Below are 57,671 nucleotides of genomic sequence, written 5' to 3'. Positions count from 1 at the left end.
CCGGCATGGGCGCGTGGTTCTCCCGGGAGATCGCCGAAACGGGGCGGCTCCGGCTGTTCTGCTTCTTCGTGGCGTTCATCGCGGCGTTCCTGTTCATCCGGTTCAGCGTCCGGATGATCCGGAAGCAGGTGCGGTGGTGGCCGGGCAACGTCACGCCCGGCGGGCACCATGTGCACCACGTGGTGTTCGGGCTCGTGTTCATGTGCGTGGGCGGGGTCGGCGGGCTCGCGGTGACCGACGACTCCTCGGGATGGGCGGCGGCGGCCGCGGCGGTCTTCGGCGCGGGCACCGCCCTCGTCCTGGACGAGTTCGCGCTCGTCCTGCACCTGAAGGACGTCTACTGGACCGAGCAGGGACGGCTGTCGGTCGAGGTCGTGTTCGTGACGGTCGCGCTGTGCGGGCTGCTGCTGCTCGGGCTGCGCCCGCTGGGCGCGGACGAACTCGGCCACCGGGGCCAGGCCGAGGGCGGGTGGAACATCGCCGGGGTCCTGGTGTTCGACCTCGGCCTCGCGGTCGTCGCGCTGCTCAAGGGGAAGACGTGGACGGGGCTGATCGGGCTGTTCATCGGGATCGTGGCGCTGGTCGGCGCGGTCCGGCTGGCCCGGCCCGGGTCGCCGTGGGCGCGGCGCCGCTACCGGCCGGGCTCGCGCAAGGAGCGGCGGGCGCTGGCGCGTGAACGCCGGTACCGGCGTCCCGTGGAGCGGCTCGCCGGCGCGGTGGGCGACTTCGTCGCGGGCCGCCCCTCCAGCCGGGACTGAGGCCGCTAGCCGGGCGGCCGGCCCAGGACGGCGGGCGAGGTCTTCCGCGGGTCCAGGGGGATGCAGCCGATGCTGCGGCCCTTGCCGTCCAGCAGCCGGCCCACCCGCTTGACCCATTTCAGCGTCACCGACTGCTCCACGATCTGGATCTCCGGATACAGCGAGGCGAGCCGGGCCTGGAACGCCGCCAGCTCGCGCATGCCGTGCACCCAGACGTTGACCATGAGGTTCGCGCTCCCGACGACCGAGCAGACCATGCGGGCCTCGCGCATCGTCGCGATCGCGTCGGCGACGGCCCGCAGCCGCGGCGGCGGGACGTTCAGCCACAGCATCCCGGTCACCCGCCAGCCGGCCAGCCAGTGCGCGGCCTCGCAGCGCAGCACCGCCCGCCCGGTGGACAGCATGCCGGTGAGCGCGCGCCGCACCCGCGCCTCCGGCAGGCCGAGCCCGGCGGCGAGCGCGGCGTGCGAGCGGCGGCCGTCCGGGGCGAGCGCGAGCAGCACCGCCACCTCGTCGTCGCGCAGCGGCCCCGGCTCGTGCCCGCCGCCGGCCGCCGCGCCGCGCTCCAGGTCCCGGCGCTGGTCCTGGCTGAGGGAGTCCAGCCGCCACCGGCTGGCCTCGCGGTGCAGCCGGTGGCTCAGATGCGTGCGGGTGAAGGTCACGCCGTCGATGCGGCCGAGCCGGTCCAGCACGTACTCGCTGACGGCCGCCACGCTCATGGCGCTGACGGTCAGCAGCAGGTCGCGGTTGCCGGTGGTGTGCTCCACGCTGCCCGCGCAGGGGTCGGTGGCGACCTCCGCGGCGATGCGCTCGTTCGCGCCGGGCAGGCAGCCGACCTCCACCAGCGCGAACGCGCCGTAGTCCAGCTGCGACGGCCCGGCCGAGGAGGTCACCCACGCCTCGCCGGACGCGCTGAGCCGCGCCCACCGGCGCGACAGCGTGGCGGCGTCGACGCCGAGCGGGCGGGCGAGCCGCGCCCAGGGCGCGCGCGGGTCGTGCTGCAGCGCGTTCACCAGCGCGAGGTCGAGCTCATCCATGCGACGGATTCGTGCGCGTCCGGGGGAGTTCACCGAGCATTCGTGCAATCTACTCGATAATTCGCGGCCACCCCGATCCTGGTCTGCGTCGCTCCCACCTTCGTTCCTCGCCCCCGGGAGAAGTCCATGGTTCGAACCCGCTCCGCCGTTCCCGCCGTGCTGGCGGCCGCGGCGGCGCTCATCGCCTCCGGCTGCACCACCTCGTCGGAACCGTCCGCGGGCGGTGGCGGCGGCCCGTTCCGGTACGCCGTGACGTCCGACGCCAACACCTTCGACCCGGCGCTCGGCACCGCCGCCACCGACTACTCCCTGGCCCGGATGCAGTTCGGCACCCTGGTCTACCGGGACGCCGACCAGTCGGTCGTCCCAGGCCTGGCGGAGAAGTGGACTGCCGAGCCGGACTCGGCCACCTTCACCCTCCGCGGCGGCCTGACCTGCTCGGACGGCAAGCCGCTGACCGCCGGCGACGTCGCCGCGTCGCTCCGCCGGTGGGCCGACCCGAAGACCGGCGCCGCCGGGACCGGGCTGGCGTTCGGCCCCGGCGCCAAGGTCACCGTGGCGTCCGACGACGCGGCCCGCACGGTCACCGTCAAGCTCGCGAAGCCGTGGTCGGACCTGGTGCCCGCCATGGCGATGACCAACGCCGGCATCGTCTGCCCGCCCGGCCTCAAGGACCCCAAGGCCCTCAACCAGGGACCCGTCCCGGGCGCGGGCACCGGTCCGTACACGTTGACGGACGCGCAGCGCGGCCGGCAGTACACCTTCAAGCTCCGCGACGGCTACAACGCCTTCCCCGCCTACGAGCAGGCGAAGGTGCCCGCCGGCGAGCGCCCGCCCACGGTGCGGCTGTCGGTCGTGTCGAACGAGAGCACCGCGGCCAACCAGCTCAGCACCGGCGAGCTGGACTACGCGGCGTTCACCGGCCCCGACGCGGCCCGCTTCGCCGGCGGCGGCTACCACCTCCACGTCCAGCCGCTGCTGCGGATGTTCGTCGTGTTCAACGAGCGCAAGGGCCACCCCGGCGCCGACCCGGAGTTCCGCAAGGCCGTCGCGCAGGCGCTCGACCCCGCCGCCTTCAACAAGGTCTACGGCGGCAAGGGCGAGGTGATGAAGAGCTGGAGCGACAGCACCAGCCAGTGCGCGAACACCGACGGCTCGATCGTCACCAGGACCGACCCGGCGGCGGCGAAGAAGGCGCTGAACGGCGTCTCCCTCAAGCTCAACGGGACGAACAGCGTCGCCGGCGGGTCCGGCAACACCTACGTGCAGGAGGCCCTGCGCGCCCTCGGCGCCAAGGTCGCCCTGCGCAACGTCGACAACGCCACCTGGGCGTCCGACGTCCTGGCCAACAAGGGCGACTGGGACGTCACGGTGATGGCGCACCTGAACTTCTCCGGGACGCTCACCGCGGGCGCGATCCTGCTCACCGGCCCGAACCCGCCCGAGGGCCGCAACTTCGGCGGCATTCGGAACGCCGGGTTCGACGCCGGGTTCGCCAAGGCCATGGCCACCACGGACCAGGCCGGAAAGTGCGCGGCGTGGGGCGCGGCCCAGAAGGCGCTGCTGGAACGCGACGACGTGGTGCCGCTGTCCACCGTGCCCGTCGCGTTCGTGCTCGGCAAGAACGCCGACGCCGTCGTCACCGGCGGCGCGGTCGACCCGACCTCGTTCCGGGTGCAGGGCTGATGACGGCCGCCGTGCAGGAGGCCCCGGCTCCGGCTCCGCCGCCGGGCAAGGCGGGCGGGCGCGTCCGGAACCCGTGGATCGGGTTCCTGGCGCGCCGCCTGGCCGGGCTGGCCGGGGTGCTCGTCACCCTCGTCGTCGTCACGTTCCTGATGGTGCAGCTGATCCCGGGCGACCCCGCGCGGGCGCTGGCCGGGACGGACGCGACCGGCGCGCAGGTGGCGCGGTTCCGGCACGAGCTCGGGCTGGACCGCTCCCTGCCCGCGCAGTTCGGCTCGTACGTCTCCGGCCTCCTGCACGGCGACCTCGGCACGTCCTTCCAGACCCGCGAACCGGTCGCGAACGTGATCGGCGGGCGGCTGCCGTTCACCGCCGAGCTGGCGTTCCTGGCGATCCTGCTCGTGCTGGCCGTCGCCGTCCCGCTCGGGATGGGCGTCGCCGTCGCGACCCGCGGCGGGCGGCGCCGGCGGCTGGACGCGGCGTTCACCTTCCTCACCGGCCTGGTCGGCGCCACCCCCGAGTACGTCCTCGGCACGCTGCTGGTCCTGGTCTTCGCGATCTCGCTGCGGATGCTGCCGGCGGCCGGCGCGGCCGGCCTGTCGGCGCTGGTCCTGCCGGTCGTGGCGGTGGCGCTGCCGTCGACGTGCGTGCTGGCCAGGATCGTCCGGCGGGAGGCCGCGGTGGTGCTGAACCAGGACTACATGCGCACCGCGCGCGGCCGCCGCCTGCCGCCGCTCGCCCTGTACGCGCGGCACGCTCTGCCGAACCTGCTGACCGGCACCCTCACCATGGGCGGGCTGATGCTGACCGCGATGCTCGGCGGCACGATCATCGTGGAGAGCGTGTTCGCCTGGCCCGGCCTCGGCGGTCGGGTCGTGCAGGCGATCATCAACCGCGACTATCCGGTCATCCAGGGCACCGTGCTGGTGCTCGGCATCCTCGCCGCCCTGCTCAACCTGCTCATCGACGTGCTGCTCGGCCTGCTCGACCCGCGCACGCTCACCGCAAGGAGCACCTCGTGATCCGCTCGTCCCGGGGCCTCGCCGCCGGGCTGGCCGGGCTCGGCCTGATCGCCGTCCTCGCCGTGGCCGCCCCGATGATCTGGGGCGGGGACGCGGCGCACCTGTCCGGCGCCGCCCGCGAGGGCGCGTCCGGCGACCACTGGCTCGGCACCGACGCGCTCGGCCGCGACGTGCTGGCCCGCACGCTCGTCGCCACCCGCCTCACCCTCGTCATGACCCTCGTCGCCACCGCGATCGCCGGGACGATCGGGATCCTGCTCGGCACCGCCGTCTGGGTGGCGGGCCGGCGCGTGCGGGAGGTCGGGCTGCGGCTCATCGACGTGATGGTGTCCTACCCGGCCGTCATCCTCGCGCTGGCGGTCGCGGCGATCCTCGGCGCGGGGACCGTCGCGGCCGTCGTCGCGATCGGCGTCGCGTGGAGCCCGGCGTTCGCGCGGCTCACCGCCAACCTCGCCGCGTCCGTCGCCGGCCGCGACTTCGTCGCCGCCGCGCGGCTGCTCGGCGTCCCGCCGCACCGGATCCTCCTCCGGCACCTGCTGCCGAACATCGCCGAGCCGCTGCTGGTGCTGCTGTCGGTCGCGTTCGCGGGCACGCTGACGGCGCTGTCGGGCCTGTCGTTCATCGGGCTCGGCGTGCAGGCGCCGTCCTACGACTGGGGCGCGCTGCTCAACACCGGCCTGGACGCGCTCTACACCAACCCGGCGGAGGCCCTCGGCCCGGCGGTCGCGATCACGCTGACCGGCGTGCTGGCGAGCTTCGTCGGCGACGGGCTCGCGGCGGGCGCCGACCCGCACAGGATGGGGATCTCCGGTCGGCTGAAGAAGGCGTCTTCTCCGGCCGCTTCGATGGCGCCGGTTCACGACGACGGGGCGCTGCTGACCGTGGACGGCCTGCGCGTCTCGTCCGGGGGCGTCGACCTCGTGGACGGGGTGTCGTTCACCGTCCGGCCCGGCGAGATCGTCGGGGTCGTCGGCGAGTCGGGGTCGGGCAAGAGCCTCACCGCGATGGCCGTCGCCCGGCTGCTGCCCGACACCGTCACCGCCGACGCCCGCGCCCTGCGGCTGGACGACCTGGACCTCCTCGCCGGCGCCTCGCCCGACCGGCTCGCCACCGAGATCGGCGTCGTCTACCAGGACCCGGCCGCGTCGTTCAACCCGGCGCTGCGCATCGGCGGCCAGCTCACCGAGGTGCTGCGCCGGCACCGCGGGCTCGACCGGAAAGCGGCCCGCGCGCGGGCCGCCGAGGCGCTGGAGTCGGTCCGGATCACCCGGCCGGCGGCGCGGCTGCGCCAGCACCCGCACGAGCTGTCCGGCGGGATGCGCCAGCGCGCCATGATCGCGTCCGCGCTGCTCACCGGACCGCGGCTGCTCGTCGCCGACGAGCCGACCACCGCGCTCGACGTCACCGTCCAGGCCGAGATCCTCGACCTGCTGCGCGAGGCCAACCGCCGCGACGGCACCGCGATGCTGTTCATCTCGCACGACATCGGCGTCATCGCGTCCCTGTGCCACCGGGTCCTGGTGATGTACGCGGGACGCATCGTGGAGGAGCTGCCCGTGGCGGATCTCGCCGCCGGACGTGCCCGCCACCCCTACACCCGCGCGCTGCTGGACGCCACGCCCCGCGTGGACGCGGCCGGCGAGGAAACGCTGACCACGATTCCCGGCCGCCCGCCCGCGCCCGCCGACCGTCCCGCCGGATGCGCCTTCGCGTCCCGTTGCGCGCTCGTCATGCCGAAATGCGCCGAGGCGCTGCCCGCCGCGATCCCCGTCGGCAGCGGCCACCGGGCCGCCTGCCACGCCCTCGACCAGCACGCATCGGAGACCGCCTCATGACCCTCCCCATGGAGAAGGCCCCCGCCGCCGGACCGGCCGCCGCGAAGCTCGCCGCCGAGCACGTCACCGTCGTGTTCGGACACGGGCGCCGCGCCCACACCGTCCTCGACGACGTCGGCCTGGAGGTGCCGGAGGGCACCACGGTCGGGCTCGTCGGCGAGTCGGGATCGGGGAAGTCGACGCTGGCCAAGGCCATGGTCGGGCTCGTCCGCCCCCGGTCCGGCCGCATCCTGCTGAACGGCGCGGAGGTGTCCGGGCTGCGCGGCGCCCGGCTTACCGCGGCCCGCCGCCGCATCCAGCTGATCTCGCAGGACCCGAACTCCTCGCTCGACCCGCGGATGCGGATCGGCCGCGCCCTCGCCGAGGCGATCGACCCGCGCCGCGCCGACCCCCGCGCGCACGCCGACCAGATCGCCGGCGGGCTGGAGATGGTCGCGCTCGAACCCGACGCCGCACGCCGCTACCCGCACGAGTTCTCCGGCGGCCAGCGGCAGCGGATCGCGATCGCCCGCGCGCTCGTCGCCCGGCCCGAGGTCGTCGTCGCCGACGAGATCACCTCCGCGCTGGACTGCTCCGTCCAGGCCGAGGTGCTCAACCTGCTCGCCCGGCTGCGCGGCGAGCTGCGGCTGACGATGCTGTTCATCTCCCACGACCTCGCCGTCGTCCGGCACGTCAGCGACTCCGTCGCCGTCATGCACCGCGGCGCGATCGTCGAGCGGGGCGACATCTACGCCGCCCCGTCCCACCCCTACACCCGACGGCTGCTCGCGAGCGCGCCGTCCCTGCCGCCGAAGGAGACCCGGTGACCAGCCGCGCCGCGGAGCAGACCCGCGACACCCTCAGCGACCTCGGCGAGCACGCCGCCGGCCTCGGGGAGCTGTACCGCGACCTGCACGCCCAGCCCGAGTTGTCCTGGCAGGAGCACCGCACCGCCGGGATCGCCGCGGCCCGCCTGCACGCCGCCGGGTACAAGGTCACCGAGGGCGTCGGCGGTACGGGCGTGACCGGCGTCCTGCGCAACGGGGACGGACCGGTCGTGCTGGTCCGCGCCGACATGGACGCGCTTCCCGTCACCGAGCGGACGGGCCTTCCCTACGCCAGCGCCGTCCCCGGCGTCATGCACGCCTGCGGGCACGACATGCACGTCACCTGCCTGATCGGCACCGCCGAGGCCCTCGCCCGGCGGACGGCGCTCTGGTCGGGGACGCTGCTGGCCGTCGCGCAGCCGGCCGAGGAGCTCGGCGAGGGCGCGCTGGCGATGGTCCGGGACGCGGCGTGGCGGGGGCTGCCGCGCCCGGACGCGGTCCTCGGCCAGCACGTCGGCTCGTTCCCGGCGGGCGCGATCGTGCACCGGCCCGGCCTCATCATGTCCGCGGCGACGACGGTGGACGTGCGGATCTTCGGGCGCGGCGGGCACGGCTCGTCCCCGGAGACGTGCGTCGACCCGGTCGTCACCGCCGCGCACCTGGTCACCCGGCTGCAGACGATCGTGTCGCGGGAGATGTCGCCGCGCGAGCCGGTCGTCGTCACCACCGGCATGGTGCACGCGGGCACCAAGGCCAACGTGATCCCGGACGAGGCGCACGTGGCGCTGAACTTCCGCAGCCAGTCCGCGCGGGTCCGCGACCAGGTCCTCGCCGCGATCCGCCGGATCGCCGAGGCCGAGTGCGCGGCGTCCGGCTGCCCCCGGCCGCCCGAGCTGACCGTCTCCGGCGACTTCCCGCTGACCGTGAACGACGCCGCCGCCGACGCCCGCGTCTCCGCCGTCCACACCGAGCTGTTCGGCGTGGAGGCCGTGATCGAGCACGGCCCGCTCATGGGCAGCGAGGACTTCTCGGTCTTCGGCTTCGCCGAGCACAACGGCGGCGCCGCCGTCCCGTCCGACTTCTGGTTCTTCGGCGGCACCCCGCTGCAGGCCTGGGCGGACGCGCCGGGGGAGAGCCCGGAGGAGAAGCTGGCGGTGATCCCGGGCAATCACAGCTCGCAGTTCGCGCCCGACCCGGAGGCGTCCATCCAGGCGGGCACGACCGCCCTGACCGGCGCGGCCCTGGCGTACCTGTCATGACGGCCGACCTCATCCTGCGGGGCCGGATCATCACCATGGACGACGCCCGGCCCTTCGCCGGTGCCCTGGCGGTGCGCGGGGAACACGTCCTCGCCGTCGGCGACGACCTGGACGAGCTGGACGGCCTGCGCGGCCCCGCCACCCGCGTCATCGACGTGGACGGGTGCATCCTGCCGGGATTCGTCGAGGCCCACGGCCATTTCCTGGGCGACGCGACCGTGCAGAGCCCCGCCCTGGTCGACATCCGCCCGGTCGTCCTGCCCACCGCGGACGAGGTCCTGGCCGCCATCCGGGAGGCCGTCGCCACCCGTCCGGTGACGGTCTGCAACGGCTGGGAGCCGCTCCTGCAGAAGGGGCTGCCGGAGCCGACCCTTTCCTGGCTCGACGGCCTGGCCCCCGCCTCGCCGCTGATCGTCATGCACAATTCCGGCCACGCGGTGTTCTTCAACTCCGTGGCCATGCGCCAGGCCGGTCTCAGCCTCACCACACCGGACCCGCCCGGCGGGCGTTTCAGCCGCAACGTCGCCGGGGAACTGGCCGGCGCCGCCTACGAGCCCGCCGCGATATCCATGGTCACCGGATATCTCCGCGAAGGCGTCACCGACATCACCCCATCGCTGCTGGCGCAGAGCGCCCGGGTGAACGCGCGCGGCGTGACGATGATGAGCGAAATGGCCTTCGATCCCGGCGTCCGGCCGCTGCTGGAGAAAGTCCCGCTCACCACCCGCCTGCGCCTCTACGAAGTGTCGACGCCCGCTTTGGAAAGCGACGCCGCGCCCGGCGCCGGCGACGACATGATCCGCCAGATCGGCATCAAGACCTGGGCGGACGGCTCACCGTGGACCGGCAATCTCGCCGCGTCGTTCCCCTACCTGGCGACCGGCGAGCGCCACGCCCCCAATTACAGCGACGCCGAGCTGCTGGAAATATCCCGGGCCTATTACGCCAAGGGCTGGCAGCTGGCCTGCCACGCCAACGGCGACGACGCCGTCCAGCAGGTCCTGGACGTCTGGGAGCGGATGCTCGGCGGCCGTCCGGACGACCGGCGCCTGCGCATCGAGCACGCCAGCTCCATGCGTCCCGAGCAGTTCGAGCGCGCGCACGCGCTCGGCATCACCTGCAGCCTGTTCCCCGACCACATCTACTACTGGGGCGAGGTGCTGAACGAGCTGTTCGGCCCGGACGTCGCGGGCCGCTGGGCGCCGATCGGCACCGCCCTGAGCACCGGGATGCGGGTCTCGCTGCACAACGACTCCCCGGTCACTCCGGCGAACCCGCTGCACAACATCGCCGTCGCCGCCACCCGCATGTCCCGCCGGGGCCACGCGTTCGGGATCGGCGAGCGGATCGGCGTCCGGCAGGCCCTCCGCGCCCAGACCATCGACGCCGCCTGGCAACTCCACGCCGACGACATCACCGGATCCCTCACGCCGGGCAAGTACGCCGACCTCGCCGTCGTCTCCGCCGACCCGACCCGCGTCCAGCCGGAGGAGATCGAGGAGCTAACAGTGGACGCGACGTTCCTCGCCGGTCGCCAGGTCCACGGCGACCCCCTCGCGTGACGGCGGCCGCAGTTCCGGCCCATGACATACCGACTGGTCGGTATTAATGTGGGCGATGTTCCGGTGCGTCACCGGACGGAAACCGCCGCCGGTCAAGGGAAGGTGCGATGACGGAACTGCACGAACTCAGCGCCATCGAACAGGCCGCCGCGGTGCGGGCGGGCGAGGTCGCCCCCGTGGAACTCGTGCGCCATTACCTGGCGCGCATCGAGCGGCTCAACGAGCGCTACGGCGCGTTCGTCACCGTCACCGGAGAACAGGCGATCGCACAGGCCGAGGCGATGACCGGCCGGTCCGAGCACCCCACGCCGCTGTCCGGCGTGCCCACGGCCATCAAGGACCTGACGCCGACGGCGGGCGTGCGCACCACCTACGGCTCGCGGGCCTTCGCGGACCACGTCCCCGACCGGGACGCGCACGTGGTGACGCTGCTGCGCCGCGGCGGCATGATCAGCCTCGGCAAGACCAACACCCCCGAGTTCGGGCTCTGCTGCTACACCGACAACGACCTGGTCGGCCCGGCGCGCAACCCGTGGGACCGCGCGCGGGCGGCCGGCGGATCCAGCGGCGGCGCGGCCGCCGCCGTGGCGCTCGGCCTCGCGCCCGTCGCGCACGGCAGCGACGGCGGGGGCTCCATCCGGATCCCCGCGAGCTCCTGCGGCCTCTTCGGGCTCAAGACGTCCCGGGGCCGGATCAGCTCCGGCCCCGACGGAACCGACGTCAGCGGCCTCAGCGTCCAGGGCCCGCTGGCGCGCACCGTCCGGGACGCCGCCGCGATGCTCGACCTGATGGCCGTGCCGATGCCCGGCGACCCGCACTGGGCGCCGCCGCTCCCGGACGGCGAGACCTTCCTCGGCCACGCCGGCCGCGAGCCCGGGCGGCTGCGCATCGGCCGCTACGCCAAGCCCGCGGCGTCCGGGGTCGATGTCGACCCGGCCTGCGTCGAGGCGTGGGAGCACGCCTCCCGCGTCCTGGAGGGCCTCGGTCACGAGGTCGAGGACATCCCCGCGCCCTTCGACCCCGAGGTCTTCGCCTTCTTCGTCACGGTCTGGGGCGTCCAGTCGCTCGCCCACGGCGTCGACGCGGACGCCGAGGAGTCGCTGCGCCCGGTCACCCGCGCCTGGCGCGAGTACGGCCGTCCGATCGACGGCCCCGCCTTCGCCGCGGCGGTCGGCGGCATGCAGCGCGCCGCCCGCGCGTCCATCGAGGCGACGGCCCGCTACGACGCCGTCCTCACCCCGACGCTGGCGGCACTGCCGCAGCCGGTGGAGTTCTTCGACGAGAAGGACACCGAGCCGCTCGACAACCTCCGCCGGCAGCGCGCGTTCACCGTGTTCACCGGCGTCTACAACATGACCGGCCAGCCCGTCGCCAACCTGCCGCTGCACCGCACGGGCGACGGCCTGCCGGTCGGCGTGAGCCTGGTAGGGCGGCCCGCGGGCGAGGCCGCGCTCCTCGCCCTCTGCGCCCAGGTCGAGGCCGCCGCCCCGTGGCACCACCACCGGCCGCCGGAATGGTGAGGCCCCGCAGGACGGCGAAGAGCCCGGCCGCATGAGGGCGGCGGCCGGGCCCTTCTGTGAGCGCTCCCTTACGGGAGGGCCGGGTAGGCGTTCTTCAGCAGTTCCTGGAACTGGGCCGAGAACCAGTGCCCGGCCAGCGGCGCGTTCGGCAGCGCGCCGGTCGGGTTGTTGCCGTTGCGGGCGTTGCCGGTGTACGTCGGGTCGCACATGCGGTCGAAGCCCTTGCCCTCGTCGTTGTCGACGAGCTGGCTGGCGCCGTCGGACTCGCCGGGCGGCTTGACCCACACGTAGGCGTCGATCCCGGTCGCCGGGTCGGCCGCCGGACGCTCACCGAGGCCCGCGCCGCTCTGGTTGCACCAGTTGCCGGCGTGGATGCGGCGGTCGATCCGGCCGCCGTTGACGTAGTCGTCCACCGAGGTCAGCGGGCCCGGGCCGGCCGGGCGGGCGGATCCGCCCCAGCCGTTGCGCGAGGTGTCGATCAGCATCCCCAGGTGGGAGTCGAAGCCGGCGCCCACCAGGGCGGTGCGCAGCGCCTGCGCGTACGACTGCTCGTCCACGTAGTTGTTCCAGTCCACCCACTTCGACTGGCGCACGGTGGTGCCGTTCACCGTGTCGGTGACCTTGAAGTACGGCTCGTGCGTGGCCGAGTAGTTGGCGGTGTTGGTGATGAAGCCGTGCACGTTCGACTTGCTGCCGGACGCGTCCGCGACCTGGGCGAACAGCTGGACCGTCGGGTTGAAGTTGCTGTCCCAGCCCAGCCAGGCGTGGTGGCCGGCGTCCACGTAGTTGTAGACGTTCGGGATGGCGCCCAGCTTCTTCAGCGCGTACGCAACGCCGTTGACGTAGTTGCCGTTGGCCTTCATGGTCGCGCACGCGTCGGTGGACCCGGCGGTCCCGCCCGCGTTGGTGACGAGGTTCGGCAGCGAGTCCGGCTCGACGACCGTCACGATGTGGATGCCCGCGTACTTGGCGTCGCTCATGATGGCGGCGATCGGGTCGATGTACTGCGTCTTGTACTTGTCGATGTCGGTCGGGCCGAGCTCGCCGTTGGAGGCCAGGGCGGCGCAGTCGCGGCCGGGCAGGTCGTAGATCACGAACTCCGCGGAGGTGGCGCCCTCCTTGAGCGCCTGGTCCAGGTGGGCGCGCAGGCCCATGCCGCCGTTCACGCCCTCGATGGCCGCGATGCGGTCCAGCCACACGGCGGTCGGCTGGTTGGAGATCTTGCTTCCGCCCGGTTCGGCGGCCGCGAGCGCCGACCACTCGGGGTTGACGTACTGCTTCGCACCGGCGAACGGGTTGTCCACCCGGGTGCCGGGCGGCGGCGAGGTCGGCGGCGGGGACGTCGGCGGGGGAGAGGTGGGCGGCGGACTGGACGTCCCGCCCGTGCACGTCTGGCCGTTCAGCTTGAACGACGCGGGCGCGGCGTTCGTCCCGGAATAGGTCGCCTGGAAGCCGGGGGCCACGCTGGCGTTCGTCGCCAGCGAGCCGTTCCAGGAGGCGTTCTTCACCGTGACGTGCTGCCCGCTCTGGCTGAACGTGCCGGTCCACCCGCTGGTGACCTTCTGGTCGCCCGCGAAGTCCCATTCGAGCGTCCAGCCGTTCAGCGCGTCGCCGAGATTGGTGACCGTGGCGGTGGCGGTGAAGCCGCCGCCCCAGTCGTTCTTGACGTAGTCGACCTTGCAGCCGGCGGCCGCGCCGGCCTCCGCCTGCGTGAGCACGACCGCGCCGGTGGCCAGCAACGCGGCGGCCGCTCCGGCCGCCAGGCCGCGGCGCACGGCGGGACGCACCGATGGATGTCTCATCCGGGTTCTCCTCGATTCAGTGGGACCGACGGGGGTGGGATGTGCCGGAGTGATGCCGGGTCACGAGCGCAGGTGGTCGCGGAACCCGGCGCCGTAGGAGGTGGGGGTGCCGTCGTAAGAGCTGATGAGCGCCGGGCCGCCGGTGCAGTCCCAGGTGTTCCAGGTCCAGCCGAGGTAGGAGGCCCCGTGCGCGTCCAGCCAGGTCATGAGGGTGTCGATGTAGCCGTGGCCGCAGTCGTTCTCGCCGATCTCGCCGGCGACGAGCGGGACCTGCGCGGCGACCGGCGCGATCTGCTGGTCCCAGCAGGACGAGTCCTTGCAGTAGTTGAAGTTGTAGGAGTGCCATGACGCGGCGAGGTTCCCGGCCGGGTCGGCCGGCTTGTAGGCGAGCCACTGGCTGAGGTCGTTGGAGTAGCTGTTGCCGCCCGCCATGATCACGTTGGACGCGCCCGCGCCGCGGATCGCGTCCACCAGGTCCTGCATCCCGGCGGCGTCGTAGGTCAGGTCGGTGCAGTCCGCGCCGCCGTCCTTCCAGCACTTCCACGACTGGTCGTAGCTCATGGCGCCGAGGTTGTTCGGGTACGGCTCGTTGAACAGGTCGAAGACCACGGCGGTGTCGTCCTTGTAAGCGGCGCCGACCTGCTTCCAGAACTCCGTCGCGTACTTGGCGTCCGGCATGGGCTTCTGGCAGGCGGCGTCGGCGGTCTGGCAGTGGCTGTCGTTGCCGGTCCACAGCCCGTTCGTCCAGTGCAGGTCGAGGATGGGCGTCAGGCCGTTCTGGACGAGCAGGCCCACGTAGTCCTTAACGGCCTTCCGGTACGCGGCGCCGCCGTAGGCGGGGTCGACGTCCGGCAGGCCGAGCCAGCAGTCGGCGTTGAGCGGGACCCGGACGGCGTTGGCGTTCCAGCCCTTGATGGCGGCGACCGACGCGGCGTCCATCGGCCCGTCCCAGATCCCGTTGCCCTGCACGCAGGCGAACTCGCCGCCCGACCGGTTGACCCCGCGAAGCCGGACCGTCCGGCCGGAGGCGTCCACGAAGGAGTTGCCCGAGACCTTCAGCTCCGGAGCCGGGCCGGACGGCGGGGGACTGGTGGGGGGAGGGCTGGTGGGCGGCGGGCCGCCGTTGCAGGCCGTGCCGTTGAAGGTGAACGCGGTGGGGTCGGCGTTGGCGCCGCTGTAGGTGAAGTTGGCACCGACCTGCAAGGTGCCGCCGGACGCGACCGAGCCGTTCCAGCTCTGGTGGTCGACGGTGACCTGCTTGCCGGACTGCGACCACACGCCGCTCCAGCCGCTGCTCAGCTTCTGGTCGCCGGCGTAGGAGTACTGGAGCTTCCAGCCGGTCAGCGCCGGCCCCTCGTTGGTGACGGTGAGGGACGCGGTGAAGCCGGTGCCCCAGTCGTTCTTGGCGTAGTCGACCTGGCAGGCGACGGCGGCATGGGCGGGACGGGCGCCCAGCACGGCGTCGGCGCCGGCGCCGGCCGTGAGGGCGCCCGCCAGGCAGAGCGCTCCGGTGAGGGACGCCTTGGCGGCGGTGCGCGGGGAGAGCGGGCTCATGAATGCTCCGATGTCACGTGATCTCCTTTATGGGAGCGCTCCCATTTCCAGGGCCGAACGCGACCGTAGATCGCCGCGCACCGCTCCGGAAAGCCTTCTTTCACGGTTTTCACGAATCGCGTGACGGCGGTTGAAGGCGGCGTTCGCCGGGCGTCAGGCGACCCTTGACACAATGGCGCGCCGACCCGATTCTTGGGAGCGCTCCCATTACTCCCACCTCCCCGGCCGGCCCCCCACGGCCGGGAAACCCGAAGGGAGTGCACCGTTGACGATCACCGAACCCGCCGCCGGTCCGCTCGCCGAGGAACCGCCGGGCCGCGCGCCCACCCTGGCGCAGGTGGCCCGGCTGGCCGGCGTCTCGCCCGCCACCGCCTCCCGCGCCCTGACCGGCTCCGCCCACGTCAGCCGCGCCGCGCTCGACCGCGTCGAGGAGGCCGCGCAGCACCTCGGCTACGTGCCGCGCCGCCCGTCCCCGCCTGACCGCCGGTCCCCGGGCGCGGTCGCGGTGGTGGTGTGCGACGAGGGCGCCCGGATCTTCGCCGACCCGTTCCACGCCGGGCTGCTGTGGGGCGTGCGGCGCGAGCTGGGCGGCCGCCGCCCCCTGGTGGTGCTGATGGCCGGCACGCCGGGCGAGTGGGAGGCCGCCGCCGACTACCTGCGCGGCGGCCGCGTCGAGGGCGTGCTGCTGGTCGGCGCGCACCCCGACCGGCGCGCGTGCGTCCTGCGCGCCGCCGCCGGGGCCCCCGTCGTCCTGGCCGGACGGCCGCTCGACGACGTGGCCCTGCCCTACGTGGACGCCGACAACCGGGGCGGGGCGCACGCCGCCGTCCGGCACCTGCTGGCCTCGGGCCGCCGGCGGATCGCCACCATCGCGGGCCCGGCCGACATGGCCGCGGGCGTGGACCGGCTGGCGGGCTACCGGATGGCGGCGCAGGAGGCCGGGATGGACGTGGCCGGGCTGGTCGGGCACGGCGACTTCGGCCGGCTGTCCGGCGAGCACGCCATGGGCCGGCTGCTGGAGCGCCGTCCCGGCATCGACGCGGTGCTGGCCGCCTCCGACCTGATGGCGGTCGGGGCGCTGCGCGCCCTGCGGCGGGCCGGCCTCCGCGTCCCGGGCGACGTGGCGGTCGTCGGGTTCGACGACGCCCCGGTCGCCCGGCAGGTGCGGCCCCGGCTGACCACCGTCCGCCGGCCCGCCGAGGACCTCGGCGCCCGGCTCGCCCGCGAGCTGCGCGCCTGCGCCGGCGGCCGGCCGTCCGGCGACCGCGGCGTGGTGCTGCGGACCCGGCTCATCATCCGCGAGTCCGCCTGACCCGCCTGACCCGCCCGACCCGCCTGACCGGCCCGACCGCCTGATCCGCCGGACGCCCCGGCGCCCGGACCACGAGTGACGCACGCCCCGGCGACCGCCGGAGGCGGGTTCCGCCCTGCGCGAGCGAGGGCCCGATCGGAAGGATGCACACGTGCGAAGACGGCCTCGATGGCGCGTGCTCACGGCCGTGAGCACGGCGCTGACCCTCGTCTGCGGCGGCCTGGCCGCCCCCGCTCCGCCGTCGCTGGCGGCGGCGGCCTCCTGCAAGGTCGCCTACAGCAAGAACGACTGGGGCTCCGGGTTCACCGCGAGCATCGACATCACCAACCAGGGCGACGCCCTGAACGGGTGGAAGCTGACCTACTCCTACGGCGGCGACCAGAAGCTGGCGAGCGGCTGGAGCGGCCGGTGGTCGCAGTCCGGCAAGGACGTCACCGTCCAGAACGAGAGCTGGAACGGGACGCTCGCGTCCGGCGCGACGGTGAACGCCGGCGCGCAGTTCACCTACAGCGGCACCAACACCGACCCCACGGCGTTCAGCCTCAACGGCGTGCGGTGCAACCAGGGCACCGGCGCGCCCACCGTCGCGCTGACCGGCCCGGCGGCCGGGTCGACCTACGGTCTCGGCGACTCGGTCCCGCTGGCGGCCACCGCCTCGGCGGCCTCCGGGGCGACGGTGAGCAAGGTGGAGTTCTACAGCCAGGACGGGCTGCTCGCCGCCGGTGACACCAGCGCCCCGTACAGCCTGAACTGGACGCCGGCCAAGGCGGGCAGCTACTCCCTCTACGCCAGGGTGACCGACAGCGCCGGCGGGACCGCCGAGTCGGAGCCGGTCGGCATCACCGTCACCGAGAGCGCGAGCGTCGTCGCCTCCCCCGCGTCGCTGACCGTCGCGCAGGGCGCCAAGGCGGCCTTCGGGCTGAAGCTGTCGCAGGCGCCGTCGTCGAACGTGACGGTGACGACCGCCCGCACGGACGGGTCCACCGGCCTGTCGGTGACGGGCGGCGGCACGCTCACCTTCACGCCGCAGAACTGGTCCGCCCCGCAGAACGTCGAGGTCACGGCGGACGCGTCCTCGACCGGGAAGGCGACCTTCACCTCCAGCGCGCCCGGGTACGCCTCCGCGGCCGTCACGGTCACCGAGGTGGGCGGCGCCACCGGCGCCTACACCCAGCGGTTCCTGGACCAGTACAACAAGATCAAGGACCCGGCGAACGGCTACTTCAGCCCCGAGGGCATCCCGTACCACTCGGTCGAGACGTTCATGGTCGAGGCCCCCGACCACGGCCACGAGACGACGTCCGAGGCCTACAGCTACCTGATCTGGCTGGAGGCGATGTACGGCAAGGTCACCCAGAACTGGACGCCGTTCAACAACGCGTGGGCGCTCATGGAGAAGTACATGATCCCCACGCACGCGGACCAGTCGACCAACTCCTTCTACAACGCGTCCAAACCCGCGACCTACGCCGCCGAGCACCCGCTGCCCAGCGGCTACCCGTCGCAGATCGACGGCAGCGTCCCCGTCGGGCAGGACCCGATCGCGGGCGAGCTGAAGTCGGCGTACGGGACGGACGACATCTACGGCATGCACTGGCTGGAGGACGTCGACAACGTCTACGGCTACGGCGACACCCCCGGCGGCGGCTGCGAGAACGGCCCGTCCGCCGCCGGCCCGTCCTACATCAACACCTACCAGCGCGGCTCGCAGGAGTCGGTGTTCGAGACCGTCCCGCAGCCGACGTGCGACGCGTTCAAGTACGGCGGCACCAACGGCTTCCTGGACCTGTTCATCAAGGACTCCAGCTACGCCAAGCAGTGGAAGTTCACCGACGCGCCCGACGCGGACGCGCGCGCCATCCAGGCCGCGTACTGGGCGGACGTGTGGGCCAAGGAGCAGAGCAAGGGCTCCGACGTCGCCGGCACCGTCGCGAAGGCCGGGAAGATGGGCGACTACCTGCGGTACTCGTTCTTCGACAAGTACTTCAAGAAGATCGGCGACTGCTATCCGGCGTCGTCCTGCCCGGCCGGGTCCGGGAAGGACAGCGAGCACTACCTGCTGTCCTGGTACTACGCCTGGGGCGGCGCGCTGGACTCCAACGCGGGCTGGGCGTGGCGCATCGGCGACGGCGCGTCCCATTTCGGCTACCAGAACCCGCTCGCCGCGTACGCGCTGGTGAACGACCCGGCGATGGCGCCGAAGGGCGCGACCGCCAAGGCCGACTGGCAGAACAGCCTGACCCGGCAGCTGCAGTTCTACACGTGGCTGCAGTCGGCGGAGGGCGCGATCGCCGGCGGTGCGACCAACAGCTGGGAAGGCAGCTACAGCCAGCCGCCCGCCGGGACGACGAAGTTCTACGGGATGGCCTACGACTGGCAGCCCGTCTACCACGACCCGCCCAGCAACCAGTGGTTCGGGTTCCAGGCATGGTCGATGGAGCGGGTGGCCGAGTACTACCAGCAGACCGGCAACGCCGACGCCAAGGCGCTGCTCGCCAAGTGGGCCGCCTGGGCCATGTCGCAGACGACCGTCGATCCCTCGACCGGCTCGATCAAGATCCCGTCCACGCTGACGTGGACGGGGCAGCCCGACGCCGACTGGTCCGGCGCGACCGGGATGCCGTCGGCGAACACCGGGCTGCACGTCACCGTCGCCGACTACGGCGACGACGTCGGAGTCGCCGCCGCGTACGCCAAGACCCTGACGTACTACGCGGCCAAGTCCGGCGACGCGAAGGCCAAGCAGGCCGCCAAGGACCTCCTCGACGCCATCTGGAAGCACACCGACGGCAAGGGCGTGTCGGTGCCGGAGACCCGGAGCGACTACAAGCGGCTCGCCGACCCGGTCTACGTGCCGTCCGGCTGGAGCGGGAAGATGCCGAACGGCGACCCGATCGGCTCCGGCTCCACGTTCATGTCCATCCGGTCGTTCTACAAGAGCGACCCCGACTTCGACCGCGTGTGGGCGTACGCCTCGGGCGCGAGCTCCACCGCGCCGGTGTTCACCTACCACCGGTTCTGGGCCCAGGCCGACATCGCGCTGGCCATGGCCGAGTACGGCCGCCTGTTCGGCGAATGACGCACGGCGGCTGAGAGCGCGCGGGCACGGACGCCGGCCGTCCGTGCCCGCGTCGCTCGGGTTACAGGTACTCGGGTTACAGGTAGAGGCCGGTGCCGTGCTCGGGGCGCTCGCTGGCGATCGCGTGCAGGTCGCGTTCCCGCATGACCAGGTAGTTCTCGCCCTGGATCTCGACCTCGTACTGGTCGTCGGGGTGGAACAGGACGCGGTCGCCGACCTTGACGGTCCGTACGTGGTGCCCGGCCCCGCACACCTCGCCCCAGACCAGCCGGTTGCTCTGGTCGACGGTCGCGGGGATGACGATGCCGGAGGTGCTGCGGCGCTCGCCGGCGTCCTTCTCGACCTTGATCATGACACGGTCGTGCAGCATCTGGACTTCGAACTTCGGGTCGGACACGCTGGAGAGTTTATCCGCCCGCGCGGGTGAGGGCGGACCACGAGCTCCGGATGATCTCCGGGAGGGCGGACCGCTCCGGCCGCCAGCCGAGATCGGCGCGGATCGCGGCCGGGTCGCAGACCAGCACCGGCGGCTCCGGCTGCGGCGGGCGGCGCAGCGTCGGCACGGGCCGCCCGGTGACCTCTTCGACCGCCGCGACCACCTCGTGGACGGCGGTCCCGGCGCCGCTGCCGACGTTGTAGACCCGGTCCTCGCCGAGGTCCACCGCCTCCAGGGCGCGGACGTAGGCGGCGGCGAGGTCGTCCACGTGCAGGAACTCGCGGACGGCCCGCCCGTCGCCGTTGATCTCCAGCCGGGGCGCGCGGCCGGCGGCGACCGCGAGCGCCTTGGGGATCAGCCGGGTCTCGTCGGGGTCGGCCCGGCCGTCCACCGAGCCCGCCACGTTGAACGTCCGCAGCACGACCGCGCCGATCGCGCCGGTCCGGGCGTGGTAGCGGACGGCCTGCTCGGCGGCCAGCTTCGACGCCCCGTACGGATTGGACGGCGCGGTGGCCTCGGTCTCGGGGATCGGCTGGCGCTCGGGCGTCCCGTAGACCGCGGCCGTCGACCCGAACACCACCCGCGCCCCCGCGGCGGCGCGCAGCACGTTGACCGTCCCCTGCACGTTGGCGGTGAAGAAGCGCAACGGCTCCTCGAACGACTCGCGGACGCGGGTGAGGGCCGCGAGATGGCAGACCCCGTCGTACGGTCCGGCCGGCAGCGACCCGGGGTCGAGGACGTCGCCGCGGACGGGCCGCACCCCGTCCGGCAGCGCGGCGTCCCGCCGTACCAGCCCGTCGACGTCGTGTCCGGCGGCGACCAGCCGCCGCCCGACCGCGTACCCGATGTAACCCGCCGCCCCCGTCACCAATACGCGCATGGGTCACAGCATCGCCGGAGGCGGGGCGGCGGCGCCAACCGCTGCCCGCTTCCGGCCGTCGGTCAGGGCAGAGTCGGTCAGGGCAGGTCGGTCACGCGGGTGTAGGCGCCGGGGTAGCCGGGCTTGGCGCAGCCGTAGCCCCACGAGGTGAGGCCGATCACGCGGCCGTCGGCCAGCAGGGGCCCGCCGCTGTCGAACAGGCAGCTGTCGGCCTTCGGCGATCCGGCGCACACGTTGTCGGACGCGTCGTAGTCGTCGCCGTAGGCCTTCTCGCAGGCGGCGTCGCCGGGCAGCGGCACCGTGACGGCGCGCAGCCGGGTGTTGAAGAAGTCGGTCTCGGACCTGGTGCCCCAGCCGGCGACGACGGCGCTCTTCACGGACCCGGGGGCGGCGAGCGCGACGGTCGGCCGGTTCACTCGCCGCGCCAGCGTCAGCACGGCCAGGTCGTGGTGGCTGGCCGTCGTGCCCTTGAACGACGTCTCGCTGTACTTCGGATGCAGCCGCAGCGACTTCACCGAGACGGTCTCGCCGCCCTTGCCGGTCAGGTCGTCGCGGCCGAAGGTGACCTTGATGAGGCCGGGCGCCCCGCGCAGGAACGACACGCAGTGCCCGGCGGTGAGGAGCTGGTCCGGCTTGATCAGGACGCCGCCGCAGAACTGGCCGGCCGGGCGGACGAAGAACGCCGGCGAGCCGACCGCCCCCAGCCACGGGTAGGAGGCGGCGGAGGCGGGCGCGCCGCCGACCACGGCGGACGCGGGGGAGGCGGCGAGGGGCAGCAGGCAGGAGCCGAGGGCGGCGGCCGCGAGCGCGGCCGTGCCGAAGGCCCGGCCGGATCGCGATCTCCGGGAGGAGGCCCCGCGAAGCCGCGGGGCCTCCTCCAGAGGCGAACGGGAGGGGAGGGCCATTCCGGCAATCTAAGGGATCACGGCATGGCGCGCACGCCCCTGCGGCGCGCGGCCCGCGCCGGCAGGGCCCCGGTGGCGCCCGGCTCCTCGTAGCGGGGGAAGGTCACCAGCGCGACCAGCGCCAGCAGGAACCCGCCCGCACGCAGCAGGAACGGCAGCGCGTCCCGGGGCCAGCCCTCGCCGAACAGGACGGTGCTGCTGACGATGAGGTAGGTGCGGCCGATGACGGTCAGCACGACCGCGACGATCGCGATGCGGCAGCGCTGCAGCGCGATCTGCAGCTGCCCGAGCGCGATCGCGGCGAGCCCGAGCGTCAGGTACGGGTAGGCCGACTCCAGGACGGCGCGCACGCTGCCGGTGTCGGCGTAGACGATCGAGATGCCGCGGATGCCGGCCTCGGCGAGCCCCGCGCAGGCGCCCGCGCCGATGCCGTAGGCGACCCCGGCGAGCTTGCGGGCGTGCCGGCCGCCGGCGCGCCGGTCCCCGACCAGCCACACCAGCCCGGCGGCGATCACCGCGGGCGCGCAGATCGCCAGCATCGTCCACGGCGCGCGCACGGTGTCGAGCAGCGTGGCGTCCGCAGCGGGCGTGCCCTCACTGGTGGCCGACAGCCCGATCAGCACGGTCGCCAGCACGAACAGCGCGACACTCGCCCACTCCCGGACGCTCAGCCGCTCGTCGAGGAACCAGACCGCGTACCCGACGAGGCACACCAGGCTGACCGCGAAGATCGGCTGCGCCACGGCCAGCGGCATCTCCTGGAACGCCACCACCTCGTAGCCGAGACCGAGGAACAGCAGCAGCCCGCCGCCCAGCCAGACCGGGTCGGTGAGCATCAGCCGGGCGACGTGGAACGGGCGGCTGCCGCGCAGCGGCTCCATCCGGCGCGCGGACAGGCGGAACACGAGGAAGGCGATGTAGTAGACGGTGGTCGCGATCAGAGCGAGGGCGGCGTAACCCAGGTCGTGACCCATCGGGGGACCTCTCGGCGGATTGCGGGCGGGCGGAACCGGGGCTCCGCGCGCCTGAGAACCGCCGGAAGTCCAACATGCCGCCTCCGACTTCCCGTGACAAGGCCGTGACGCTTGACTCCTTGATCAATCGTAGTGACGGCCGGTGTCGGACGACAGCCGCGCGACCAGGCCGCGGGGCACCAGCCGGCTGAGCCCCACGATCGCCTTGTACTGCGCGCCGGGCACGCTCAGCTGCGCGCCGCGCCGCAGGTCGCGCAGCGCCGCGTCCACGACGTCGTCGTCCTTCAGCCACATGAACCCCGGCAGGCCGGACATGTCCATGTTCGCCCGCTGGTGGAACTCGGTGTGCGTGAAGCCGGGGCACAGCGCCATCACCCGGACGCGCCCGCGCGAGCGGCCCCGGATGTCGGCGTTCACGCCCTGGCTGAAGTTGACCACCCACGCCTTGGACGCCCCGTAGGTGCCGCGCGTCGCGAACGCCGCGACCGACGAGACGTTGACGATCCCGCCCCGGCCCCGCTCCAGCATCCCGGGCAGCGCCGCGTGGGTGAGCCGCAGGACGGCCTCGCAGTGCACCTTGAGCATGGTGATCTCGTCCGACACCGGCACGTCGAGGAACACGCCCTTGTTGCCGAACCCCGCGTTGTTGACCAGCAGGTCGACGTCCTTGCGCGCGCGCTCCTCGGCGGCGGCGAGGCCCGCCTCGGTGGACAGGTCCGCGGTCAGCGTCTCGGCGCGCACCCCGTACCGGTCGCGCAGCCCGTCGGCGGCCCGCTCCAGCCGTTCGGTGTCGCGGGCCAGCAGGACCAGGTCGAACCCGTCGGAGGCGAGGCGGCGGGCGAACGCGGCGCCGATGCCCGCGGTCGCGCCCGTGATGAAGGCGGTCGGCATGCCTCCGAGCCTAGGACCCGACGGCTACCGGGCGGTAGCACGGCGCGCTGTGAAATGGCGCGGGTCGGGGCGGCGGGTGGCGTTGCGGTAGGCGAAGGTGAAGCCGGGCCAGTTGTTGACCACCTTGCCGTCCGCGGTCATGTACCAGCTCTGGCAGCCCGCCTCCCACACCGTGGACCGCAGCCTTTCCCGCATCTCGCGGGTGAAGGCGTCCTGCACGTCCGGCTTCACGTCGATCCAGTCCAGGCCGTGCCGGCGGAGCGCCTCCACGCAGCCCAGGACGTACCGGAACTGGGACTCCAGCATGTAGATGATCGAGTTGTGGCCGAGGTTGGTGTACGGCCCGTACAGCAGGAACAGGTTGGGGAAGCCGCTGACGGTGATGCCGAGATGCGCCTGCGCGCCGTCCCGCCACGCCTCGTTCAGCTCCAGCCCGTCCCGCCCGACGATCTTCATGGGGGACAGGAAGTCGGTGGACTGGAACCCGGTCGCGTACACGATCACGTCCACGTCGTAGTGCCCGCGCACCGTCGCGACGCCGGACGGCGTGACGCGCTCGATCGGGTCGGTGACCAGGTCGACGTTCCGCCTGCCCAGCGCCGGATAGTAGGTGTCTGACAGCAGGATCCGCTTGCATCCCATCCGGTACCCGGGGACGAGCCGGCCGCGCAGCGCCGGGTCGGCGACCTGCTCCTCCAGGTGCTTGCGGAAGCCCTTCTCCATGAGCCCCATCAGCTTCGGGTACTTCACGAAGCCGAGGGCGCGCGACTCGAACATCGCGTAGATCCGGGCGCGGCTCAGCGCGTACGCCCCGGGCACCGCCTTCAGGACGGCCTTCTCCCACGCCCGGTACGGCCGGTCCGGCTTGTCGACCACATAGGGCGCGGAGCGCTGGAACAGCCGCAGCTCCGCGGCCTCCTTCGCGATCTCCGGGACGATCTGGATCGCGCTCGCCCCCGTCCCGACCAGCGCGACGCGCTTGCCGCGCAGGTCGGTGCCGTGGTCCCAGCGGGAGGAGTGGAAGCTCGTCCCGGCGAAGGACTCGCGGCCCTCGACCGGCGGCAGCGCGGGCCGGTTCAGCTGCCCGCACGCCGACACCAGGACCCGCGCCTCCAGCTCGCCGGACGTCGTGGACACCCGCCACAGCGCGGCGCCCTCGTCGAAGCGCGCCTCGGTGACCTCCGTGCCGAACCGGATCCTGTCCAGCACGCCGTACTTGCGCGCGCAGTGCCGCAGGTAGTCGAGGATCTCCGGCTGCGGCGGGAACCGGCGCGTCCAGTCGGTCTTGCGCTCGAAGGAGAAGGAGTACAGGTGGGAGGGGACGTCGCAGGCGGCGCCCGGGTAGGTGTTGTCGCGCCACGTCCCGCCGAGGCCGTCGGCCTTCTCCAGGATCACGACGTCGTGCACGCCGGCCCGCCGCAGCCGGATCGCCATCCCGATGCCGCCGAAACCGCTTCCGATGATCACCACGCTGTGCGCCATGGGCCGTCCCGAATCTCGTTCTGTCCCGGTCTCCCCGAGCGTAGGTGACCGCAAGGTCACTGACCAGACGCCGCATCGCCGGTTTTGCCGGTTGCCCCCGCGATCCTGCGCCAGCTGTCACCGAGCCGATGATCCTTACCGAATCGCCCGGTTCCGGTGGGGGAATCTGCCAAGATCGCGACATGCTCGACGACCTCCGGGCGCACCTGGCCGCGCTCGACGGCCCGTGGCCCACAAGGAAGCGGCCCGCGAAGAAGCGGCCCGCGGCGACGTGGACCGCACCCGAGACGGATCCGCCCCGCGATGACGGCGCGCCGGGTGGTGGCGACGTGCCCGCGCACGGCCTCGGCCGGGACGGGTCGCTCGCCCGCGATGTCGGCGGCTACCAGGCCGTCCTCGCGATCGAGGACCCGCTGACCGTGCGGCTGGCCTATGTCGGCGCGGACGGGTACCCGCTGCCGACCGTCCCCGGGGCGCTCAAGGTCCCGCACGCCGCGGAGGTCAGGGAGCTGAAGGCGCTCGCGAAGGACGTTCGCGGCACCCTCGCGGACGAGCGGGCCCGCGCAGAGGCACTGATGGCGGACGAGCGGGCTTGGCGTCACGGCGCGTGGCGGCGGGAGTGGCTCGACCATCCGGTGAGCGGCGCCGTGGCACGGGGCCTGATCTGGGAGTTCCAGGACCCGGACGGCATCTGGCACGCGGCGACGCCTGGGGAGAGCGTCCTGGTGACGGTGGACGGGCGGGCGCTGCCCGTCCCGGCGGACGGCGCGCGGGTGCGGCTGTGGCATCCGGCGCGGGCGCGGCCCGCCGCGGTGCGGGCCTGGCGCGACTTCGTGATCGACAACCGGATGGTGCAGGCCTTCAGGCAGGCGTTCCGCGAGGTGTGCGTCCTCGACCCGGACGAGGCGGGGGCGGCGCGGTCCGACCGGTTCGCGGGGCACATCGTCCGGTACGCGCGGCTGCGGGAGCTGTTCCGGGAACGCGGCTGGCGGCCCGACCACCGGGGCCGGCCGCACGGCGGCCTCCAGCCGGCGGCGCGGCGCGTCCTCGGCGGCGGATGGCGCGCGGTGCTGCGCTACGACCCCGCCGACGCCGCCGGGGAGCCCGAGCACGTGATCACCGGCCATGTGCGGTTCGAGCACCGGGACCGCCGCCACTGGAGCCGCGCGGGGCTCGCCGACGCGCCGCCGCTGGTGTTCAGCGAGGCGATGCGGGACGTCGGGCTGTTCGTGGACGGGGCCTCGATCGCCGCCGACCCGGACTGGCCGGACGGCGAGGACCGCCACCACCTGCACTACCGCCGGGAGGCCGCGTTCGGGCGGCCGGGCGCCGCCGCCGAGGTGCGGCGGGCCGTGCTGGAGCGCGTCCTGCCCCGCACGAAGATCGCCGACCGGTGCTCGCTGGACGGCCGCTTCCTGGTCGTCCGGGGCGAGCTGCGCACCTACCGGATCCACCTCGGCACCGCGCACGTGCGGATGGAGCCGGACGGCGCGCGGCTGCGCGTGGTGCCGTCCCGCCGCGTCGGGCAGTCCGGGCTGTTCCTGCCGTTCGAGGACGAGCGGCTCTCGCTGATCGTCAGCAAGGCGGTGCTGCTCGCCGCCGACCACAAGATCGCCGACGAGTCCGTCCTCGCCCGGATCAAGGGGGGCGCCTGACGACCGCCGTGACGTTCCGTGACGGGACCGCGACCGGGCGGTCAGCCCAGCAGGCCGAACTCCTGGGCGCGCAGCCCGGCCTGGAACCGCGACCCGGCGTCCAGCAGCGTGAGGATCTCGGCGACCCGCCGCCGGTAGGTGCGCAGCGACATGCCGAGCTGACGCGCGGCGGCCTCGTCCTTCAGCCCGCCGCCGAGCAGCCGCAGGATGTGCCGGCTCTCCTCGCTGAGGGCCGGCGGCCGCTCGCGCCGGTAGTCGGCGAGGTCGGCGGAGGTCTCCCAGGTCGCCCAGAACAGCGACACCACGCCCTTCACCACGCTCGGCGACCGGACGACGGTGTACTCGCGCACGCCCTGCTCCGGCGGCCCCGCGAGGATCGCGGTCCGGCGGTCGACGATGATCGTCTCGTGCGGCAGCGGCGTCGTGCAGATCCGCACCCGCACCCCGGCCCCGGCGAGCCGGATCAGCTCCCGCTCGGACTCCTCGTCGGCGAGCGCGGCCGGGTTGTACAGCTTGTAGGTGGCGAGGCCGGGCGCGGTCCGGGCCCGGCCGGCCAGGATCAGCTCCCGCGCGCCGGGCAGCGCCCAGGTCTTCATGTCCGTCGCGGCGCACGCGAACTCCTCGCGCGCCAGGAACAGCCGCCACGCCCGCTCGGTCAGCTCCCGCTCACCGCGCAGCACCACGTTCCGGTCCATGTCCACCGTCATCACCACCAAGTCTGCCACGCGGGGCGGAGGCTGGCAGCAAGCTGCCACCGGATCGCCCCCTCCGCATAGCCGCAGCACAGTGGGACGCATGACGACACCGACCAACGATCACTTCGACCTCGGCGGCGACCTGCGGGTCAAGCGGATGGGCTTCGGCGCGATGCGGCTGCCCGTCAGCACCCTGGGCGGCCCCGCCAACGACCGCGACACGGCGTTGCGGGTGCTGCGCCGCGCCGTCGAGCTGGGCGCCGACCACATCGACACGGCCGCGTTCTACTACCACCAGTCCGGCCTGGCGGCGAACGAGCTGATCCGCACGGCCCTGTCGCCCTACCCGGACGGGCTGGTCATCGCGACGAAGGTCGGCCCGTCCCGGGGCCCGGACGACCTGCACCCGACCGGCCAGCTCCCCGCGTCCGGGCTGCGCGCCGAGGTGGAGCGCAACCTGCGCGAGCTGGGCCGCGACAGCCTCGACCTGGTCTACCTGCGGGTGGGCAACGTGCAGGAGCCGGACGACGAGCCGATCGGCGAGCGGTTCGAGGTCCTCGCCGGGCTCCGCGAGGAGGGGCTCATCCGGCATCTCGGGGTGAGCCACATCACCGCCGCCCAGCTCGCCGAGGCCCGGGGCATCGCGCCCGTCGCGGCGGTCCAGAACAGGTTCGACATCACCCAGCCGGCGGACACCGGGATGCTGGAGATCTGCGAGCGCGACGGCATCGGCTACGCGCCGTACTTCCCGCTCGGCGGGTTCGGCATCCCCGACGACGACCGGGTCAAGGCCGTCGCCGCCCGGCACGGCGCCACCGTCCCGCAGATGCTGCTGGCGGGCCTGCTCGCCCTGTCCCCGGTGATGCTGGCCATCCCCGGCACCGGCTCCCCGGCCCATCTGGAGGAGAACATGGCCGCCGCGGCCCTGCGCCTCACCGCCGAGGACCTGGCCGCCCTGCGCGGCTAGCCGGTGCCCGCGGCGCCGGCGGCTCCGCGCACGCTCTACCCTGAACGTCGGCTCGTTCAGGAAGGGTGATGATGTCGGCGACGCGGCTGCTGGTCCTCGGCGGGGTGCGGCGGTTCGGCAGTGCCCACGGGTACGAGGTCCGCCGGGAGCTGATCTCCTGGGGCTCGGACGAGTGGGCCCACGTGAACCCGGGTTCGATCTACCACGCGCTGCGGCAGCTGGCCAAGGAGGGCCTGCTGCTCGCGCACGACGTGGAGGAGAGCGACGCCGGGCCGCCGCACACCGACTACGAGATCACCGACGCGGGCCGCGAGGAGTTCTTCCGCCTGCTGCGCTGCGCGATCTCGACGGTGGACGTCCGGCACCCGGAGATGCTGACGGCCGGGCTCGCCTTCCTGGCCGAGCTGACCCGCCCGGAGGCGATCGAGCTGCTCCGGCAGCGGCTGGACGGCCTGGCCGCCCGGCGCGCCAACGTCATGCCGCTGTACGAGGCGCCGGCGGACCCCGCGCACCTGCACGAGCTGCTCGGCTGGTGGGTGCACTCCGCCGACTCGGCCATGCGGTGGGCGCGCGGCCTCATCGAGCGCCTGGAGGCCGGCGACTACGTCATGGCCGACGAGCGCTAGCCCGCCTCCTCGCCCCGCAGATCCCTGCCGCGGACGCCACCGGCCGCGGCCCCGCCGCTGAGCGATCAGGTGTCGTCGAACGTCCGCGGGACGATCACGCGCAGCGCGTTGCCGCGCAGCCGGATCGTCACCGGGGTCCGGCCGCGGACCTCGCCGTCCACGTCCACCCGCATCGGCGGGTCCGTCTCGATCTCCACGTGCCCGGTCGTGAGGAACGCGTCCTCATCCAGGCTCCGCCACGGGCCGGTCAGCACGTGCCGGGCCGTCGCCGACGCCAGCCGCAGCCGCCGCTCGTCGCCCAGCCGGTAGACGGCCAGCAGCCGGTCGTCGGGGCTGGCGTCGCGGGCGATCCGCTGCCCGCTGTGGTGCGCGCCGTTCGCGATGTTCAGCTGGTGGGTCTGGACGGTGCTGGTCTCCCCGTCGATCGTGATGCGGGCGGTGAACGCCTGGTGGCGGGGCAGCAGCCCGGCCGCCGTCAGCGCGTACGCGGGCCGGCCCAGGAACCGCTTCAGCAGGTGCGGGACATGCCCGGCGACCTGCACCGACAGGCCGAGGCTGACCATGTTGGCGAAGATGTGCTCGCGGTCGGCGCCCGGCCCCTCGCCCTGCGGGTCGCCGGTGCTCTCGAACCAGCCGACGTCGACGTCGGCGACCTTCCCGCCGCCCGGCCCGCCCAGCGCCACGGTCCCGACCGCGCCGGGCAGGTCCAGCGGGAGCTCCAGGCTGCGCGCGAAGTTGTTGGTGGTGCCGAGCGGCAGCACCCCGAGCGCGATGTCGCGGTGCGCGAGGTGGCCGACCGCCTCGGCGACCGTCCCGTCCCCGCCCCCGACGACGACCAGGTCGGGCTCCAGGGCCAGCACGTCGCGGAACAGCTCGCGCAGCCGGGTCGGGTCGGTCACCGGGAACACCTGGTCGAAGGCGATCCCGGCCTCGTCCAGCAGGCGGCGCGCCCGGCCGTACTGCCGGCGGCCCCGCCGGGACCGCGAGTTGATCACCAGCACCGCGCGGCCGCCCTTGCCGATCGCCGACTCCAGCTCCGCTTTGCTCCGCATCTCGACTCGGTCGCCCTCCACTCGTTCGCGCCACCCTACCCGGCGGCCCCCGGGCAATCCGGGTCCGCTGCTTTATAAACCCATTACTTCGAGTTGAAACATGCCCGGAAGTGGGGACATTACCGATGAACCACAGCTGAATGACCGGGGCGGAAAATATGTCCATGGCCACCGGGGGCGCCGCCCCGTCCGCAGCACCCGCCGACGACGGCGCGACCGTGGTCGGCGAGCACCGGCCCCGCCGCCGCGTCCTCGACCTGGCGGTCCGCTCGCCCGTCCTCGCCGAACTCGCGCACGCCCGGCTCGTGCTGCCTCCGGGCTGGTCACGGGACGCCGCCCGGACGTGGCCGGTGCTCTGGCTGCTGCACGGAGCCGGCGCCGGGCACACCACCTGGACCGACCACGGCGACGTCGAGGAGCTGACCGGCGGCGCCGATGTGATCGTGGTCATGCCGGACGGCGGCCGCTGCGGCAATTACAGCGACTGGTGGAATCGCGGCGACGGCGGGTCGCCGAAGTGGGAGACGTTCCATCTCGCCGAGCTGCGGCAGATACTCGAACGCGGATACCGCGCCGGAACGCAGCGCGCGGTCGCCGGGAATGGGACCGGCGGGATGGGCGCGCTCGCCTACGCGGCCCGGCACCGCGGCCTGTTCCGCGCCGCGGCGTCCTTCAGCGGCCCGGTGCACACCCTGCACCGCGACGCGCGCGGCCTCGACGTCGCCGACCTCGTCGAGCTGGCCGTCGCGATCGCCGAGCCCGCCCGTGACTGGACGGACGTGTGGGGCGACCCCGACGAGCAGCGCGTCGTGTGGCGCCAGCACAACCCGTTCGACCTCGCCGACCGGCTCGCCGGCGTCCGGCTGCACGTCAGCGCCGGCGACGGGCGGCCCGGCCCGTACGACCGGGTGCCGCACCGGGGCCTGTCCGCGGCCGGCACCGACGTGGTCGAGGCGCTCGCCGGCACCGTCTCCCGCGAGTTCGCCGGCAAGCTCAAGAAGCTCGGCATCCCGATCTCCACGCACTTCTACCGGGGCACGCACACCTGGCCCTACTGGCGCCGCGAGCTGCGCGCCGCGCTGCCGGCCCTGCTGGGCGCGATCGGCTGAGCGGCTAGGGTCGGGGCGTGACTGAACCTCGTTCGGATTCGGCGGTCCCCGCGTTCTGGCAGGCGCTCGGGCTCCCCGGCATCGTCGACGCGCACGTCCACTTCATGCCGCCGCGGCTGATGAGCGCGGTCTGGGCCTACTTCGACGAGGCCGGGCCGCTGATCGGCACCGAATGGCCGATCCGCTACCGCGACTCGGAGAAGGAGCGGCTGGAGTTCCTGCGCGGCCTCGGCGTCCGCGCGTTCACCGCGCTGGTGTACCCGCACCGGCCCGGCATGGCCGAGTCGCTGAACGAGTGGGGCGCCGAGTTCGCCCGCCGCGTCCCCGAATGCCTGCAGACCGCGACGTTCTTCCCCGAGCCCGGCGTCGCCGGCTACGTGCGGCGCGCCCTGGAGTCCGGTGCCCGCGTGTTCAAGGTCCACCTGCAGGTCGGCGGGTTCGACCCCCGGAACGAGGAGCTGGACGAGGTGTGGGGGATCCTCGCCGACGCCGGGGTGCCCGCGCTGGTGCACGCCGGGTCCGGCCCGGTCGCCAACGGGTTCACCGGGCCCGGGCCGTTCGGCGGCGTGCTCGCCCGCCACCCCCGGCTCACGGCGATCATCGCCCACCTGGGCGCCCCCGAGTTCGACGGCTTCTTCGCCCTGGCCGACCGCCACGACGGCGTGCACCTCGACACGACCATGACGTTCACCCGGTTCGGCGGGCTGGGCGCGTTCCCCGCCGCGCTCCTGCCCCGGCTCCGCGACCTCGGCCTGCAGGGCCGGATCCTGCTCGGCACCGACTTCCCCAACATCCCCTACGAGTACGCCCACCAGCTGGAGGCGCTGGCCGGCCTCGGCTTCGGCGACGACTGGCTGCGGGCCGTCTGCTGGGGTGCCGCCGACACGCTGTTCGGCCTCACGGCCCGGGTGCCGGGGCTTTCATGACTTTTCACGGGAAATCCGAGGTCGAGCGCGTCCTCTAGCCGCCCGCATTGACTCCCTCCGGCCCGAGGATCACCTTGGGAGCGCTCCCAAGCGGCGGCCCGCCCGCCGCCCCCGGCGACGCCCGAGGAGAAACCATGATCTTCCGTGGCAGGCGGCTCTCCCTCGTCGCGGCCCTCCTGGCCGGGCTGCTGGCCCTGGCGTCCGTCCCGTCCCTGCGGTTCGCGCCCCCGGCGCGCGCGGCGGCGGGCACGGGCTACTGGCACACCAGCGGCCGGCAGCTCCTGGACGCCGACGGCCAGGCGGTGCGCATGACCGGCATCAACTGGTTCGGCGCGGAGACCGCGAACTACACGCCGCACGGCCTCTGGACGCGCGGCTACAAGGACATGCTCGACCAGATCAAAAGCCTGAAGTACAACACGCTGCGGCTGCCGTACTCCAATCAGATGCTCGACCCCGGCAGCACCCCGAACAGCATCGACTACGCCAAGAACCCCGACCTCAGCGGCCTGAACGGGCTGCAGGTCCTCGACAGGATCATCGCGTACGCGGGGCAGATCGGGCTGAAGGTCGTGCTCGACCAGCACCGTCCCGACTCCGGTGCGCAGTCCGCGCTCTGGTACACCGACGCCTACCCCGAGTCGCGCTGGATCTCCGACTGGACGATGCTCGCGCGGCACTACGCGGGCGACACCACGGTCATCGGCGCCGACCTGCACAACGAGCCGCACTCCCCGGCGTGCTGGGGCTGCGGCGACCAGGCGAAGGACTGGCGCCTCGCCGCGGAGCGGGCCGGGAACGCCGTCCTGTCCGCCAACCCCGACTGGCTGATCATCGTGGAGGGCATCGACAGCTACAACGGCGACGGCTACTGGTGGGGCGGGAACCTCCAGGGCGCGGCGGCCTACCCGGTGCGGCTGAACGTGCCGAACCGGCTGGTGTACTCCGCGCACGACTACGCCACGTCCGTGTACCCGCAGCCGTGGTTCAGCGATCCGAGCTTCCCGTCCAATCTGGCCGGCATGTGGGACAGGGACTGGGGCTACCTGTACAAGAACAACGTCGCGCCCGTCCTGCTCGGCGAGTTCGGGACGACGCTGGCCGACCCGCGCGACCAGACCTGGCTGCGGACGCTGCTGGCCTACCTCGGCACGGGCAGCGGCGGGATCTCCTTCACCTACTGGTCGTGGAATCCCAACTCCGGCGACACCGGCGGCATCCTCAACGACGACTGGACGACCGTCAACACCGCCAAACAGGCGTACCTCGTCCCGTACCTGCTCGGCGCGGGACCCGGGGGCGGCACGGGCACCCCGCCGCCCGAGAAGGCGTCCTGCAAGGTCGCGTTCGCCGTCCAGAGCGCCTGGGACGGCGGCTTCAACGGCCAGGTGACGATCACCGACACCGGTTCCGCGGCGGTGACCGGCTGGACGCTGGCGTTCGCCTTCCCCGGCGCGCAGAAGATCGCGCAGGGCTGGAGCGCGACGTGGGCGCAGCACGGCGCGGACGTGACCGCCTCGAACCTGGACTGGAACCGGACGATCGGCGCCGGAGCCTCGGTGACCATCGGCTTCACCGCCTCGGGCCCGCAGGCGGGGGCGACGCCGGCCGCGTTCGACCTCAACGGCCAGGCCTGCGCCGCCTGACGGAACCCTGCGGCCGGCCGGCGCTCTCCGTTTCCGGGCGCCGGCCGGCCGTCAGTGGTCGCAGGGGGCGGTGCCGGCGTGCTGGTGCGGCTGGTCGGCGTCGCCCACGTGCCGGGGGCCGTGCGAGTCCTCGCAGTGGCCGTGCCGGGACGGGCCGTCCAGGTGGTCGACCTCCAGCGTCGTGTGGGTGATCCCGTACGAGTCGCGCAGCAGCTCCTGCAGGTCGCGGCGGACGGCGTGGCAGTCGCCCTTCGCGTCCACCAGCACGTGCGCCGATAGCGCCGGATAGCCCGACCCGACCTCCCAGACGTGCAGGTCGTGGACCTCCTCCACGCACGGCCGCTCCGCCAGCCGGGCGCCCAGCTCGGACGGGTCGATGCCCGCCGGGGCGGCCTCCATCAGCACCCGCCCCGCGTCCCGCAGCAGCCCGTACCCGGCCTTCAGCATCAGCGCCGCCACCACCAGCGAGGCGATCGCGTCGGCGCGGGCGAACCCCGTCGTCCACACCACCAGGCCCGCGATCGCGGTGCAGATGAACGCGAACAGGTCGTTCAGGATGTGCTGGAACGCGCCCTCCACGTTCAGGCTCGTCCGGTTCGCGCGGCTCAGCAGCCAGCTCGCACCGAGGTTCACCACGATGCCCGCGAGGGCCGTCCAGAACACGAACCGCCCGTCGACGTCCGGCGGGCCGATCAGCCGGCGGACGCCCTCGTAGACGAAGAACGCCGCGAGCAGGATCAGCGTCAGCCCGTTGAGCTGCGCCGACAGGATCTCGGCCCGGCGCATCCCGAAGGTGAAGCCGCCCTGCGGCGGGCGTGCCGCGATCCGCATCGCGACCAGCGCCAGCACGATCGCGAACGCGTCGGTGAGCATGTGCGCGGCGTCCGACAGCAGGGCCAGCGACCCGGCGAGCAGGCCGATCGCGACCTCGCCCGCCATGTAGGCCAGGATCAGCGCGAGCGCGCCGCCGAGCAGCCTCCGGTCCGCGCCGGCGGAGATGCCGTGCCCGTGGCCGTGTCCATGCCCGTGACCGTGGCCGTCCTGCTCCGGCTCGTTCCCCGGCTTCCCGGTCATGTGCCCTCCTCCCCGTGGCCGACGTGGGCGAGGGCGAGATCGAGCAGCATCCGGACGTGCGAGTCGTCCAGCCGGTAGTAGGCCATCCGGCCCGCCCGGCGGACCCGGACGACGCGGTTGGCGCGCAGCAGGCGCAGCGCGTGCGACACCGACGACTCCGACTGCCCGCAGGAGGCCGCGATGTCGCACACGCACATCTCCCCGCCCTCGAGCAGCGCGGTGATCACCCGGAGCCGGCCCGGGTCGGACAGCAGCCCGAACACCTGCGCCAGCTCCGCGACCGTCTCCGCGCCCGGCATCGACGCGGAGACGGCGGCGACCTTCGCGGCGTCGACCACGCGGACGGCGCACGCCTCCGCGGGGACGACATCTGAAGCACTGCTCATATGAGCAAATGTACCAGGAGCGCTCAGAGGGCCGCGGGCGACCCCTCCGGTCCGGTGGGCGGCGCCATGGAGATCACCGGGCTCTGCGGCCCGTCACCGGGCGTCCCGGTGCCGGTCCCGCCGTCGCCCGTGCCGCCGTCCGTACCGCTGCCGGTGCCGCCGTCACCGGTGCCGTCGCCCGTACCGGGCGTCGTGCCGGTGCCGGGCTCGCCGCCCGGAGACACGCCCGTTCCCGGCGATTCCGGCCCCGGCTCCCCGGATCCGGGCGTCTGCGGCCCCGGTGACCCGGACTCCGGCGGCTCGCTCCCCGGTGGCAGCGTGCCCGGAGATCCGCCGCCCGAATCGGTCGGCGCCGGCGAATCGCTCGGCGACACCGTCTCCTCCGGCGGCGGCGGCATCGGCGGCCCGTCGTCGGGCCCCGTCGTCGAGCGCGGCCGCTCGAACCCCGTCGAGCCGCCCGGATCGACCAGAACGAAGACCACGATCGTTCCGAGGCGGGAATCCCGCGGCCGGATCCGCGTCACATTGTTCTGCTCGAATCCCGGCCACTTTCGGCCACTGTACCGCGCATGCGAAGTTTTGATCTTGTTTTCCGGCCGGGTCAGCGGATTACCGCAATTGCACTTCACCGCGGGAACGCCGTAGCCATTGACCAGAACCCCCATTCCGGCCTGCAGCACGGCGGCCTCGCTCGTCGCCCTTCCGTCCCGGTAGCCGTGGTTGGTCACGAGCGTGTCGGTGCGCAGCAGCACCGGCGTCAACCGCGACACGTACCGCGGGATGTCGCTCACCGGGATGCCCTCCACCCCCGCCCACGCGCGCGCCTTGTCCGGGTTGGCCTGCAGGAACGCGATGAGCTTGCGCTGGTCGCAGCTCGACGCCAGGCGCGTCCCGCCGTACAGGCCGGGCGTCCCGCCGTCCGTGGTCCCGCCCCGGGCCGGGCGCTTCGCGACGCCCGTCCGGTCCGTGTTCGACACCAGCGTGTAGGGGTCGCGGCCGGGCGAGCCCACGGTCAGCCGGGTGATCGCCGCCCCCGCGTCCCCGCAGCCCGCCAGCGTCCCCGCCGCCAGCGCCAGCGCCGCGGTGGCCGCGGCCGTGCCCCGCCCCCGCTTAATCAATGAATTGATCTCGAGCATGCGTCGTCTCCCGCTCCGGGTTCTGCGAACCTATACTCTTGGATGCCGGGCGGCGCAGATTAGTGCCCGGCAGGATAAAGAATTCTCGCGCCGGCCGGGGGCCGGTATTGCGGACCTGACGGGGGTCACAATGGCGAGCCCGCTTCCCCTCACCGCCGCCGATCCCACTCGCCTCGGCGGTTACGAGATCCTCGGCCGGCTCGGCACCGGCGGCCAGGGCGTGGTCTACCTCGGCCGCCCCGCCGGCGCGGACCCGGGCGCGGACCCCGGCGCGCCGTCGCGCGTCGCCGTGAAGCTGCTGCACGCCCAGCTGCTCGGCAACGACGCCGCGCGCGCCCGGTTCGTCCGCGAGCTGGCGCTGCTGCGGCGGGTCGCCGGGTTCTGCACCGCGCAGATGCTCGCCGCCGACATGGACGGCGACCGCCCGTACATCGTCAGCGAGTACGTGCCGGGCCGTTCGCTGCGCGAGCTCGTGCAGGAGCAGGGCCCGCGCACCGGCGCCGGCCTGGACCGGCTGGCCATCGGGACGGTCACCGCGCTCACCGCGATCCACCGCGCGGGCGTGGTGCACCGCGACTTCAAGCCGCAGAACGTGCTGATGGGCCTGGACGGCCCGCGCGTGATCGACTTCGGCATCGCCCGCGCGTTCGACGCCGGCGCCACGCTGACCAGCCAGGTCGTCGGCACGCCCGCCTACATGGCGCCCGAGCAGTTCGCCGGCCGGGTGTCGCCGGCCACCGACCTGTTCGCCTGGGCGGCCACGCTGCTGTTCGCCGCCACCGGCCGCGACCCGTTCGCGGGCGGCGCGCTGCCCGCCGTGATGTACCGGATCATGCACGAGACGCCCGACCTCGGCGCGCTGCCGGGCCCGATCGCCGAGATCGCCGCGGCCTGCCTCGCCAAGGACCCGAAGGCCCGCCCCACCTCCGAGGACGTGCTGCTCCGCCTGCTCGGCGACCGCGCGCACCCGCCGCACCCGCGCCTCGACCTGCCCGCCGGGCCGCCCACCGGGGCGCTCTCCGAACCCCCGACCGCCACCTGGACCACCCCCGCCGGCGGATTCGCCCCCGCCGCCACGGGATCACCGCCCGCCGTGCAGCACGGCCCCGGCACACCGCCCGGCCTCGCGCCGAATGGCTTCCTTCCGTCAGATGGACCTGCCGGGGGAGCGGTGTCCGGGATGCCGGGCACATCGGCCGCGCCGACCGCCGAAGCGCCCCCTGGCACGGGGAATGATCAGGCCGCCGACCCCGTGACCAGGACCGCCTACGAGCCCGGCCGTACCGGCGGCTCCTGGAGCGGGACCACGCGTGGACGCGGTCGCGTCGGCGCGGGCGGAGGCGGCCCGGTGCCGGAGTCGCCGTGGGCGGGGGCGGCGTACCCGGGTCCGGCGGCGGGGAACGCGGCGGCGATCGCCGGCAGGCAGGGGGCGGGCACGCTCCCGGCTCCGGCCGGGGCTCCGGCCGGACCGGTGCGGACGTACCGGCGGCTGCGGCGGGGCCCGGGCGTCGTCACCGGGCTGCTGCTGGCGGCGCTGCTCGCCGTGCTGGACGTCGCCGCCCTCGCGATCCTGATCGCCCGTCCGGCGCTCAGCGCCGGGCACCGCGGCGGGCTGCTGCCCGTGGTCGCCGCCTCGTTCGCGCTGGTGGCGATCGTCACGCTGGTCGCGGTGATCCTCGCGTGGCGGGGCAGCCGGGCGGCGGCGTGGACGGTGCTGGCGGCGCGGGTCGTCCGCATCGCGATGTGGGTGGCGTGGGGCGCACTGGTCAGCGTGCAGCCGTCCGCACTCGCCGGGCACGCGGCCCTCACCGCCCTGGTGGTGCTCCTGCTCGCCCAGGGGCTGTGGGCCTCGTGATCACCGGCGTTCCGACCACTCCCTGAGGTCGCGGCGCTCGATCGCGGCGGCCATCAGGTCGGGGAACGCGTCGGGGGTGCAGGCGAACGCGGGGACGCCGAGCGCCGCCAGCGCCGCCGCGTTGTCGTGGTCGTAGCCCGGCGCGCCGTCGTCCGACAGCGCCAGCAGCACCACGACCTGCACGCCCGCCGCCGTCAGCGCCGCGACGCGCTGCAGCATCTCGTCCCGGACGCCGCCCTCGTACAGGTCGCTGATCAGCACGAGGATCGTTTCGCCCGGCCGGGTGACCAGGCCCTGGCAGTACGCGATGGCGCGGTTGATGTCGGTGCCGCCGCCGAGCCGGGTGCCGAACAGCACCTCCACCGGGTCGTGGAGCTGGTCGGTGAGGTCGACGACGGCGGTGTCGAACACCACCAGCGACGTCCGCAGCGACCGCATCGAGGCCAGCACGGCGCCGAACACTCCGGCGTACACCACCGACGCCGCCATCGAGCCGCTCTGGTCGACGGCGAGCACCACGTCCCGCTGCACGGCCTGCCGGCGCCGCCCGTACCCGATCATCCGCTCCGGCACGAGCGAGCCGTGCTCGGGCAGGTAGTGCCGCAGGTTGGCGCGGATCGTCCGGTCCCAGTCGACGTCCGCGAGCCGCTTGGGCCGCAGCACCCGCGCGGACCGGTCGAGGGCGCCGCCGACCGCCGAGCGGGTGCGCTCGGCGAGCCGCCGCTCCAGCTCGGCGACGACCTTGCGGACCACGGCGCGCGCCGACTCCCGGGCCTTGTCCGGCATGACCTTGTTCAGCGACAGCAGCGTCCCGACCAGGTGGACGTCCGGTTCGACGGCCTCGAGCATCTCCGGCTCCAGCAGCAGCCGGGTGAGGTCGAGCCGCTCGATCGCGTCCTTCTGCATCACCTGGACGACCGTGGACGGGAAGTAGGCGCGGATGTCGCCGAGCCAGCGGGCGACCGACGGCGCGGAGTCGCCGAGCCCGGCGCCGCGGCGGCCCGGGCGCGGCCGGTCCCCGGCGGCGTCCCCGGCCCCGTAGAGCTTCTCCAGCGCCGCGTCCATCTGGGCGTCGTCGCCGGCCAGGCCCACGCCGGTGCCGTCGGCGCGCTCGCCGCCGAGCACCAGCCGCCAGCGCCGCATCCGCTCCCGGTCGCCGTCCGCGGCGCCCTCGCCTGGAGCGCCTTCGTTCGCGGTCTCGTCGTTCACGGGGCCTCCCAGCCGAGGACGCGCAGGGCGGTGGCGACCGCGGGTGCCGCGCGCTTGTCGTCCACGTCGCCGCCGGAGGGGCGCGCCGGCCCCGGGTCCGCGCCGGAGCGGCGGACCCGCTCGCCGATCGCGCGCCGCTCGGCGGCGGCGTACGCGCCGAAGGTGCGGCGCAGCAGCGGCAGGACGCCGGTGAACGCGTCGTCGGGCAGTCCGGAGACCCAGCCGTCGACCAGCCGGAGCAGCTCCTCGTCGTGCACGAGGACGAGCCCGCCGCCGGACAGGAACCCCTCGACCCACGCGGCGGCGCGGGCCGGCGCGGCGCCCACCGACACGGCGCGGGCCATCCGGGCGGGGACGTCGTGCAGTCGGTCCGCGTCGAGCAGCAGCCGGGTGACGCGGCCTTCGAGCAGGCCGTGCAGGGTCTCCGGCCGGGCGATCAGGTTCTCCAGCGCGGCGCGCCAGCGGTCCAGGTGGCCGTCGTCGGCGAGCAGGGCGAGGGCGCCGTGGACGGTGTCGACGTGGCCGAGGAAGTCGCGGGCGGCGTCGTCGTCCAGCCCCGACACGGCGGGCGGCAGGCCGACGCAGACCCGGACGACCAGCCCGTCCACGACGGTGCGCAGCGGCCCGGTCGCGGTGCCGCGCACGTCCCCGTAGCGCAGCGCGCGCACGAGCGCGGGCAGCGCCGCCATCAGGTGCGCGACGTCGGTGTCGAGGGCGGCCCGGTCGGCGAGGGCCCGCATCACGGTGGGCAGCGCGTCGCCGAGGTCGGCGAGCAGGCAGCGTTCCGCGACCGAGGTCAGCTCCGGCAGCGCTTCGGCCTGCGCCGCCATCGCCTCCGCGCGGGCGGTGGTCGCGTCCCGCACGGTCGTGCCCCACGCGCTCGCCTCGATCAGCTCGACGTCGAACTCGGGCCGCCACGCCAGCGTCCACGTCTCCCGGAACGTCCCCTTCGACCTACTTTCGGCTGGGACGCCCCAGTCGACGTCCAGCAGCCGCAGCCGGTGCAGCAGCCGGCTGCGCTCCAGGTCGGTCGGCTTGCGCAGGTCGAGGTCCTGCTCCTTGTCCAGCGCGGACGGCTTGAGCCGCAGCCGCCGCTGCTCGGCCTGCAGGTCGCGCTGGAGCGGCACCATGGGCGTCCGGTCGGGGACGGCGCCGAGCCGCTCCCCGACGACCATCCGCTTCTGGATCAGCTCGACGGGCAGTTCGGCGCCCTCGCACAGCACCGCGCGGGTCGCCTCGGTGACCTCGTCCAGCCCGGCCAGGGGGCGGCCGCGCAGCGCGGCGAGCGTCTCGGCCAGCCGGACGGCCTCGATCACGTGCGCGGACGAGACGTGCAGGTCCTCCTCGCGCAGCACCCGCGCGGCCGCGGTGAGCCACCGCTCGATCGGCCGGTCCGGCGCCGCGAACAGGTGGTGGTACCAGCCGGGGGAGCGGACGCCCGCGCCGTAGCCGGAGCGGCCCGCCAGCCGCCCGTGCGTCCACGGCACCCACGTCATCGCGATCTTCGTCTTCGGCAGCCCGCGCAGCGTCCGGTCGTCGTGCGTCGCGGGCACCTTCGCCGTCAGCGCCGGCACGTGCCAGGCGCCGCAGACGACCGCGACCCGCTCGAACCCCTCCTTGAGTGTGCGGCGCACCGTCCGGCGCATGTGCGCCTCGCGCTGCTCCTCGCGCGGCTCGGCGCGCGAGGGCTCGACGGCCTCGCGCAGCTCCGCCATCGCCTCGGCGATCGCCGGGAACGGCGACGGGCCCTCGTGCCGGTGCTCGACGACGTCGTCCCACCAGCGTTCGGCGTCGTCGTAACCGGCGGCCTTCGCCAGCGTCCCGAGCGGATCGAGCCGCACGTCCTGCTCCGGCCGCTCGTCTTCGTCCGGCTCCGGCCGCTCGCTCTCGTCCCGCTCCACCGGGACGAGCTGGTTCGCGGCGGGAAGGTCGCAGAACCGGACGGCCGCGCCCGCCGCCAGCCCGTACCGGATCGCCTGCCATTCCGGGCTGAACTCCGCGAACGGCCAGAACGCGGCCTTGCGGTCGTCCTTGTCCGCCGCCCCGCCGGACGGCCCGGCGGGGGAGTAGGCCAGCAGCGCGACCGGCGGCACCATGCCGGGGTCGCCGGCCAGCTCCACGATCGCGTCGGCCTCCGGTGGGCCCTCGATCAGCACCGCGTCCGGTCCGAACTCCTCCAGCGCGCCGCGCAGCGCCCGCGCGGAACCCGGCCCGTGATGGCGGATCCCGAAGACCTCGACCCGTCCGGCCGTCAAGACACCTCCCGGCAGGCGCGGTAGAAGTCCCGCCATTCCGGCCGGTCCCGCACGACGGCCTCCAGGTACTCCTGCCACACGACCCGGTCCGACACCGGGTCCTGGACGACCGCCCCGACGATGCCGCCCGCCACGTCCGCCGCGCGCAGCACCCCGTCGCCGAAGTGCGCCGCGAGCGCCAGCCCGCTGGTGATCACCGAGATGGCCTCGGCGGTGCCGAGCGTCGCGCTCGGCGACTTCAGCTTGGTGCGGCCGTCGGAGGTCAGCCCCGAGCGCAGCTCCCGGAACACGGTGACGACCCGGCGGATCTCCTCCAGCCCGGCCGGGGCCTGCGGCAGCTCCAGCGACGCGCCGATCCGGTCGACGCGGCGCGCGACGATGTCGACCTCGTCCTCGACGGTGTCGGGCAGCGGCAGCACCACCGTGTTGAACCGCCGGCGCAGCGCGCTGGACAGCTCGTTCACGCCCCGGTCGCGGTCGTTGGCGGTCGCGATGACCGTGAACCCCTTGCGCGCCTGCACCTCGGTGCTCAGCTCGGGGACCGGCAGCGTCTTCTCCGACAGCACCGTGATCAGGGCGTCCTGGACGTCGGACGGCATCCGGGTCAGCTCCTCGATCCGCGCCACCGAGCCGAGCCGCATCGCCCGCATCAGCGGGCTCTCCACCAGCGCCTTCTCCGACGGGCCCTCCGCCAGCAGCCGCGCGTAGTTCCAGCCGTAGCGGATCGCCTCCTCCGCCGTCCCGGCCGTCCCCTGCACCAGCAGCGTCGAGTCGCCGCTGATCGCCGCGGCGAGATGCTCCGCCACCCACGTCTTCGCGGTGCCGGGCACGCCGAGCAGCAGCAGCGCCCGGTCGGTCGCGAGCGTCGCCACCGCGACCTCCATCAGCCGCCGCCGGCCCACGTACTTCGGCGTGATCACCGTGCCGCCGGGCAGCTCGCCGCCGAGCAGGTAGGTCGTCACGGCCCACGGCGACAGCCGCCAGCCGGGCGGCCGGGGCCGGTCGTCGTGCTCGGCCAGCCGCGCCAGCTCGCCGGCGTACTCCTGCTCGGCGTGCGGGCGCAGCACCCCGGCGGGCACGGGATCTCCGGTCACGGGTTCGGTCACGGGGCGAGCTCCTTCAGCATCTCTTCGCGGAAGCGCAGGGTGGCGATCAGGGCGGTCACGGCGCGCGGGACGGGCCGTTCGGGCTCGTCGGGCGGGCGCCGCGCGGTGAGCTCCTCCAGCCGGGACGCGGCGGGCGGGTCGAGCCGCTGCTCGGCGAGCCGGCACAACTGGGTGAGGGCGTGCTCGTCGCGGCGCCCGCCGAGCGCGCCGGTCTGCCCGGCGGACGCGGCGAGCGTGGCGACCACGGCGGCGGCGAGGTCGCCGGCCCAGGGCCCGGGCACCCGCTCCAGGACGAGCAGCATGTCGGACCGGCCCTCCACCCAGCGGATCAGGCCGGCCGCGGCGGCGTCCCGCTCCTCCGCCGGCAGGACGGCCAGCAGGTCGGCGAGCGCGCCCGGCTCGTCCACCATGACACCGCCTTTCAGCAGCGCCCGCGCCCACGCGGTGTCGTGCTGCTTCAGCGCGGCCCGCGCCCATCCGATGTGCACGTCCCGCGCGTCGCCGTCCTGGTCGTCCCGGCCGGGCCGCCCCTCGGACGCCCCGGAGGCCGCCCCGATGGGCAGGCACACGATCTCCATCGGCGGCAGCCCGAACAGGTCGGTCCAGGTGCCGAGCGGGGTGCGGGCGAGGATCTCGCGCAGCCACGCCGCCCGCGTGCCCACCGGGCCGCCCCCGCCACCGGGCGCGAACGACCCGCTGGGATGGAACGGGACGCCGTCGCGCGCCAGCTCCTCGTCGTGCGCGCCCGGCGGCTCCACCATGACCCACGTCTGCTCGCGGCCCCGCACGGTGCGGACCCGCGGGACGAGGCAGGCGCGGGCGCGCGCGGCCATCCGCCGCCCGTACGCCGAGCCGGGCAGCCGCGCGAGCAGGTCGGCGGCGAGCTGCCGGACGTCCTTGCCGCGGTCCTCCAGCGCCGCCTCCAGGAACTCCTCGTCGCCGGGCGACAGCCCCGCCCGGAACGTCGCCAGGAACGCGGCGCGGTCGGGCGCCGGCTCCTGCGCCCAGGTCTCCCGCAGGGCCTCGCGGGCGGCGGCGGGGTCGGTGCCGCGCAGCCCGGTCAGGTACGCGGCCCGCTGGTTGCGGGTCCCGGTCCGCCACACCTCGGCGCCGCCGCCCGGATCGTCGCCCGCGCCGACCAGGTAGGCCCAGTCGGTGTTGCGCAGGGCCAGCCACACGCCGCGCCGCCCGGCCGCCCGGGTGATCGACGGGCGCAGGATCCGGTCGCCGCGGCCCCGCTCAAGCAGTTCGGGCAGCAGCCGCGGCGGCACCCGGACGCGGCGCGCCGCCGCCGCGTCCAGCCACTCCGGCAGCACCTGGATGTGCTCGCCGCGCAGGATCATCCCGAGCCGGGCGGCCGCCGCCGGCGGGACGACCGGTGCGTCCTCGGCGGGCGCCGGGGCGATCGGTTCGGGGGCGCCGTGCCCGGGGAGGCGGCCCGCCCGCCGCGCGACGGTCAGCAGGGCCGCCTGGTCCAGCAGCCGGCCCGCCTTGTCGCCGTCCCGGGCGCCCGGCGCCTCGGGCAGGACGGGCGGGTCGCGGCGCTCGGTGCCGAGGAGCGCGGCGGTGACGTGCTCGTTCCAGCCGCTCACAGCAGCACGCCTCCCTCATCCGCCTGCCAGGCGGCCAAGGGGCGCAGCCCCTCGGGAGTCCATTCTCCGGCGAACGTGACGGGCCCGCCGCCCGACACCGCCAGCAGCCGCCACGGGTCCGCCATCCGCAACGGCAGCGAATCGCCCGCCTCGTCGACCACGTGCAGCCCGTTCCCCTGTGTGCGCGCGAGACGCACGTCTTCCAGCGTCGCGGGCCAGCGGTCCAGCCAGGGGTCGTTCGCCAGCGCGGCGGCGTGCTCGTCCAGGAACCCGGCGACGGACGTCCCGGCGGGCGCCGCCGGAACGGCCGGGCCGTGGCGTTCGGCGACCAGCGCCCGCAGCGGCTGGGCGCCCGGATAGAAGGCCAGCTCCGCGTCCACCTCGGTGCCCACGACCAGCGACGCGTCGAGCGGGGCGCCCGGTGCGGCGAACGACAGCACCAGCGCGGGCCGCCCCGTCTCCCGCCCCCGCAGCCACACCCGGCGCGTGGTGAGCTGGTCCTGCGCGGTGTCGCGCGACCCGGTCACGCACCAGCGGTCGCGGACGCGCTCGCCGTCGCGCACCACCTCGTCCTGCGGGACGGTGAACCCGACCCGGGAGCGGACGGTGTCGCGCAGCCCGGCGGGCAGCGCGTCACGCCGCTCGTAGGCGCGGACGAGCAGCCGCAGCAGCGCGTACTCCTCCAGCAGCCGGTCGGGCCAACCCGGCTGCCGGGGGATCGCGGCGAGCGCCCTGACCTGCCCCGACAGCGCACCGGCCTGGGCGTCGACGAGCCGCCGCGCGGCGTCGTCCCACAGCCCGTAGGGCGCCTTCTCCGCCTGCGCGAGCCCGTGCGCCACCTGGTCGCGCAGCCACTGGTCGAGTTCGGCGAGGCCGTCCTCGACCCGCCGCTCGCGCCGCTCCACCGTCTTCGGGTCGCGCGCCTTCGCCGCCGTGCGCTCCTGCGCCCTCCCGGCCCGTTCGCGGCGCTGCTCGACCCACTCGGCCGCCCAGCCGGGACGCGCGCCGGACGCGACCGTCCCGTCCGACCACAGCAGCAGCAGGCCGAGGACGTGCTTGCACGGGATCTTGCGGCTCGGGCACGAGCAGCGGAACGCCGGCCCGGCCAGGTCGGCGCACGCCCGGTAGACGCTCGCGCCGCTGCCCTGGCACTCGCCCCAGACCGCCTCGTCGTCGCAGCCCGTCCCGCCCCACCGGGCCGGCCGGGCGACGCCCTCGGCCGCCTTCGCGGCCGCCGCGTCCGGCGCCAGCCCGGCGACCCGCCCCCGATCCCATCGACCGCTCACACCACGAAACTATCCGCCCCGTCCGACAATCCCCGCGTGACGTTCCTGCGCCGCGGCGGGGTCACCGTCCGCCGAGTGCGGGGAGGTGGACGGAGACGTCGGGGAACAGGAGCGCGCCGCCGGCGAGGAGGGCGACGAGCGCGGTGGCGCCGAACAGGGTGACCCAGGCCAGGCCGGGCACGCCGGTGAGGTGCGCGAGCTGGTCGGCGTCGGAGCTCGGCGCCATGTGCCGGGTGCGCATCCGCTGCAGCTCGACCACCGGACGGGTGGCGGCGAGCAGCAGGAACCAGGCGGCCAGGTAGGCGAACCCGGCCTGCACCTCGGCGCCGCCGAACCACGACACCAGGAAGACGACCGCGCCGGTGGCGACCACCGACAGCGCGCCGTAGGCGTTGCGGATCATCACCAGCATCGCGGCGAGCAGCGCGAGGGTGAACCAGAGCATCAGCGTGATGCGGCCGTCGGCCAGCAGCAGCGCGAAGAACAGGCCGAGCAGCGGCGGCGTCACGTACCCGGCCATCGCGGTGAAGATCATGCCGGGGCCGTGCGGCTTGCCGCGCGAGACCGTGACGCCCGAGGTGTCGGAGTGCAGCTTGATGCCGTCCAGCTTGCGGCCGGTGACCAGCGCGACCAGCGCGTGCCCGCCCTCGTGCGCGATCGTGACGGTGTTGCGGGCCACCCGCCAGCTGGGCCCGTGCAGCACCGCGGCCAGCGCGACGGCGCCGACGAGGACGACCAGCCACCACGGGGGATCCGGCTGCGTTCCCGTCACCCGGTTCCACAGGTCGCCGATGCTTGCGTGTTCCACGTCCACCTCGGGGGTCGTCGTCGGGGAGATGCCCAACATTAGGACGTCACGGATAACGTTCGCGTTCGGTTCGGGGTGCGGCGATGCCCGCCGGAGGTGACATTGGACGATCTGTCCATAACGGGGCGAGGATCACTATCGCGATTCGGCGGGTCGGATGTGACGAATCCCATTACGGTGTGACCCGCACAGTCGTTATGGTGCCCATCGCGCCGAGGTTCCCAGGCTCTTCCGGCGCGGGGCCCCCGCCCGCCGGCGCCGTCGGCGGCGCGGCGGGGACGGCGCCGGCCGCAAGGTGCCACCGCGAGTTCCGGAGCGGGTGGCCCCGGCGACGAGAGGTGACGGGGATTGAGCGGGGATCGATCCCCCGCGCGGGACGCGGGCCCGCGCGGGTTTCTCAGGCATTTCCGGCGCGACCGGTTCACCGGCCAGCTGGCGATCGGCCTCGCCGGCGTGCTCTGCGTGAGCGCGCTCGTCTACGGGGTCGGGACGGCGAGCGCCAAGTACCGGCTCGCCGACGTCGGCGCCTGGCTGAACGCGAGCGCCAAGGGCCTGGTCGTGCACGCCAACGGGCTGGCCGGCAAGGTCGACGGGAAGGCGGCCGTCGTGCCGCAGATGCGCGGCCACCACATCAAGGTCGTCCAGGACGGCACGACGGTGCTGCTGGTCGACACCGACACCGGCGTGGTCAGCCGGATCGACCCGTCCCAGCTGAAGATCACCACGAGCCGGGCCGCGGGCGGCGCCGGCCTGCAGGTCCTCGCCGGCTCCGGCACCGCGTACACCATCGACTCCGTCAAGGGCCTCGTCCAGCGGATCGACCCGGTGAGCCTCGCGCCGATCGGGCCGTCCGCGACGCTCACCGCGCCGCTCGGCCAGGCCGGCATCGACGGCGAGGGGAGCCTGTGGGTGCCGGTCCCGCAGAACGGGCAGGTCGTCCCGGTCCGGAACGGCCGCCCGGCGGCGCCCGTGACCGCCGGGCGCGCCGGCGACCGCCTCGCCCTCACGGTCGCCGCCGGGACGCCCGTCATCGTCGACAGCACCACCGCCGCCGCGCTCGTCGTCCGGCCCGAGGGCGTCCAGCGCGTCACCCTGCCCGCACAGGTGTCGCAGGCCGCGGACGGCGTCCGGGTCCCGCCGGTCGCCGACGGCCAGATCGTCCCGATGCTCGGCGTGGGCGGCTCGCTGTACCTGCTCGACACCGGCGCCGGACGGGTCGAGTCCGTCGCGCTGCGCGTCCCGCACCACGCCTTCGAGGCGCCGCACGTGCTCGGCCCCCGCGTCTACCTGCCCGACCGGACGGCCGGGCGGCTGCTGGTGTTCAACACCGACAAGGGCGCCTGGGAGGCGCCGATCACCGCGTCTCGGCCCGGCGGCACGATCGAGGTCATCACCCGCGACCACATGCTCTGGGTGAACGACCCCGACGGCTCCACCGCGCTCGCCCTCGACCCGAACGGCGCGATCCGGCACGTCCAGAAGTACGCCGACCACGTGCCGGGCGGCAACCGCCGCCCCATCCCCGTCCGCGCCGACCCCGGCAACGGCAACGGCAACCGGAACGGCGGCGGCCCCGGCCACGGCGGCGACGATCCCGTCCCGCCGCCCGGGCAGCCCCCGCGGCCGCCCGCGAAACAGGACCCGACCGCGCCCGACCCGCCGACGCCCATCGCGTCCGGCGACAACGGCTCGATCAAGGTGCGGTTCACGCCCGCCGTCCAGCCGCAGGGCGTCTACCCGGTCGGCCGCTTCGTCCTGCTGGGCGCCGACGACCAGCCCGTCAAGGGTGCGACGCCCGCGCAGTTCCCCGGCACCGCGCAGAGCGGCACATTCACGGTCGACGGCCTCAAGTGCGACGGCACCACGCACCGCTTCAAGGTGGCGGCCGAGTACAAGGGCAAGAACCGCAGGACTGCGTACAGCTCGTCCGGCGTCGTCGGCGCCACCGCCTGCACCGCCCCCGGCCCGCCCACCGCGCTCAGTGCCACCGGCGTCAACCACGGCGCCCAGCTGACCTGGGCCAAGGCCGCCGGCTACGACGTCACCTACGTGATCGAGTCCCCGGCCGGGACCGCCAGCACGACGGGCACCTCGAAGACCATCACGGGCCTCACCAACAACACGACGTCGCAGATCACGGTGACGTCCCACAACGGGGCGGGCGACTCCACACCGGTGAGCACCACGGTGAACCTGGCCTATCCCACGAAGCAGATCAAGAACCAGAACAACGGGCAGACCAACACGATCATTCGTCCGGGGCCGAGCGCCTCCGGAGAGAACGGGAAGATCCCGAAAGACGTGTACATCACGATGACGGTGGTGTGTCAGGCGAAGGGCGACTCGTTCCACGACCCGGAGAGCAACACCACGAGCAGTGTCTGGGATCAGGTCCAGACGCAGTACGGCAACGGTTATCTCAGTGACACGCTCGTGGCCACCAGCAAGGGCGCCTATCCCGCGAGCGGGCTCTATGAATGCGAGTAGCGATCGGCGACCGGCAGTGTCGACAGGCGCACGGGGGTGTGAGCCATGACCGAGAACGGCGGGGCGGATCCTGAGGCGCTTGCGGGGCGGTTCTCGCAGATGTTCGCGGCGCTGGGGCAGAACATCGAGCGGGTCGTCCGGGGCAAGCGGGAGAAGGTGGAGCTGGCGCTGGTCTGCCTGCTGGCGGAGGGGCACCTGCTCGTCGAGGACGTGCCGGGCGTCGGCAAGACGACCCTGGCGCGGGCGCTGTCGGCGTCGGTGGAGGCGCAGTGGGCGCGCATCCAGTTCACCCCCGACCTGCTGCCGAGCGACATCACCGGGGTGTCGATCTACAACCAGGGGACGAACGGGTTCGAGTTCCACGCCGGGCCGATCTTCGTGAACCTGGCGGTCGCCGACGAGATCAACCGGGGGTCGCCGAAGACGCAGTCGGCGCTGCTGGAGGTCATGGAGGAGCGGCGGGTGACGGTGGAGGGGACGCCGCATCCGGTGCCGCGCCCGTTCATGGTGATCGCGACGCAGAACCCGGTCGACATGGACGGCACGTACCCGCTGCCGGAGGCGCAGCTCGACCGGTTCCTGATGCGCATCTCGATGGGGTACCCCGACCACGAGGCGGAGGTGGCGCTGCTGGCGGGCGCGCCGACCGGCGCGATGCTGGACCGGCTGCCGCCGGTGATGGGCCGCGAGGACCTCGCCCGCATGATCGACTTCGCGCAGCGGCTGCACGTCGCGCCGCCGCTGTACGACTACGTGGTGCGGGTGGTGGCGGCGACGCGCGACCATCCCGACCTGCGGCTCGGTGCGAGCCCGCGGGCGAGCGTGGCGCTGCTGCGCGCGGCGCGGGTGCGGGCGGCGGCGGCCGGCCGGTCCTACATCGTCCCGGAGGACGTGAAGGTCCTGGCTGCGCCGGTGATCGCGCACCGGCTGATCGTGACGCCGGAGGCGGAGCTGCGCGGGCGCACCGGCTCCGAGGTGGTCGGGGAGGTCCTGGCGAATGTGCCGACACCGCAGGCCGCAGGGGTCTGAGGTGCTGACGCCGCTCGGATGGGGGACGGCGGCCGTGTCGGCGGTGCTGTACGCGGCGGGCTGGTGGCTCGGCTACCCGGAGCCGGCGATGCTGGCGGTCGCGGGGTTCGCGGCGGTGGCGGCGGCGGTGCTGTGGACGCTGCCGGGCCCGAAGCTGACGGTCCGCCGGGACATCGCGCCGGTGCGGGTCGCGCGCGGCGATCCGGCGGTGGGCGTCCTGCACGTGACGAACGAGGGGCGCGCCGTCCGCGGGCTCAGCGCGCGGGACGCGGCGGGTCGGACGGACGTGGCCGTGGACGTCCCGAGGCTCCGCGCGGGCGGCACCCGCAGCGTGACCTACCGGCTGCCGACCGGGCGGCGCGGGGAGATCCCGGTGGGACCGCTGCGGCTGGTCCGGGCGGACCCGCTGCGGCTGGCGCGCCGGGTGCGCGAGTACGGGACGCCGCGCACGCTGCTGGTGCGGCCGCGGACGGTGCCGCTCGCCCCGCTGCCGTCCGGCCGCGCGCACCATCTGGAGGGCCCGACCAGCGACCGGTCCCCGGCGGGGACGGCGACGTTCCACGCGCTGCGCGAGTACGTGATCGGCGACGAGCTGCGGCACGTCCACTGGAAGTCGTCGGCGCGGACGGGGACGCTGATGGTTCGGCAGCTCGTGGACGCGAGCCTCCCGGTGACGACGGTGGTGCTGGACGCGCGGCCGGAGTCGTGGCCGGAGCCCGACGACTTCGAGCTGGCGGTGGACGCGGCGGCGTCGGTGGCGGCGGGCGCCGCGTCGGCGACCTTCCCGGTGCGGGTGCTGACCGGGGCGGGGCCGGTGGCGGACACCCGCGGCGGGCCGGGCGACGCCGAGGCGCTGCTGGACCGGCTCACCGCCGTGGCGACCGAGCCGGGCCCGCGGTCGGCGGTGGACGTGGCCCGCCGCGTCCCGGCGGGCGGGGCGCTGGTCGTGATCACGCGGGACGCCGCCGACCTGGGCCGGGTCGCGTCGGTGCGGAGCCGGTTCGACCGGGTCGTGGTGCTGCGGGTGCGGCCGGAGCGGTCCGCGCCGGCGCCGGCCGGCGTGCACGTGGTCGACGTCGGCGACCTGGACGGCCTCGCGGAGGCGTGGCGGCGGATCGGGAGCGCCCGGTGACCCGGTACGCCTCGCTCGTGGTGACGGCGTGCCTGTGCGCCGTCTCTGGGCTGGCGTTCCAGCGGGTCTTCGGGCTCGGGCCGGTGCTGCCGGTCGCGATGGTCGCCACCGCCGTCCCGACGGTGCTCTCGGGCCTGCTGTCAGGACCGCGCAAAGGCGGGCGTCCGTGGCCGCTGTGGCTCTCCCTGGTGCTGACCGTGGTCGCGTGGGCGGGCACGGCGGCGGTGACCGTCCTACGACCGGCGCTGGGCGACGGGACGTTCCCGCAGGCGCTGCGGGAGGGCGTGCTCGGCTCGTGGAAGTCGATCCTCACCACGCTGCTGCCCGCCCCGGCGAAGCCCGAGTACCTCCTTTTGGTCCACGCGCTGGTGTGGCTGGCGGCGTTCGCGTCCGCCGAGCTCGCGCTGCGGACGCCGCTGCGCGCGCTGCCGGCCGTCCCGCCGCTCGGCGTGTGGGCGGCCGCGCTGCTGCTCGGCGTGGACGGCCCCGGCTCGAACCTGCCGCTCGCCGCCGTCACCGTCGTGCTGGTCGCGGTGCTGGTCCTCGTCCGCGCGGACGGGCCCGCTTCCGGCCCGGTCTGGCGGCCGCTGCTGGCCGGGCTGCCCGCCGCCGCCGTCCTCGGCGCGCTCGCGCTGGCGCTCGGCCCCGTCGTGCCGGTCAGCGCCGACCCGTACGACCCGCGCGAGCAGGTGCAGGCGCCGCCGCCCCAGCAGCGCGACAGCGTCAGCCCGCTCGACCGCGTCGGCGGCTGGCTGCTTAGCCCCGACCAGGTCATGTTCACCGTGCGGTCGAAGCGGACCGAGATCGAGCGGCTCGCCGTCCTCGACGCCTTCGACGGCGTGACCTGGACGTCCACCGCCCGGTTCGTCCCGACCGGGAGCCGGGTGCCCGAAGGGCCGAAGCCGCGCAGGAAGCACGAGGTCGCGCAGCGCGTCACCATCGGCGCGCTGCCGGGCGTGTACGTCCCCGCGCCGGACCGCCCCCGCGAGGTGGACGGCCTCGGCGTCGTCGCCGACCCTGCCGGCGGCGCGCTCGCCGCCGCGGAACCGCTGCGGCCGGGGCAGACCTACACGGTCACCTCCGAAGTCCCCGAGTGGTCGGCGGACGACCTGGCCGGCGCGGGCGTCGCCGACGACGCCGAGGCCCGGGCCGACCGGCGGCTGCCGTGGGGGCCGGGCGCGACGAGGCCGCCCGTCCAGCTCGCCGAGTTCCGCGGGTTCGCGCAGGCCGCGACGCAGGGCGCGGCATCGCCGATCCAGAAGGCCGCGATGCTCGCCGAGTACCTCAAGCGGTACGCCAAGTACGACGTGACCGCTCCGCCCGGGCACAGCTACCGGCAGCTCGACTACTTCCTCGGCGAGGGCAGGCGCGGCACGCCCGAGCACTTCGCCACCGCCTACGCGCTGCTCGCCCGCACGCTCGGGCTCCCGTCCCGCGTCGTCGTCGGCTTCGACGGAGGGAACCGCGCTGGCAACACCGTCCAGTACCGGTCCGGGGACGTGATGGTGTGGCCGGAGGTCAAGTTCGCCGGGCTCGGCTGGATCCGGTTCAACCCGCTGCCCGACAGCGCGCGCCGCTCCAAGAGCAACGACGCGGTCGCGGCGGGAGAGACGGAGAAGAAGCTCGAGCAGGCGCAGAAGAACGCCGCCTCGCAGACGCGCGGCTCCGGGGCCGGCAAGACCCCGCGGAAGACGCCGCCGAAGCCCGCCGCCGCCCATGACGCGCCCACGCCGTGGTGGGTGCTCGCGTCGCTCGCGGGCGCCGCCCTGGTCCTGGCCTACCTGCTCGCCGTCCTGCTGGCGCCCGCGCTGCGCAGGCGGCGCCGCCGGACGGGTGAACCCGGCGACCGCATCACCGGCGCCTGGCACCAGGCGCTCGACCACCTCGCGGACGTCGGCCTGGCCACCGCCCGCACGCTGACCGCGCACGAGGTCGCCCGGTTCGGCGCGTCCGCCGTCGGCGAGGACGCCCGCGGCCACCTCGGGCCGCTCGCCGAGCTCGTCGACCGCAGCCGCTTCGCCCCTGCGCGGCCGGATCCGCGTGCCGCCGAGGAAGCCTGGCACCACACCGACCAGCTCGGACGCCTCGTCACCGCGAGGGCGGGCCGGCTGCGTCGGCTGCGCCGCCGCCTCCACCCCCGCTCGCTCCGCGACCGCCGCGCGAGCGCGAAGCGGGGAGGCTGACGGCGATCTCGCCGCCGAGCACCGCCCCCGACTCCAGGGCGAGGTCGTCGCCGCTCCAGAACCGTCCCGGATCGAACCAGTTGGGGCGGCGGCCCTTCGGCAGCAGCCCCATCGCCTGGTACGTCACCGCGACGATCTCCGCGCAGAACGCCGTCTCCAGGTCCGGGTCGCGCTCGGCCGGGCGGCGGATCGGGACCCGGCCGCGCAGCCACCGGGACGCCAGCCGCGACGTGGACGGGAACGGCGTGCCGTCCAGCCGGGCCACCGCGCGCAGCGCCGCGTCCTCCATCGCCCGCGACGGCGGCGGGTCCAGCTGCCGCAGCCAGGCCCGCTGCCCGTACCGGTCGCCCCAGGTCAGCACCGCGTCGCGCAGGTCGTGCAGCTGCGCGCCGCGCCGGTGGCCGCCCGCCCACAGGTCCGGCAGCGAACGGCCGAGCTCGGCGTGCCACATCAGCGGCGGCAGATCGTCGATGACCAGGGACATGCCGACGTGGTTCACCGGGCTGTTGGTCGTCATCTGGATGGCGCGGTCGGCGACCGTCCGGCCGCGGAACAGCCACACGTCGCCGGTGCGGGTGAGGTCGGCGGCCTGGTCCAGGGTGATGCTCGTGCCCGGCATGTCGATACCGTAGCCGCATGCGGTGGTGGAGAAGGGCCGGCCTGTGGAAGGCGCTGGGCATCGCGGGGTTCCTCGGCGTGGCGGCGACGGGGGCGGTGGTCGTGCGCTCCGAGCGGCGGCGCCGCGCCTACACGCCCGAGGAGATCCGGAGCCGGCTTCACGAGCGGCTGGACGAGACGGCAGGGGACGGGTCTTGACGGCGGTGCGGCGGGTCCGCGTGCCCGGTGCGGTCGACCTGGAACTCGCGTGGGAGGCCGTGTCCGGGGCGCTCGCGCCGACGCCGGTCGTGGCGTCCGGGCTCGCGCCCGGCGCGCTGCTGAAACTGGAGACCCTCCAGCCGACCGGGTCCTTCAAGGTGCGCGGCGGGCTCGCGGCCGTGGCGGCGCTGCCGGACGGGGAGCCGGCCGTCACCGCGAGCGCGGGCAACCACGGTCTCGGCATGGGGTACGCGGCGGCGCGGTCCGGCACGGACGTGACCGTGGTCGTGTCGACGCGCGCGTCGCAGGTGAAGGTCGACAGGATCGGCGCGTTCCCGGTGCGGCTCGTCCAGCACGGCGACACCTATGACGAGGCGGAGGCGCACGCGCTGACGCTGCCCGGCCGTTACGTCTCGCCCTACAACGACCCGGCCGTCATCGCCGGGCAGGGCACGATCGGCCGGGAGCTGGACGGGCAGGCGGACGGCCCGCTCACCGTGATCGCGCCGGTGGGCGGCGGCGGGCTGCTCGCCGGGCTCAGCCTGTGGGCGCGCGGACGCGGCGACGTGCGGATCGTCGGTGTGGAGTCGGCGGTGTCGCGCGGCGTGTCGGCGTCGGTGGAGGCCGGGCGGGTCGTCGAGGTCGAGGTCGGCGAGACGTTCGCCGACGGGCTGCCCGGCAACCTGGAGGCCGGTTGCGTGACGCCGGAGGTGATCGGCGCCGGCGCGGTGCTCACCGCCGTCACCGACGAGGAGATCCGCGCCGCGCTGCGCTGGCTGCACGCCGAGCACGGCCTGGTCGCCGAGGGCGCGGGCGCGGCGGGCGTCGCCGCGGTGCTGGCCGGGAAGGTCGAGGTCACCGGGCGTCCGGTCGTGGTGGTGTCCGGCCGCAACATCACGGTCCCGACGTACGTGGACGCCCTGGCGAACGCCTGAGATCCCGGCGGGCGAAGACCTCGTCGCCGCCCGGGCTCGGAGCCGCTACGGCGCGGTCCGCGGACTGTGGACGCACACGGGCTGCGACCACGCCACGTCCGGGGCCTTGCCCTGGCGGAGCCGCACGACCGCGCCGACCTTGAAGCAGTAGCGGGTCTTCGCCCGCAGGCCGGGCACGGTGAAGGACCGCGCGTTCGCCGGGGCCGACAGGACCGCGGCGGTCCCGGCCGGCTGCCGCCGGACGAGCAGCGGCAGCCCGCGCGCCGCCTCCGGAAGCGTCCAGGTGAGCACCGCCGTGCGGCGCCCCGGCCGGGCGCCCCGCCGGCGGGGACGGGCGGCGTTCAGCTGCGCGGCGCTCGGCGGCTGCTCCGCGCTGGCTCCCTGCTGCCCAGCCGCGGCGGGCGGCGGGCCGCTCGTCGTCTCGTTCGGGGCGGGCGGCTCGCCGCCGTCGCCTTTACCGGACAGGGCGAGCGCGCCGACGCCCAGTGCCGCGCCGCCGGCCAGCGCCACCGCCGCCGCGATGATCAGCCCGCGGCGGGGGCCGTTCTGCGGCGGTCCGGCGGGGAGGTCCTGCGGAGGCGGCGCGGGCGCGGTGTGCGGTGATGTGGGCGAGCCGTTCTGCTGCGGGTCGGTGGTCTCCCGCCCGCCGGTCGGCCACGCGGCGGCCTGGAGGGCGGGCCGGTCCTGTGGCTGCGGCGCCTGCTGCCGGCGCGCCGCGTCCGGGTGCCACGGGGAGAGCGGTGCCGGCGCGGTGGCGGACGCGGCGGGAGGCGGAGACGGCGGCGCCGGAGACTCGGCGGGCGATCCCGGGGTGGTCGGCGCCCAGTCCGGCACCGGCGGAGGGCCCGAGCGCTCCGGGAAGGACGGCCGGGACGGATGCGAGTCGGACGACGAGGAGTCCCCCAGCGGCAGCGCGGACTGCGAACCGGTCGGCTGCGGGAGGACCGACACGCCGGTGGCCGCCACGTCCGTCATCGGCAGCCCCAGCTCGCCCTGCACCTGTTGCAGCGCCTGCGCGAACTCCACCGCCGAGCCGTGGCGGTGCTCGGGCGCCTTCGCCATCGCCCGGCCGATGACCTCGGCGACCGCCGGAGGCACGTCCGGGCGCGGTATCGGCGGGGGCGGGTCGTTCAGGATGCGCAGCATCAGCGGCGCGATGCCCTCGCCGGGCGGCCCCTTGAACGCCGGGCGCCCGGCCAGCAGCTGGTACAGCGTCGAGCCGAGCGAGTAGATGTCGGCGCCGACCCCGGGCGGCCTTCCCTCCAGCACCTCCGGCGCGGCGTGGTGCGGGGTGAACGCCTGGGTGTGCGTGGCGTCGAACGAGTCGACCAGCCGGGCGATGCCGAAGTCGGCCAGCGCCGGCTCCCCGTACCGGGAGACCAGCACGTTCTGCGGCTTGACGTCGCGGTGCAGCACGTCGGTCTCGTGCGTGGCGGCGAGCGCGCCCGCCATCTTCACCCCGATCCGCAGCGTCTCGGCGACCGGCAGCGGCCCCTCCCGCGCGAGCCGGTCGGTGAGCGCGCCGTGCTCGAAGTACTCCATCGCGATGTAGGGGCGGCCGGAGCGGGCCGTCCCGGTGTCCAGCACCGTCACGATGTTCGGATGCCCCGACAGCCGTCCGGTGATCTTGCATTCGCGCTGGAAGCGGCGCATCGCGGCGTCGTCGACCGAGCTGATCGACAGCACCTTCAGCGCCACCATCCGGTCCAGCCGCTCCTGGTGCGCGCGGTAGACCACGCTGAAGCCGCCCTCGCCGACCTGCTCCAGCACGCGGTAGCCCGGGACGTCCTCGGTCATGGGCGGGGGGTCCTTCTCCTGCTCGTCCGGTGGTGTGCACCATCGCGGCGGGGGCGCGAGCGGCGGCCGGGGAGTCCCCCGGAGGCCAACAGCGTAGTACGGGGACGAATCGGGCGCGGGTGGTCTCGCGCCACCGTGCCCGCGCGCCCCCGCCCTCTCGCCGCCTCCGTACCGAAATAGCGCGACATTTCTTTTGGCCTTCCTCATCGTTGCCCCAATTCCGCTCCACCGCGCGGCGGTGCCGCCTAACCTCGGTCTTCGCGATGCGAGGAACGCCGCGCCAGGAGAAGGGGGAGCAGCCCGCCGTGACGGAGGATGTCATTGCGAGCCGGGTGCGGGAATCGCCGCCCGCGAAATCGGATTACGGAAATCTCGTCCGGATGGCGTATTTCGTTCTGCCGGGCCGCGGGAAGCGCGTCTACCGGCTGGCGATCGCCCGCCGGATCGTGGACGGCACCGCCCGCGGGCCCCGCGACCGCACCGCGCCCGGCCTCGCGCGCCGCCGCACCCGCGTGCTGCGCCGGGCGCTGCGCCCCTCCCGACGGCTGCAGATCGGCCTCGGCCCGTGGCTGCGCGCGCTGCCCGCGCGGCTGCCCGACCCGGCGCTGACCGCCGCGCTCGCCGAGCTCGACCCGCACGTCCGCGTCGCCTACGTGCTGCTGCGCATCGAGGGCCTGCCCAAGTACGCCGTCCGCGACCAGCTCCGGGAGCTGCGGGTGCGCGACCCGTGGCCGGTCATCGACGCCGCCTGCGCCGTGTCGATCCCCGTCCCGCGCCGCGCCGAGCGCTTCGACCCCGCGCACCTGCGGCCCGTCCGGACCCGCTCCGTGCTGCCGCTGGCGACCGCCGCCGTCCTCACCGCCGGGCTGGTCGCCGTGCTGGTCCACAGCGGTTCCAGCGGCCCCGGCGGCACCCGCCCCGCCGCCGTCCGCGACCTCCGGCTCGTCCTGGCGGCGCCGTCCGCCCCGGCCCGGGGGGCCCGCACCCTCGACGCCTGGCCCGCACGCGGCGACCTCACCGGCGACCGGGCGTTCCTCAACCGCGCCGCCGCCGCGTGGGCCGCCGCCAAGGGCGACCGCGAGCCCGGCGGCGGCACCGCCCAGCTCCTCTAC

46 protein-coding genes are annotated in these 57,671 nt (G+C 74.5%); 24 read left to right on the top strand and 22 right to left on the bottom strand.

Going from position 1 to position 57,671, the window contains the following annotated elements:
- Positions 1–5: 5 nt before the first annotated feature.
- Positions 6–758: a hypothetical protein gene (locus ABD296_RS31205; protein ID WP_344275230.1), complete on the top strand. Its 753-nt coding sequence runs from the start codon at positions 6–8 to the stop codon at positions 756–758.
- A gap of 5 nt (positions 759–763) precedes the next feature.
- Here ABD296_RS31205 and ABD296_RS31200 read toward each other — a convergent pair whose 3' ends face one another.
- Complete coding sequence (locus ABD296_RS31200; RefSeq protein ID WP_344275227.1) at positions 764–1,795, bottom strand: Lrp/AsnC family transcriptional regulator; 1,032 nt, start codon at positions 1,793–1,795, stop codon at positions 764–766.
- 126 nt (positions 1,796–1,921) lie between these two features.
- Here ABD296_RS31200 and ABD296_RS31195 point away from each other — a divergent pair, with 126 nt between their 5' ends.
- The 7 genes from ABD296_RS31195 to ABD296_RS31165 all read left to right on the top strand — a co-directional run bounded on the left by ABD296_RS31195 (position 1,922) and on the right by ABD296_RS31165 (position 11,482).
- Positions 1,922–3,481: an ABC transporter substrate-binding protein gene (locus tag ABD296_RS31195; protein WP_344275224.1), complete on the top strand. Its 1,560-nt coding sequence runs from the start codon at positions 1,922–1,924 to the stop codon at positions 3,479–3,481.
- Positions 3,481–4,500: an ABC transporter permease gene (locus tag ABD296_RS31190; protein ID WP_344275221.1), complete on the top strand. Its 1,020-nt coding sequence runs from the start codon at positions 3,481–3,483 to the stop codon at positions 4,498–4,500. Before ABD296_RS31195 ends, ABD296_RS31190 begins: the two co-directional genes overlap by 1 nt.
- The gene (locus tag ABD296_RS31185; protein ID WP_344275218.1) at positions 4,497–6,335 is read left to right on the top strand and encodes a dipeptide/oligopeptide/nickel ABC transporter permease/ATP-binding protein; all 1,839 of its coding nucleotides are present in this window, start codon (positions 4,497–4,499) and stop codon (positions 6,333–6,335) included. Before ABD296_RS31190 ends, ABD296_RS31185 begins: the two co-directional genes overlap by 4 nt.
- Entirely contained in the window at positions 6,332–7,141 is an 810-nt protein-coding gene (locus ABD296_RS31180) for an ABC transporter ATP-binding protein (RefSeq protein WP_344275214.1), read from the top strand. Before ABD296_RS31185 ends, ABD296_RS31180 begins: the two co-directional genes overlap by 4 nt.
- Positions 7,138–8,400 (top strand): amidohydrolase, encoded by a 1,263-nt coding sequence (locus tag ABD296_RS31175; RefSeq protein WP_344275211.1) that lies wholly within the window; start codon positions 7,138–7,140, stop codon positions 8,398–8,400. Before ABD296_RS31180 ends, ABD296_RS31175 begins: the two co-directional genes overlap by 4 nt.
- Positions 8,397–9,962 (top strand): amidohydrolase, encoded by a 1,566-nt coding sequence (locus ABD296_RS31170; RefSeq protein ID WP_344275208.1) that lies wholly within the window; start codon positions 8,397–8,399, stop codon positions 9,960–9,962. The genes ABD296_RS31175 and ABD296_RS31170 overlap by 4 nt, the downstream gene beginning before the upstream one ends.
- Positions 9,963–10,069: 107 nt before the next feature.
- Positions 10,070–11,482, top strand: coding sequence for an amidase (locus ABD296_RS31165; RefSeq protein ID WP_344275205.1), 1,413 nt, complete (start codon positions 10,070–10,072; stop codon positions 11,480–11,482).
- 68 nt (positions 11,483–11,550) lie between these two features.
- On the opposite strand, the gene ABD296_RS31160 is transcribed toward ABD296_RS31165, so the two are convergent.
- Complete coding sequence (locus tag ABD296_RS31160; protein WP_344275202.1) at positions 11,551–13,284, bottom strand: glycoside hydrolase family 6 protein; 1,734 nt, start codon at positions 13,282–13,284, stop codon at positions 11,551–11,553.
- A 60-nt stretch (positions 13,285–13,344) separates the two neighbouring features.
- Entirely contained in the window at positions 13,345–14,838 is a 1,494-nt protein-coding gene (locus ABD296_RS31155; RefSeq protein WP_344275199.1) for a cellulase family glycosylhydrolase, read from the bottom strand.
- A 265-nt stretch (positions 14,839–15,103) separates the two neighbouring features.
- Here ABD296_RS31155 and ABD296_RS31150 point away from each other — a divergent pair, with 265 nt between their 5' ends.
- Both ABD296_RS31150 and ABD296_RS31145 read left to right on the top strand, forming a co-directional pair.
- A complete protein-coding gene (locus tag ABD296_RS31150) occupies positions 15,104–16,150 on the top strand; it encodes a LacI family DNA-binding transcriptional regulator (RefSeq protein ID WP_344275196.1) in 1,047 nt (348 codons plus the stop codon).
- Positions 16,151–16,337: 187 nt separating this feature from the next.
- Positions 16,338–19,229, top strand: coding sequence for a glycoside hydrolase family 48 protein (locus tag ABD296_RS31145; RefSeq protein WP_344275193.1), 2,892 nt, complete (start codon positions 16,338–16,340; stop codon positions 19,227–19,229).
- A 76-nt stretch (positions 19,230–19,305) separates the two neighbouring features.
- On the opposite strand, the gene ABD296_RS31140 is transcribed toward ABD296_RS31145, so the two are convergent.
- The 6 genes from ABD296_RS31140 to ABD296_RS31115 all read right to left on the bottom strand — a co-directional run bounded on the left by ABD296_RS31140 (position 19,306) and on the right by ABD296_RS31115 (position 24,797).
- Positions 19,306–19,626 carry a GroES family chaperonin gene (locus ABD296_RS31140; RefSeq protein WP_344275191.1) on the bottom strand — a complete coding sequence of 107 codons (321 nt, stop codon included), beginning with the start codon at positions 19,624–19,626 and terminating at the stop codon, positions 19,306–19,308.
- Between the two features lie 10 nt (positions 19,627–19,636).
- Positions 19,637–20,545 carry an NAD-dependent epimerase/dehydratase family protein gene (locus ABD296_RS31135; protein ID WP_344275188.1) on the bottom strand — a complete coding sequence of 303 codons (909 nt, stop codon included), beginning with the start codon at positions 20,543–20,545 and terminating at the stop codon, positions 19,637–19,639.
- 77 nt (positions 20,546–20,622) lie between these two features.
- Positions 20,623–21,450 (bottom strand): serine protease, encoded by an 828-nt coding sequence (locus ABD296_RS31130; RefSeq protein ID WP_344275185.1) that lies wholly within the window; start codon positions 21,448–21,450, stop codon positions 20,623–20,625.
- 17 nt (positions 21,451–21,467) lie between these two features.
- A complete protein-coding gene (locus ABD296_RS31125; RefSeq protein WP_344275182.1) occupies positions 21,468–22,424 on the bottom strand; it encodes a DMT family transporter in 957 nt (318 codons plus the stop codon).
- Between the two features lie 123 nt (positions 22,425–22,547).
- Positions 22,548–23,315, bottom strand: coding sequence for an SDR family NAD(P)-dependent oxidoreductase (locus tag ABD296_RS31120; protein ID WP_344275179.1), 768 nt, complete (start codon positions 23,313–23,315; stop codon positions 22,548–22,550).
- A 24-nt stretch (positions 23,316–23,339) separates the two neighbouring features.
- Positions 23,340–24,797, bottom strand: coding sequence for a flavin-containing monooxygenase (locus tag ABD296_RS31115; RefSeq protein ID WP_344275176.1), 1,458 nt, complete (start codon positions 24,795–24,797; stop codon positions 23,340–23,342).
- Positions 24,798–24,979: 182 nt separating this feature from the next.
- Here ABD296_RS31115 and ABD296_RS31110 point away from each other — a divergent pair, with 182 nt between their 5' ends.
- On the top strand, positions 24,980–26,452 hold the full coding sequence (locus ABD296_RS31110) for a DUF4132 domain-containing protein (protein WP_344275173.1): 1,473 nt from the start codon (positions 24,980–24,982) through the stop codon (positions 26,450–26,452).
- A 41-nt stretch (positions 26,453–26,493) separates the two neighbouring features.
- Here ABD296_RS31110 and ABD296_RS31105 read toward each other — a convergent pair whose 3' ends face one another.
- A complete protein-coding gene (locus tag ABD296_RS31105) occupies positions 26,494–27,159 on the bottom strand; it encodes a DNA-binding response regulator (protein ID WP_344275170.1) in 666 nt (221 codons plus the stop codon).
- Between the two features lie 88 nt (positions 27,160–27,247).
- Between ABD296_RS31105 and ABD296_RS31100 the strand changes: the two genes are divergently transcribed.
- A complete protein-coding gene (locus ABD296_RS31100) occupies positions 27,248–28,114 on the top strand; it encodes an aldo/keto reductase (RefSeq protein ID WP_344275167.1) in 867 nt (288 codons plus the stop codon).
- 68 nt (positions 28,115–28,182) lie between these two features.
- A complete protein-coding gene (locus ABD296_RS31095) occupies positions 28,183–28,740 on the top strand; it encodes a PadR family transcriptional regulator (RefSeq protein ID WP_344275164.1) in 558 nt (185 codons plus the stop codon).
- Positions 28,741–28,805: 65 nt separating this feature from the next.
- On the opposite strand, the gene ABD296_RS31090 is transcribed toward ABD296_RS31095, so the two are convergent.
- On the bottom strand, positions 28,806–29,792 hold the full coding sequence (locus ABD296_RS31090; protein WP_344275161.1) for a diacylglycerol/lipid kinase family protein: 987 nt from the start codon (positions 29,790–29,792) through the stop codon (positions 28,806–28,808).
- Positions 29,793–29,956: 164 nt separating this feature from the next.
- Between ABD296_RS31090 and ABD296_RS31085 the strand changes: the two genes are divergently transcribed.
- The 3 genes from ABD296_RS31085 to ABD296_RS31075 all read left to right on the top strand — a co-directional run bounded on the left by ABD296_RS31085 (position 29,957) and on the right by ABD296_RS31075 (position 33,473).
- The gene (locus tag ABD296_RS31085; protein ID WP_344275158.1) at positions 29,957–30,901 is read left to right on the top strand and encodes an alpha/beta hydrolase; all 945 of its coding nucleotides are present in this window, start codon (positions 29,957–29,959) and stop codon (positions 30,899–30,901) included.
- A gap of 17 nt (positions 30,902–30,918) precedes the next feature.
- The gene (locus tag ABD296_RS31080) at positions 30,919–31,827 is read left to right on the top strand and encodes an amidohydrolase family protein (protein WP_344275155.1); all 909 of its coding nucleotides are present in this window, start codon (positions 30,919–30,921) and stop codon (positions 31,825–31,827) included.
- A 134-nt stretch (positions 31,828–31,961) separates the two neighbouring features.
- Positions 31,962–33,473 (top strand): cellulase family glycosylhydrolase, encoded by a 1,512-nt coding sequence (locus tag ABD296_RS31075; protein WP_344275152.1) that lies wholly within the window; start codon positions 31,962–31,964, stop codon positions 33,471–33,473.
- A 51-nt stretch (positions 33,474–33,524) separates the two neighbouring features.
- Here the strand turns inward: ABD296_RS31075 and ABD296_RS31070 are convergent, their stop codons facing one another.
- The 3 genes from ABD296_RS31070 to ABD296_RS31060 are packed head-to-tail and all read right to left on the bottom strand — an operon-like array spanning position 33,525 to position 36,069.
- Positions 33,525–34,547 (bottom strand): cation diffusion facilitator family transporter, encoded by a 1,023-nt coding sequence (locus ABD296_RS31070; protein ID WP_344275149.1) that lies wholly within the window; start codon positions 34,545–34,547, stop codon positions 33,525–33,527.
- Positions 34,544–34,933 (bottom strand): ArsR/SmtB family transcription factor, encoded by a 390-nt coding sequence (locus ABD296_RS31065; RefSeq protein WP_344275146.1) that lies wholly within the window; start codon positions 34,931–34,933, stop codon positions 34,544–34,546. The genes ABD296_RS31070 and ABD296_RS31065 overlap by 4 nt, the downstream gene beginning before the upstream one ends.
- Before the next feature lie 23 nt (positions 34,934–34,956).
- The gene (locus ABD296_RS31060; protein ID WP_344275143.1) at positions 34,957–36,069 is read right to left on the bottom strand and encodes a DUF6777 domain-containing protein; all 1,113 of its coding nucleotides are present in this window, start codon (positions 36,067–36,069) and stop codon (positions 34,957–34,959) included.
- A gap of 130 nt (positions 36,070–36,199) precedes the next feature.
- On the opposite strand from ABD296_RS31060, the gene ABD296_RS31055 reads away from it, so the two are divergent.
- Positions 36,200–37,924 carry a serine/threonine-protein kinase gene (locus ABD296_RS31055; protein ID WP_344275140.1) on the top strand — a complete coding sequence of 575 codons (1,725 nt, stop codon included), beginning with the start codon at positions 36,200–36,202 and terminating at the stop codon, positions 37,922–37,924.
- On the opposite strand, the gene ABD296_RS31050 is transcribed toward ABD296_RS31055, so the two are convergent.
- From ABD296_RS31050 to ABD296_RS31025, 6 genes are all read right to left on the bottom strand, one after another.
- On the bottom strand, positions 37,925–39,067 hold the full coding sequence (locus ABD296_RS31050) for a VWA domain-containing protein (protein WP_344275251.1): 1,143 nt from the start codon (positions 39,065–39,067) through the stop codon (positions 37,925–37,927). It lies immediately after the preceding gene.
- 62 nt (positions 39,068–39,129) lie between these two features.
- Positions 39,130–41,424: a DUF5682 family protein gene (locus ABD296_RS31045; RefSeq protein ID WP_407061529.1), complete on the bottom strand. Its 2,295-nt coding sequence runs from the start codon at positions 41,422–41,424 to the stop codon at positions 39,130–39,132.
- On the bottom strand, positions 41,385–42,494 hold the full coding sequence (locus ABD296_RS31040) for an ATP-binding protein (protein ID WP_455363868.1): 1,110 nt from the start codon (positions 42,492–42,494) through the stop codon (positions 41,385–41,387). The genes ABD296_RS31045 and ABD296_RS31040 overlap by 40 nt, the downstream gene beginning before the upstream one ends.
- Positions 42,491–44,086 (bottom strand): DUF5691 domain-containing protein, encoded by a 1,596-nt coding sequence (locus ABD296_RS31035; RefSeq protein ID WP_344275135.1) that lies wholly within the window; start codon positions 44,084–44,086, stop codon positions 42,491–42,493. Before ABD296_RS31035 ends, ABD296_RS31040 begins: the two co-directional genes overlap by 4 nt.
- Complete coding sequence (locus ABD296_RS31030; RefSeq protein WP_344275132.1) at positions 44,083–45,372, bottom strand: SWIM zinc finger family protein; 1,290 nt, start codon at positions 45,370–45,372, stop codon at positions 44,083–44,085. The genes ABD296_RS31035 and ABD296_RS31030 overlap by 4 nt, the downstream gene beginning before the upstream one ends.
- A 61-nt stretch (positions 45,373–45,433) precedes the next feature.
- Complete coding sequence (locus tag ABD296_RS31025) at positions 45,434–46,219, bottom strand: M50 family metallopeptidase (protein ID WP_344275129.1); 786 nt, start codon at positions 46,217–46,219, stop codon at positions 45,434–45,436.
- Positions 46,220–46,528: 309 nt separating this feature from the next.
- Between ABD296_RS31025 and ABD296_RS31020 the strand changes: the two genes are divergently transcribed.
- The 4 genes from ABD296_RS31020 to ABD296_RS31005 are packed head-to-tail and all read left to right on the top strand — an operon-like array spanning position 46,529 to position 53,011.
- Entirely contained in the window at positions 46,529–48,667 is a 2,139-nt protein-coding gene (locus ABD296_RS31020) for a fibronectin type III domain-containing protein (RefSeq protein WP_344275126.1), read from the top strand.
- A 45-nt stretch (positions 48,668–48,712) separates the two neighbouring features.
- Positions 48,713–49,696, top strand: coding sequence for an AAA family ATPase (locus ABD296_RS31015; protein WP_344275123.1), 984 nt, complete (start codon positions 48,713–48,715; stop codon positions 49,694–49,696).
- A gap of 1 nt (position 49,697) precedes the next feature.
- On the top strand, positions 49,698–50,828 hold the full coding sequence (locus tag ABD296_RS31010; protein WP_344275120.1) for a DUF58 domain-containing protein: 1,131 nt from the start codon (positions 49,698–49,700) through the stop codon (positions 50,826–50,828).
- Positions 50,825–53,011 carry a transglutaminaseTgpA domain-containing protein gene (locus ABD296_RS31005; protein ID WP_344275117.1) on the top strand — a complete coding sequence of 729 codons (2,187 nt, stop codon included), beginning with the start codon at positions 50,825–50,827 and terminating at the stop codon, positions 53,009–53,011. The genes ABD296_RS31010 and ABD296_RS31005 overlap by 4 nt, the downstream gene beginning before the upstream one ends.
- Here the strand turns inward: ABD296_RS31005 and ABD296_RS31000 are convergent.
- A complete protein-coding gene (locus ABD296_RS31000) occupies positions 52,917–53,630 on the bottom strand; it encodes a hypothetical protein (protein ID WP_344275114.1) in 714 nt (237 codons plus the stop codon). The genes ABD296_RS31005 and ABD296_RS31000 overlap by 95 nt on opposite strands.
- A gap of 17 nt (positions 53,631–53,647) precedes the next feature.
- Between ABD296_RS31000 and ABD296_RS30995 the strand changes: the two genes are divergently transcribed.
- The gene (locus tag ABD296_RS30995) at positions 53,648–53,827 is read left to right on the top strand and encodes a hypothetical protein (RefSeq protein WP_344275112.1); all 180 of its coding nucleotides are present in this window, start codon (positions 53,648–53,650) and stop codon (positions 53,825–53,827) included.
- Between the two features lie 5 nt (positions 53,828–53,832).
- Positions 53,833–54,762, top strand: a complete 930-nt coding sequence (locus ABD296_RS30990; protein ID WP_344275245.1) for a threonine ammonia-lyase — start codon at positions 53,833–53,835, stop codon at positions 54,760–54,762.
- Between the two features lie 45 nt (positions 54,763–54,807).
- Here the strand turns inward: ABD296_RS30990 and ABD296_RS30985 are convergent, their stop codons facing one another.
- On the bottom strand, positions 54,808–56,559 hold the full coding sequence (locus ABD296_RS30985) for a serine/threonine-protein kinase (protein WP_344275111.1): 1,752 nt from the start codon (positions 56,557–56,559) through the stop codon (positions 54,808–54,810).
- A 380-nt stretch (positions 56,560–56,939) separates the two neighbouring features.
- Here ABD296_RS30985 and ABD296_RS30980 point away from each other — a divergent pair.
- On the top strand, positions 56,940–57,671 hold a 732-nt coding region (locus ABD296_RS30980; RefSeq protein ID WP_344275110.1), incomplete at its 3' end, for a hypothetical protein.

The organism is Actinomadura napierensis (assembly GCF_039529375.1).
In the GTDB taxonomy this organism is placed as follows: domain Bacteria; phylum Actinomycetota; class Actinomycetes; order Streptosporangiales; family Streptosporangiaceae; genus Spirillospora; species Spirillospora napierensis.
The sequence above is the reverse complement of the archived record's forward strand: the minus strand, read 5'-3'. Positions and strand labels throughout refer to the sequence as shown.

Excerpts from the sequence above, each read along its gene's own strand:
- ABD296_RS31060 (WP_344275143.1), bottom strand. The coding sequence starts at position 36,069 with ATGCTCGAGATCAATTCATTGATTAAGCGGGGGCGGGGCACGGCCGCG.
- ABD296_RS31120 (WP_344275179.1), bottom strand. The coding sequence starts at position 23,315 with ATGCCGACCGCCTTCATCACGGGCGCGACCGCGGGCATCGGCGCCGCG.
- ABD296_RS31130 (WP_344275185.1), bottom strand. The coding sequence starts at position 21,450 with ATGGCCCTCCCCTCCCGTTCGCCTCTGGAGGAGGCCCCGCGGCTTCGC.
- ABD296_RS31110 (WP_344275173.1), top strand. The coding sequence starts at position 24,980 with ATGCTCGACGACCTCCGGGCGCACCTGGCCGCGCTCGACGGCCCGTGG.
- ABD296_RS31195 (WP_344275224.1), top strand. The coding sequence starts at position 1,922 with ATGGTTCGAACCCGCTCCGCCGTTCCCGCCGTGCTGGCGGCCGCGGCG.
- ABD296_RS31025 (WP_344275129.1), bottom strand. The coding sequence starts at position 46,219 with ATGTTGGGCATCTCCCCGACGACGACCCCCGAGGTGGACGTGGAACAC.
- ABD296_RS31115 (WP_344275176.1), bottom strand. The coding sequence starts at position 24,797 with ATGGCGCACAGCGTGGTGATCATCGGAAGCGGTTTCGGCGGCATCGGG.
- ABD296_RS31205 (WP_344275230.1), top strand. The coding sequence starts at position 6 with ATGGGCGCGTGGTTCTCCCGGGAGATCGCCGAAACGGGGCGGCTCCGG.
- ABD296_RS31180 (WP_344275214.1), top strand. The coding sequence starts at position 6,332 with ATGACCCTCCCCATGGAGAAGGCCCCCGCCGCCGGACCGGCCGCCGCG.
- ABD296_RS31165 (WP_344275205.1), top strand. The coding sequence starts at position 10,070 with ATGACGGAACTGCACGAACTCAGCGCCATCGAACAGGCCGCCGCGGTG.
- ABD296_RS30985 (WP_344275111.1), bottom strand. The coding sequence starts at position 56,559 with ATGACCGAGGACGTCCCGGGCTACCGCGTGCTGGAGCAGGTCGGCGAG.
- ABD296_RS31190 (WP_344275221.1), top strand. The coding sequence starts at position 3,481 with ATGACGGCCGCCGTGCAGGAGGCCCCGGCTCCGGCTCCGCCGCCGGGC.
- ABD296_RS31075 (WP_344275152.1), top strand. The coding sequence starts at position 31,962 with ATGATCTTCCGTGGCAGGCGGCTCTCCCTCGTCGCGGCCCTCCTGGCC.
- ABD296_RS31200 (WP_344275227.1), bottom strand. The coding sequence starts at position 1,795 with ATGGATGAGCTCGACCTCGCGCTGGTGAACGCGCTGCAGCACGACCCG.
- ABD296_RS31000 (WP_344275114.1), bottom strand. The coding sequence starts at position 53,630 with ATGCCGGGCACGAGCATCACCCTGGACCAGGCCGCCGACCTCACCCGC.
- ABD296_RS31085 (WP_344275158.1), top strand. The coding sequence starts at position 29,957 with ATGGCCACCGGGGGCGCCGCCCCGTCCGCAGCACCCGCCGACGACGGC.
- ABD296_RS31065 (WP_344275146.1), bottom strand. The coding sequence starts at position 34,933 with ATGAGCAGTGCTTCAGATGTCGTCCCCGCGGAGGCGTGCGCCGTCCGC.
- ABD296_RS31135 (WP_344275188.1), bottom strand. The coding sequence starts at position 20,545 with ATGCGCGTATTGGTGACGGGGGCGGCGGGTTACATCGGGTACGCGGTC.
- ABD296_RS31155 (WP_344275199.1), bottom strand. The coding sequence starts at position 14,838 with ATGAGCCCGCTCTCCCCGCGCACCGCCGCCAAGGCGTCCCTCACCGGA.
- ABD296_RS30995 (WP_344275112.1), top strand. The coding sequence starts at position 53,648 with ATGCGGTGGTGGAGAAGGGCCGGCCTGTGGAAGGCGCTGGGCATCGCG.
- ABD296_RS31170 (WP_344275208.1), top strand. The coding sequence starts at position 8,397 with ATGACGGCCGACCTCATCCTGCGGGGCCGGATCATCACCATGGACGAC.
- ABD296_RS31050 (WP_344275251.1), bottom strand. The coding sequence starts at position 39,067 with ATGCGGCGCTGGCGGCTGGTGCTCGGCGGCGAGCGCGCCGACGGCACC.
- ABD296_RS31100 (WP_344275167.1), top strand. The coding sequence starts at position 27,248 with ATGACGACACCGACCAACGATCACTTCGACCTCGGCGGCGACCTGCGG.
- ABD296_RS31160 (WP_344275202.1), bottom strand. The coding sequence starts at position 13,284 with ATGAGACATCCATCGGTGCGTCCCGCCGTGCGCCGCGGCCTGGCGGCC.
- ABD296_RS31125 (WP_344275182.1), bottom strand. The coding sequence starts at position 22,424 with ATGGGTCACGACCTGGGTTACGCCGCCCTCGCTCTGATCGCGACCACC.
- ABD296_RS31055 (WP_344275140.1), top strand. The coding sequence starts at position 36,200 with ATGGCGAGCCCGCTTCCCCTCACCGCCGCCGATCCCACTCGCCTCGGC.
- ABD296_RS31070 (WP_344275149.1), bottom strand. The coding sequence starts at position 34,547 with ATGACCGGGAAGCCGGGGAACGAGCCGGAGCAGGACGGCCACGGTCAC.
- ABD296_RS31015 (WP_344275123.1), top strand. The coding sequence starts at position 48,713 with ATGACCGAGAACGGCGGGGCGGATCCTGAGGCGCTTGCGGGGCGGTTC.
- ABD296_RS31045 (WP_407061529.1), bottom strand. The coding sequence starts at position 41,424 with ATGGCGGGACTTCTACCGCGCCTGCCGGGAGGTGTCTTGACGGCCGGA.
- ABD296_RS31105 (WP_344275170.1), bottom strand. The coding sequence starts at position 27,159 with ATGACGGTGGACATGGACCGGAACGTGGTGCTGCGCGGTGAGCGGGAG.
- ABD296_RS31095 (WP_344275164.1), top strand. The coding sequence starts at position 28,183 with ATGATGTCGGCGACGCGGCTGCTGGTCCTCGGCGGGGTGCGGCGGTTC.
- ABD296_RS31090 (WP_344275161.1), bottom strand. The coding sequence starts at position 29,792 with ATGCGGAGCAAAGCGGAGCTGGAGTCGGCGATCGGCAAGGGCGGCCGC.